This window comes from Amycolatopsis pithecellobii (genome assembly GCF_009707865.1).
In the GTDB taxonomy this organism is placed as follows: Bacteria; Actinomycetota; Actinomycetes; order Mycobacteriales; family Pseudonocardiaceae; genus Amycolatopsis_E; species Amycolatopsis_E pithecellobii.
This window is the reverse complement of record NZ_WMBA01000030.1, coordinates 1-56,388: the sequence shown is the minus strand read 5'-3', so window position 1 is coordinate 56,388 and position 56,388 is coordinate 1. Positions and strand designations below refer to the sequence as shown.

Annotated in this window: 61 protein-coding genes and 3 tRNA genes (1 of these 64 only partly in view); 38 read left to right on the top strand and 26 right to left on the bottom strand. The window is 67.5% G+C overall.

All coding sequences use genetic code 11. The annotated features are described in order from the left end of the window. The 8 genes from GKO32_RS19590 to GKO32_RS19555 all read left to right on the top strand — a co-directional run. On the top strand, positions 1–729 hold the 3' portion of the coding sequence (locus tag GKO32_RS19590) for a DUF6049 family protein (protein WP_312868153.1). 1,416 nt of this gene lie to the left of the window's left edge; 729 of the gene's 2,145 nt are visible here — the last part of the coding sequence; its start codon lies off the left edge, out of view; the stop codon is at positions 727–729. A 284-nt stretch (positions 730–1,013) separates the two neighbouring features. Then, positions 1,014–2,867: a murein biosynthesis integral membrane protein MurJ gene (murJ, locus tag GKO32_RS19585; protein WP_166459654.1), complete on the top strand. Its 1,854-nt coding sequence runs from the start codon at positions 1,014–1,016 to the stop codon at positions 2,865–2,867. Positions 2,868–2,949: 82 nt separating this feature from the next. Next, positions 2,950–4,527 carry a protein kinase family protein gene (locus GKO32_RS19580; RefSeq protein ID WP_312868152.1) on the top strand — a complete coding sequence of 526 codons (1,578 nt, stop codon included), beginning with the start codon at positions 2,950–2,952 and terminating at the stop codon, positions 4,525–4,527. Positions 4,528–4,537: 10 nt separating this feature from the next. After that, the gene (gene sigM, locus GKO32_RS19575) at positions 4,538–5,143 is read left to right on the top strand and encodes an RNA polymerase sigma factor SigM (RefSeq protein ID WP_312868151.1); all 606 of its coding nucleotides are present in this window, start codon (positions 4,538–4,540) and stop codon (positions 5,141–5,143) included. Between the two features lie 52 nt (positions 5,144–5,195). Next, positions 5,196–5,933 (top strand): RsmA family anti-sigma factor, encoded by a 738-nt coding sequence (locus GKO32_RS19570; RefSeq protein ID WP_154758316.1) that lies wholly within the window; start codon positions 5,196–5,198, stop codon positions 5,931–5,933. A gap of 95 nt (positions 5,934–6,028) precedes the next feature. After that, positions 6,029–7,021 carry a thioredoxin-disulfide reductase gene (gene trxB, locus GKO32_RS19565; protein WP_312868150.1) on the top strand — a complete coding sequence of 331 codons (993 nt, stop codon included), beginning with the start codon at positions 6,029–6,031 and terminating at the stop codon, positions 7,019–7,021. A 36-nt stretch (positions 7,022–7,057) separates the two neighbouring features. Next, entirely contained in the window at positions 7,058–7,384 is a 327-nt protein-coding gene (gene trxA, locus GKO32_RS19560) for a thioredoxin (RefSeq protein ID WP_154758315.1), read from the top strand. A 211-nt stretch (positions 7,385–7,595) separates the two neighbouring features. After that, positions 7,596–8,744, top strand: a complete 1,149-nt coding sequence (locus GKO32_RS19555) for an N-acetylmuramoyl-L-alanine amidase (protein ID WP_154758314.1) — start codon at positions 7,596–7,598, stop codon at positions 8,742–8,744. Between the two features lies 1 nt (position 8,745). Here GKO32_RS19555 and GKO32_RS19550 read toward each other — a convergent pair whose 3' ends face one another. Further along, complete coding sequence (locus GKO32_RS19550; protein ID WP_154758313.1) at positions 8,746–9,396, bottom strand: hypothetical protein; 651 nt, start codon at positions 9,394–9,396, stop codon at positions 8,746–8,748. Between the two features lie 124 nt (positions 9,397–9,520). Then, complete coding sequence (locus GKO32_RS19545) at positions 9,521–10,168, bottom strand: GNAT family N-acetyltransferase (RefSeq protein ID WP_312868149.1); 648 nt, start codon at positions 10,166–10,168, stop codon at positions 9,521–9,523. Between the two features lie 168 nt (positions 10,169–10,336). On the opposite strand from GKO32_RS19545, the gene GKO32_RS19540 reads away from it, so the two are divergent. Together GKO32_RS19540 and GKO32_RS19535 are read left to right on the top strand one after the other, a co-directional pair. Next, a complete protein-coding gene (locus GKO32_RS19540; RefSeq protein WP_154758312.1) occupies positions 10,337–11,650 on the top strand; it encodes an aminotransferase-like domain-containing protein in 1,314 nt (437 codons plus the stop codon). Between the two features lie 33 nt (positions 11,651–11,683). Then, a complete protein-coding gene (locus tag GKO32_RS19535) occupies positions 11,684–12,631 on the top strand; it encodes a D-alanine--D-alanine ligase family protein (RefSeq protein WP_312868148.1) in 948 nt (315 codons plus the stop codon). A gap of 84 nt (positions 12,632–12,715) precedes the next feature. Here GKO32_RS19535 and GKO32_RS19530 read toward each other — a convergent pair whose 3' ends face one another. From GKO32_RS19530 to rpmH, 8 genes are all read right to left on the bottom strand, one after another. Then, entirely contained in the window at positions 12,716–13,711 is a 996-nt protein-coding gene (locus GKO32_RS19530; protein ID WP_154758311.1) for a ParB/RepB/Spo0J family partition protein, read from the bottom strand. After that, on the bottom strand, positions 13,708–14,610 hold the full coding sequence (locus GKO32_RS19525; RefSeq protein WP_312868147.1) for a ParA family protein: 903 nt from the start codon (positions 14,608–14,610) through the stop codon (positions 13,708–13,710). The genes GKO32_RS19530 and GKO32_RS19525 overlap by 4 nt, the downstream gene beginning before the upstream one ends. A 66-nt stretch (positions 14,611–14,676) precedes the next feature. Next, positions 14,677–15,372 (bottom strand): 16S rRNA (guanine(527)-N(7))-methyltransferase RsmG, encoded by a 696-nt coding sequence (gene rsmG / locus GKO32_RS19520; protein ID WP_312868146.1) that lies wholly within the window; start codon positions 15,370–15,372, stop codon positions 14,677–14,679. Positions 15,373–15,521: 149 nt separating this feature from the next. Beyond that, entirely contained in the window at positions 15,522–16,061 is a 540-nt protein-coding gene (locus GKO32_RS19515; RefSeq protein WP_166459653.1) for a Jag family protein, read from the bottom strand. A gap of 27 nt (positions 16,062–16,088) precedes the next feature. Beyond that, positions 16,089–17,201, bottom strand: coding sequence for a membrane protein insertase YidC (yidC, locus tag GKO32_RS19510; protein WP_312868145.1), 1,113 nt, complete (start codon positions 17,199–17,201; stop codon positions 16,089–16,091). 4 nt (positions 17,202–17,205) lie between these two features. Next, entirely contained in the window at positions 17,206–17,523 is a 318-nt protein-coding gene (gene yidD, locus GKO32_RS19505; RefSeq protein ID WP_312868144.1) for a membrane protein insertion efficiency factor YidD, read from the bottom strand. Next, a complete protein-coding gene (gene rnpA / locus GKO32_RS19500) occupies positions 17,520–17,984 on the bottom strand; it encodes a ribonuclease P protein component (protein WP_154758308.1) in 465 nt (154 codons plus the stop codon). Before rnpA ends, yidD begins: the two co-directional genes overlap by 4 nt. Positions 17,985–18,008: 24 nt before the next feature. Beyond that, a complete protein-coding gene (rpmH, locus tag GKO32_RS19495) occupies positions 18,009–18,152 on the bottom strand; it encodes a 50S ribosomal protein L34 (protein WP_017985946.1) in 144 nt (47 codons plus the stop codon). Between the two features lie 472 nt (positions 18,153–18,624). Here rpmH and dnaA point away from each other — a divergent pair, with 472 nt between their 5' ends. The 11 genes from dnaA (at position 18,625) to GKO32_RS19440 (ending at position 32,556) form a co-directional block, all read left to right on the top strand. Continuing rightward, entirely contained in the window at positions 18,625–20,214 is a 1,590-nt protein-coding gene (dnaA, locus tag GKO32_RS19490) for a chromosomal replication initiator protein DnaA (RefSeq protein ID WP_312868143.1), read from the top strand. Between the two features lie 759 nt (positions 20,215–20,973). Next, positions 20,974–22,107, top strand: a complete 1,134-nt coding sequence (gene dnaN, locus GKO32_RS19485) for a DNA polymerase III subunit beta (protein WP_154758307.1) — start codon at positions 20,974–20,976, stop codon at positions 22,105–22,107. Positions 22,108–22,132: 25 nt separating this feature from the next. After that, the gene (gene gnd, locus GKO32_RS19480; protein WP_312868164.1) at positions 22,133–23,029 is read left to right on the top strand and encodes a phosphogluconate dehydrogenase (NAD(+)-dependent, decarboxylating); all 897 of its coding nucleotides are present in this window, start codon (positions 22,133–22,135) and stop codon (positions 23,027–23,029) included. A gap of 7 nt (positions 23,030–23,036) precedes the next feature. Beyond that, positions 23,037–24,191 carry a DNA replication/repair protein RecF gene (gene recF, locus GKO32_RS19475; protein WP_154758305.1) on the top strand — a complete coding sequence of 385 codons (1,155 nt, stop codon included), beginning with the start codon at positions 23,037–23,039 and terminating at the stop codon, positions 24,189–24,191. A 226-nt stretch (positions 24,192–24,417) separates the two neighbouring features. Then, a complete protein-coding gene (locus GKO32_RS19470; protein WP_312868142.1) occupies positions 24,418–24,924 on the top strand; it encodes a DciA family protein in 507 nt (168 codons plus the stop codon). 180 nt (positions 24,925–25,104) lie between these two features. Then, a complete protein-coding gene (gyrB, locus tag GKO32_RS19465; protein ID WP_312868141.1) occupies positions 25,105–27,072 on the top strand; it encodes a DNA topoisomerase (ATP-hydrolyzing) subunit B in 1,968 nt (655 codons plus the stop codon). 53 nt (positions 27,073–27,125) lie between these two features. Beyond that, a complete protein-coding gene (gyrA, locus tag GKO32_RS19460; RefSeq protein WP_154758303.1) occupies positions 27,126–29,651 on the top strand; it encodes a DNA gyrase subunit A in 2,526 nt (841 codons plus the stop codon). 11 nt (positions 29,652–29,662) lie between these two features. Then, positions 29,663–30,370 (top strand): DUF3566 domain-containing protein, encoded by a 708-nt coding sequence (locus GKO32_RS19455; protein ID WP_312868140.1) that lies wholly within the window; start codon positions 29,663–29,665, stop codon positions 30,368–30,370. A 30-nt stretch (positions 30,371–30,400) separates the two neighbouring features. After that, positions 30,401–30,477 (top strand) — tRNA-Ile (locus tag GKO32_RS19450). Between the two features lie 164 nt (positions 30,478–30,641). Further along, complete coding sequence (locus tag GKO32_RS19445) at positions 30,642–31,559, top strand: NADP-dependent oxidoreductase (protein ID WP_154758302.1); 918 nt, start codon at positions 30,642–30,644, stop codon at positions 31,557–31,559. 187 nt (positions 31,560–31,746) lie between these two features. Further along, complete coding sequence (locus GKO32_RS19440; protein WP_312868139.1) at positions 31,747–32,556, top strand: YceI family protein; 810 nt, start codon at positions 31,747–31,749, stop codon at positions 32,554–32,556. On the opposite strand, the gene GKO32_RS19435 is transcribed toward GKO32_RS19440, so the two are convergent. After that, complete coding sequence (locus GKO32_RS19435; protein ID WP_154758300.1) at positions 32,557–33,597, bottom strand: MerR family transcriptional regulator; 1,041 nt, start codon at positions 33,595–33,597, stop codon at positions 32,557–32,559. It lies immediately after the preceding gene. A gap of 145 nt (positions 33,598–33,742) precedes the next feature. On the opposite strand from GKO32_RS19435, the gene GKO32_RS19430 reads away from it, so the two are divergent. Both GKO32_RS19430 and GKO32_RS19425 read left to right on the top strand, forming a co-directional pair. Then, on the top strand, positions 33,743–33,931 hold the full coding sequence (locus GKO32_RS19430; protein WP_312868138.1) for a DLW-39 family protein: 189 nt from the start codon (positions 33,743–33,745) through the stop codon (positions 33,929–33,931). A 26-nt stretch (positions 33,932–33,957) separates the two neighbouring features. Continuing rightward, positions 33,958–34,030 (top strand) — tRNA-Ala (locus GKO32_RS19425). A gap of 41 nt (positions 34,031–34,071) precedes the next feature. On the opposite strand, the gene GKO32_RS19420 is transcribed toward GKO32_RS19425, so the two are convergent. Next, a complete protein-coding gene (locus GKO32_RS19420; protein WP_312868137.1) occupies positions 34,072–34,533 on the bottom strand; it encodes a winged helix-turn-helix domain-containing protein in 462 nt (153 codons plus the stop codon). A gap of 5 nt (positions 34,534–34,538) precedes the next feature. Continuing rightward, positions 34,539–34,745 carry a winged helix-turn-helix domain-containing protein gene (locus GKO32_RS19415; protein WP_154758341.1) on the bottom strand — a complete coding sequence of 69 codons (207 nt, stop codon included), beginning with the start codon at positions 34,743–34,745 and terminating at the stop codon, positions 34,539–34,541. A gap of 216 nt (positions 34,746–34,961) precedes the next feature. On the opposite strand from GKO32_RS19415, the gene GKO32_RS19410 reads away from it, so the two are divergent. The 5 genes from GKO32_RS19410 to GKO32_RS19390 all read left to right on the top strand — a co-directional run bounded on the left by GKO32_RS19410 (position 34,962) and on the right by GKO32_RS19390 (position 37,570). After that, positions 34,962–35,141 carry a helix-turn-helix domain-containing protein gene (locus tag GKO32_RS19410; protein WP_312868136.1) on the top strand — a complete coding sequence of 60 codons (180 nt, stop codon included), beginning with the start codon at positions 34,962–34,964 and terminating at the stop codon, positions 35,139–35,141. A gap of 106 nt (positions 35,142–35,247) precedes the next feature. Next, a complete protein-coding gene (locus GKO32_RS40555) occupies positions 35,248–35,445 on the top strand; it encodes a helix-turn-helix domain-containing protein (protein ID WP_376765978.1) in 198 nt (65 codons plus the stop codon). 48 nt (positions 35,446–35,493) lie between these two features. Further along, positions 35,494–36,357, top strand: coding sequence for an alpha/beta fold hydrolase (locus GKO32_RS19400; RefSeq protein ID WP_154758299.1), 864 nt, complete (start codon positions 35,494–35,496; stop codon positions 36,355–36,357). A 20-nt stretch (positions 36,358–36,377) separates the two neighbouring features. Then, on the top strand, positions 36,378–36,716 hold the full coding sequence (locus GKO32_RS19395) for a mycothiol transferase (protein ID WP_312868135.1): 339 nt from the start codon (positions 36,378–36,380) through the stop codon (positions 36,714–36,716). A gap of 26 nt (positions 36,717–36,742) precedes the next feature. Next, positions 36,743–37,570 (top strand): spermidine synthase, encoded by an 828-nt coding sequence (locus GKO32_RS19390; protein WP_154758340.1) that lies wholly within the window; start codon positions 36,743–36,745, stop codon positions 37,568–37,570. Here the strand turns inward: GKO32_RS19390 and GKO32_RS19385 are convergent. Further along, a complete protein-coding gene (locus GKO32_RS19385) occupies positions 37,567–38,514 on the bottom strand; it encodes a threonine ammonia-lyase (RefSeq protein ID WP_312868134.1) in 948 nt (315 codons plus the stop codon). The genes GKO32_RS19390 and GKO32_RS19385 overlap by 4 nt on opposite strands. Positions 38,515–38,570: 56 nt before the next feature. Between GKO32_RS19385 and GKO32_RS19380 the strand changes: the two genes are divergently transcribed. Together GKO32_RS19380 and GKO32_RS19375 are read left to right on the top strand one after the other, a co-directional pair. Then, positions 38,571–39,095 carry a DUF2020 domain-containing protein gene (locus tag GKO32_RS19380; RefSeq protein ID WP_154758298.1) on the top strand — a complete coding sequence of 175 codons (525 nt, stop codon included), beginning with the start codon at positions 38,571–38,573 and terminating at the stop codon, positions 39,093–39,095. A gap of 137 nt (positions 39,096–39,232) precedes the next feature. Beyond that, complete coding sequence (locus tag GKO32_RS19375; RefSeq protein ID WP_312868133.1) at positions 39,233–39,685, top strand: DUF6918 family protein; 453 nt, start codon at positions 39,233–39,235, stop codon at positions 39,683–39,685. Between the two features lie 64 nt (positions 39,686–39,749). Here the strand turns inward: GKO32_RS19375 and GKO32_RS19370 are convergent, their stop codons facing one another. Next, positions 39,750–40,346: a hypothetical protein gene (locus GKO32_RS19370; RefSeq protein WP_154758297.1), complete on the bottom strand. Its 597-nt coding sequence runs from the start codon at positions 40,344–40,346 to the stop codon at positions 39,750–39,752. An 89-nt stretch (positions 40,347–40,435) separates the two neighbouring features. Between GKO32_RS19370 and GKO32_RS19365 the strand changes: the two genes are divergently transcribed. Together GKO32_RS19365 and GKO32_RS19360 are read left to right on the top strand one after the other, a co-directional pair. Next, positions 40,436–40,990, top strand: coding sequence for a peptidylprolyl isomerase (locus GKO32_RS19365; protein ID WP_154758296.1), 555 nt, complete (start codon positions 40,436–40,438; stop codon positions 40,988–40,990). A gap of 167 nt (positions 40,991–41,157) precedes the next feature. After that, on the top strand, positions 41,158–41,916 hold the full coding sequence (locus tag GKO32_RS19360; RefSeq protein ID WP_312868131.1) for a rhomboid family intramembrane serine protease: 759 nt from the start codon (positions 41,158–41,160) through the stop codon (positions 41,914–41,916). Between the two features lie 12 nt (positions 41,917–41,928). Here the strand turns inward: GKO32_RS19360 and GKO32_RS19355 are convergent, their stop codons facing one another. Together GKO32_RS19355 and crgA are read right to left on the bottom strand one after the other, a co-directional pair. Continuing rightward, positions 41,929–42,330, bottom strand: coding sequence for a PH domain-containing protein (locus tag GKO32_RS19355; RefSeq protein WP_312868129.1), 402 nt, complete (start codon positions 42,328–42,330; stop codon positions 41,929–41,931). An 87-nt stretch (positions 42,331–42,417) separates the two neighbouring features. After that, the gene (gene crgA / locus GKO32_RS19350; protein ID WP_154758294.1) at positions 42,418–42,684 is read right to left on the bottom strand and encodes a cell division protein CrgA; all 267 of its coding nucleotides are present in this window, start codon (positions 42,682–42,684) and stop codon (positions 42,418–42,420) included. Between the two features lie 107 nt (positions 42,685–42,791). Between crgA and GKO32_RS19345 the strand changes: the two genes are divergently transcribed. From GKO32_RS19345 to GKO32_RS19330, 5 genes are read left to right on the top strand one after another with little or no spacing between them, the layout of a single operon-like run. Continuing rightward, a complete protein-coding gene (locus GKO32_RS19345; RefSeq protein WP_312868128.1) occupies positions 42,792–43,628 on the top strand; it encodes a class E sortase in 837 nt (278 codons plus the stop codon). Then, positions 43,629–43,790 (top strand): hypothetical protein, encoded by a 162-nt coding sequence (locus GKO32_RS38065; protein WP_166459652.1) that lies wholly within the window; start codon positions 43,629–43,631, stop codon positions 43,788–43,790. 17 nt (positions 43,791–43,807) lie between these two features. Continuing rightward, the gene (locus GKO32_RS19340) at positions 43,808–44,449 is read left to right on the top strand and encodes an aminodeoxychorismate/anthranilate synthase component II (RefSeq protein WP_312868126.1); all 642 of its coding nucleotides are present in this window, start codon (positions 43,808–43,810) and stop codon (positions 44,447–44,449) included. Positions 44,450–44,454: 5 nt separating this feature from the next. Then, positions 44,455–45,216, top strand: coding sequence for an ATP-binding cassette domain-containing protein (locus GKO32_RS19335; RefSeq protein ID WP_154758334.1), 762 nt, complete (start codon positions 44,455–44,457; stop codon positions 45,214–45,216). Next, a complete protein-coding gene (locus GKO32_RS19330; protein WP_154758293.1) occupies positions 45,213–45,848 on the top strand; it encodes a hypothetical protein in 636 nt (211 codons plus the stop codon). Before GKO32_RS19335 ends, GKO32_RS19330 begins: the two co-directional genes overlap by 4 nt. Here GKO32_RS19330 and GKO32_RS40550 read toward each other — a convergent pair. The 9 genes from GKO32_RS40550 to GKO32_RS19285 all read right to left on the bottom strand — a co-directional run bounded on the left by GKO32_RS40550 (position 45,805) and on the right by GKO32_RS19285 (position 55,891). Continuing rightward, a complete protein-coding gene (locus tag GKO32_RS40550) occupies positions 45,805–45,930 on the bottom strand; it encodes a ribonuclease HepT family protein (protein ID WP_376765979.1) in 126 nt (41 codons plus the stop codon). The two genes, GKO32_RS19330 and GKO32_RS40550, sit on opposite strands and share 44 nt — an antisense overlap. Positions 45,931–46,051: 121 nt before the next feature. Then, positions 46,052–46,375, bottom strand: a complete 324-nt coding sequence (locus tag GKO32_RS19320) for a nucleotidyltransferase family protein (RefSeq protein WP_154758292.1) — start codon at positions 46,373–46,375, stop codon at positions 46,052–46,054. Positions 46,376–46,489: 114 nt separating this feature from the next. Then, a complete protein-coding gene (gene pknB, locus GKO32_RS19315; RefSeq protein ID WP_154758291.1) occupies positions 46,490–48,511 on the bottom strand; it encodes a Stk1 family PASTA domain-containing Ser/Thr kinase in 2,022 nt (673 codons plus the stop codon). A gap of 37 nt (positions 48,512–48,548) precedes the next feature. Further along, positions 48,549–49,697: a serine/threonine-protein kinase gene (locus tag GKO32_RS19310; RefSeq protein WP_154758290.1), complete on the bottom strand. Its 1,149-nt coding sequence runs from the start codon at positions 49,695–49,697 to the stop codon at positions 48,549–48,551. A gap of 3 nt (positions 49,698–49,700) precedes the next feature. Beyond that, positions 49,701–51,170 (bottom strand): peptidoglycan D,D-transpeptidase FtsI family protein, encoded by a 1,470-nt coding sequence (locus GKO32_RS19305; protein WP_312868125.1) that lies wholly within the window; start codon positions 51,168–51,170, stop codon positions 49,701–49,703. Continuing rightward, on the bottom strand, positions 51,167–52,651 hold the full coding sequence (locus GKO32_RS19300; protein ID WP_154758289.1) for an FtsW/RodA/SpoVE family cell cycle protein: 1,485 nt from the start codon (positions 52,649–52,651) through the stop codon (positions 51,167–51,169). The genes GKO32_RS19305 and GKO32_RS19300 overlap by 4 nt, the downstream gene beginning before the upstream one ends. Further along, the gene (locus tag GKO32_RS19295; protein ID WP_154758288.1) at positions 52,651–54,027 is read right to left on the bottom strand and encodes a PP2C family protein-serine/threonine phosphatase; all 1,377 of its coding nucleotides are present in this window, start codon (positions 54,025–54,027) and stop codon (positions 52,651–52,653) included. The genes GKO32_RS19300 and GKO32_RS19295 overlap by 1 nt, the downstream gene beginning before the upstream one ends. Further along, on the bottom strand, positions 54,024–54,491 hold the full coding sequence (locus GKO32_RS19290) for an FHA domain-containing protein FhaB/FipA (protein WP_312868124.1): 468 nt from the start codon (positions 54,489–54,491) through the stop codon (positions 54,024–54,026). Before GKO32_RS19290 ends, GKO32_RS19295 begins: the two co-directional genes overlap by 4 nt. Positions 54,492–54,631: 140 nt before the next feature. Next, entirely contained in the window at positions 54,632–55,891 is a 1,260-nt protein-coding gene (locus tag GKO32_RS19285; protein ID WP_312868123.1) for an FHA domain-containing protein, read from the bottom strand. A gap of 129 nt (positions 55,892–56,020) precedes the next feature. Here GKO32_RS19285 and GKO32_RS19280 point away from each other — a divergent pair. Further along, positions 56,021–56,103: transfer RNA gene (locus GKO32_RS19280), tRNA-Leu, on the top strand. The last annotated feature ends 285 nt before the right edge of the window (positions 56,104–56,388 follow it).

Here is a 56,388-nt window from a genome sequence, read left to right as displayed (position 1 = left end):
GCGCTGACCCCGGTCGCGCTGCCGCAGCTGCTGGGCTCAGCGCCCGGGGGCTCGGCGACGATGAACTACACCGCGGAGGATGTCGCCGCGGCCACCCCGGCTCCCGTGACCGACTCGATGAGCTCCGTCGAGGCGACGATGGCGGACCTGCGTACTGCGATGGCCGTCGACCCGGCCGCCCAGATCGATCCCGACCAGCTGCTGATCCCGCTGCGGTACGCGCTCGTCCGCAACTGCTCGACAGCCTGGCAGCGCGGTGGCAACGCGGCCGGCGTCTCCGCGGCCGACACCCGGGCCCAGCTGGATGCCCTGCTCGGCCAGGTCACCGTCGACACCCCGGCCGTGCCGATCTCGCTGGCCTCGGGCTCGGCGCCGTTGCCGGTGTTCCTCAACAACGCGCTGCCGGTGCAGGTCGCGGTGCGGATCACACTGAACAACAGCAACGGCCTGCGCACCGGTGACATCGGCGATCAGTTGCTGCCGGCCGGGCTCGGCGCCAACCGCAAGATCACCATCCCGGCCGAGGCGCTGCGCGCGGGCCGTTTCAGCATCACGGTCGCGCTCAGCACTCCAGGCGGCACCCAGCTCGGCAACCCGGCGCGGTTCGAGCTGCGGTCCAACCAGTACGGCGTGGTGACCCTGGTGCTGACGATCGCGGGCGGCGTGGCGCTCGTGTTGCTTTCCGGACGTCAGATCTATCGCCGGATCAGGGCTCGCAACCAGAGTTGATTACCCTGGAGTGACCGTATCGACCGCCGAAGATGGGGCACGCGTTGGACACAGAGCCGGGGTGGCCACCCGAGCGTCCCGCCGAACGCGTCACTCGGCGACCGCCACCTGAGCGCATACCGCCGCCGGACCAGCCCACCCAGTGGGTGCCGCCCGCGAACGGGCACCGCAGGCCGGTGCCGCCGCCTCCCCAGCACCAGCAGGGCAGGTTCCCGCCGGTCCACCAGCAGCCGCCGCGTCAGCCACCGCCGCGCCGCGCACCGGTCCGGCCGTGGCGTCAGGAGATGGCAGCGCCGGACAGCATGCCGTTCGGCGCACCGCCGCTGCCCCCGAACGACCCGGACGCCACGACGTTCATCCCGCGGATCGGCGGGGTGCCCGCCAGCTCGAAATGGCCGGTCGCCGACCCGGACTCGATGCGGCCGTATGACTCGCTCGCCACGCGGATGCTGCCGCGGCTGCCGAGCCCGGCCACGGATTCCTCCTTCGGTGAAGGTCCCGGTCTCGACGCGACCGGTTTCCTCCCGAAGGTCGAGAAACCGGTCGCCGCGGCGCCGTCGCTGGTCAAGTCCAGTAGCCGGATCGCCGTCGCCTCGCTGATCAGCCGCATCACCGGCTTTTTCTGGAAGATCATGCTGGTCTGGGCCGTCGGCACCGGCATCGTCAACGACTCCTTCAACATCGCGAACACGCTGCCCAACATCGTCTTCGAGCTGCTGCTCGGCGGTGTGCTGAGCAGTGTCGTGGTGCCGTTGCTCGTGCGGTCGCAGGACGATCCTGACGGCGGCGAGGCCTACACCCAGCGCATGCTGACGGTCGCGGTCGTGCTGTTGCTGTTCGGCAGCATCATTGCGGTCATCGCCGCGCCGGCATTCACGTCGCTGTACCTGGACGGCGGTTCGGGCCAGGCGAGCCCCGAACTCACCACCGCGTTCGCGCGGCTGCTGCTGCCCGAAATCCTGTTCTACGGCATCTTCGCGTTGCTGTCGGCGGTGCTCAACGCGAAGCAGATCTTCGGGCCTGCCGCGTGGGCGCCCGTGGTCAACAACCTCGTCGTGATCGTGACGCTCGCACTGTTCATGGTGTTGCCGGGCGAGATCAGCTTGAACCCGGTGCACATGGGTGACACGAAGCTGCTGGTCCTCGGCATCGGCGTGACGCTGGGCATCGTCGTACAGGCACTGATGCTCGTGCCACCGTTGCTGCGCACGGGATTCCGGTTCAAATGGCGCTGGGGCATCGACCGGCGGATGCGCGAGTTCGGCGGGCTCGCACTGTGGATTCTCGGCTACGTCGCGGTCAGCCAGATCGGTTTCACGATCAACACCCGGGTGCTGACCAGCGGCGACGCCGGTGGCGTGACGATCTACTCGAACGCCTGGCTGTTGTTCCAATTGCCTTACGGCGTCATCGGGGTCTCGCTGCTGACCGCGATCATGCCGCGGCTGAGCCGCAACGCCGCCGACGGGGACACCCGCAAGGTTGTCGCCGACCTGTCCTACGCCTCCCGCATCTCGACGGTGATGTTGGTGCCGATCGCCGCGGTGATGAGCGTGATCGGGTCGTCGATCGGTGTCGCGCTGTTCAGCGGCGGACAGAACTCGGCAACGGACGCGGCGCGGCTCGGCGAGGCACTGGCCATCTCAGCGTTCGGCCTGCTGCCGTATGCGCTGGTCATGCTGCAACTGCGGGTGTTCTACGCGATGAAGGACGCGCGCACGCCGACGCTGATCATGATCGTGATGACGCTGGTCAAGATCCCGCTGCTGTACCTGTGCCAAGCGCTGCTGACGGCCCAGAACATCGTGCTCGGCGCGATGATGGTCAACTCGCTGACGTTCGTGGTCGGCGCGATCATGGGACAGGTCTGGCTGTGGGTGAGCCTCGGCAACCTGCGCAGCAGGCGGGTACTCGGGGTCATCCTGTTCACGCTCGTGGCGAGCGCGCTCGGCGTGCTCGCGGCCGTGCTCGTCGGCTCGATCGTGCCGGACTTCGGGCCGCGCGTCACCGCCTGGCTCAAGCTTGTCTTGCAGGGCATCGTCGGGCTCGGCGTGTCGTTCGGGGTGCTGGCAGCCTTGAAGGTGGAGGAGCTCGCCCCGGCGACGAAACGCTTCACCCGTTTGATCAAGCGCCGGTAACGATCGACACACGGATAAGTCTGAACGACTCGTCGTACTCGCGTACGCTCGTCTAGCAGGTGCGCGAAAGAGAGAGCGTGGGGTGAACGAGAAGCGGAGCGAGCAGGTCGGGGTCCGCGCGCGGGGAGGCTCCCTCGCGCCCGGAAGTGTCGTCGGCGACGGCAGGTACCGGCTCCTTGCCCAGTTCGGGATCGACGAACGCGCGGGCGCGCACCTTTGGCGCGCGCGTGACGGGCAGCTGCGCCGGGATGTCGCGCTGACCCTGCTGGTCGGTGACCCGGCGGATGCCGAATCGGCCCGGGCGGCCCGGCGCACGCTCGAACGCGCGGCTCACGCCGCCAAGTTCAACCACGAAGGCGTTGCCAGGGTGCTTGACGTGCTCAGCCTCGGCAGCGGCATCACCTCCGGCGAGGGGCTGCTGGGTGTCGTGGTGACCGAGTGGACCAAGGGCACCGACCTCATCGACTTGGTGGCCGAGCGTCCCGTCGTCCCGCTCACCGCGGCGCGGATGGTGCAGAAGCTGGCCGAAGCGGTCGAGCGCGCGCACCACTCGGGTCTCGTGCTCGGTCTGGACCATCCGCAGCGGCTGCGCCTCACCGCGGACGGCACGCTGCGGCTGGCGTTCCCCGGCCCACTGCCCGACGCGACCCTGCGTGACGACGTCAAGGCGATCGGCGCGGTGCTGTACCTGCTGCTGACCGGCCGGTGGGCACTGCCGGGCGGGCCGGCGGCGATCCCCGCGGCACCGCACGCGCCGAACGGGCGGCTGGTCCCGCCCCGCTCGCTGGTGCCCGCCGTGCCGGCCGAGCTGTCCTCACTCGCCGTCCGCACGATCGAAGACGGCGGTCACGGCGGGATCCGTACCAGCGCGGCCATCCTGCGGGCGCTCGAACTCGCGGCCGAGGCCGAGGAGCGCACGCAGCTGATCAACGCCGCCGGCGTGAAACCCGACAGCGACGGCACGATCTGGACGACGAAAAAACCGGTCAAGGACAAGGCGCGGCGGCGAAAGCTCGCGCTGGGTGTGACCGTGCTGGTGGTCGCCGCGGTCGGCATCCTGGCCTGGCTCGGCATGCTCGCGATCAGCTTTTTCCAGGACAATCCCAACAGTGGTCCCGCCATCAACGTCGCGCAGCCGACCCCGACGGCAGGTCCGCCACCGTCCACGGAGGCGCCGCCTCCATCGCCGACCAACCCACCACCAGGGCAGGCGCAGGTCGGTGCGGCCGTCGAGCCGTCCAGTGCCGCCGTGTTCAACCCGGACGGCGACGGTGACAACACCAGCCGCGCCAAGAACCTGATTGACGGTGACCCTGGCACGACGTGGCGCACCGACCAGTACCGTCAGCAGTTCCCGACGGTCAAGCGCGGCGTCGGCATCATCGTCGGCTTCGACAACCCGATCAACCTGGCCAAGTTGAACATCCAGGGCGGCAGCCCGAACACCGTGGTCGAACTGCGGTCGGCGGACTCGAAGAACCCGGACCTCGAGTCGACCCGGGTGCTCGGCAAAGCGACGCTGAACGGCCCGTCCACCGACATCACGCTGCCGCAACCACAGCAGGGCCAGTACTTCTTGGTCTGGATCACCCAGCTGACGAACAGCAGCGGCAAATACCAGTCCCAGATGGGCGAATTGACGTTCCTGCCCGCCCAGTAGTGTGTCGCGGGTGACCGCTGCCGTACCGACGGACGCCGACCTCATCGCGGCCCATGCGGCCGGAGATGCCTCCGCGTTCAGTGAGCTGGTGCGGCGGCATCGGGACCGGATGTGGGCTGTCGCGCTGCGCACGTTGCGTGACCCCGAAGAGGCGGCAGACGCACTGCAGGACGCCTTCATCTCCGCGTTCCGGGCCGCCGGGAACTTCCGCGCCGAATCGCAGGTGACCACCTGGCTGCACCGGATCGTGGTCAACGCATGCCTCGACCGGGTCCGCCGCAGGCAGGCCCGGCCGACGGTGCCGCTGCCGGAGACCGGCCAGGGCGAACCGGCGACCCCGCGCGACTCGATGGCCGACCGGGAGACACGGCTGGTCATCCAGTCCGCGCTCGACCAGTTGCCGGAGGAGCAGCGGGCACCGATCGTCCTGGTGGACATCGAGGGTTACTCGGTGAGTGAGACCGCGAAGCTGCTCGGAATCGCCGAGGGCACGGTGAAAAGCCGATGTGCCCGCGGCCGGGCCAAACTCGCGAAGGTTCTCGGTCATCTGCGGAACCCCGATGCGATTGCGAACGTCCCAACTTCCGAAAGCAAACGCCGACGGGAGGCCCGATGAGTGGCGTCGCCGGGAAAGACCGGGCCGAGCGGGTGCGGGCACGGGAGGGACGATGACGGACGAAGGCAGGGGAATCGAGGCCGCGGGCCCGCCCTGGTCTGTCGACCTGCTCGCTGACCTGCAGGCAGGTGTGCTGGACGAGCGCGAAGCCGCGCGGTTGTGGCCGCGGGTGCAGGCCGATCCCGAGGCACGCGCGATCATCCAGGCGCTCGAAGCGACCACCGCCGACCTGGCGAGTCTCGCGACGGCGCCGGCACCCCCGATGCCGCCTGCGGTGGCCGCCCGGATCGACACCGCCATCGCCGCGGAGGCACGGGGGCTCGCCCCCGTCGTGGATCTCGCCGCGGTCCGGCGCAAACGCAACCAGCGGATCGGGTGGATCAGCGGGGTGGTGGCCGTCGCCGCTGCCGCGGTGGCGGCCATCGCCATCGCCGTGCCCGGTTCGACGCAGACGACCGGTAAGCCGGTCGCCGCGCCGCCGGTGAACAGCGCAGCGGGTGGTTCCTCGCTGGCCGTGCGCAGTGACCAGCCACAGGCCGCGGTCGGCCGGCTGAGCACCGGGACGAAGGACTACGGCCCGCTCGGCGACGCGCAGCGACTGAATGCCTGCCTGCAGGCGGCCGGTTTCGCGGACACGGCGTCACCGATCGGAGTGAGTTCGGGCACACTCGACGGGCAGCCCGCCGTGTTCGTCCTGCTGACCACGGGCAAGCTCGCCGAGTTCCGCTTGGTCGCGCTGTCCCCGGTCTGCGGCCCGAAACCCCTGCTCGACCGCGTCGTCGGCAAGTGACTGTTACCTTTCCCGAGCGGTATCCCCGCCGGGAACACCTGACCTTACGATCGTGTTGAGCCTGGTACGCAGGTGAAGACGAGCGGAGGTCACGGGTGACAGCGGAAAGCGTTCGGAACCTGATCATCGTTGGCTCTGGTCCCGCTGGATACACGGCCGCCGTGTATGCGGCGCGCGCCCAGCTTGAGCCACTGGTGTTCGAGGGTTCCCAGTTCGGTGGTGCGTTGATGACGACCACCGAGGTGGAGAACTACCCGGGCTTCAAGGAAGGCATCCAGGGCCCTGAGCTGATGACGGAGATGCGCAGCCAGGCGGAGCGTTTCGGTGCCGAGTTGCGCGCCGAGGATGTCGAAGAGGTCGAGCTGACCGGCGAGATCAAGTACGTGACCGCCAACGGTGTCCGCTATGCCGCCAGGGCGGTGGTGCTGGCGATGGGGGCCGCCGCGCGGTACCTGCACGTGCCGGGTGAGCAGGAGCTGCTCGGCCGCGGCGTGTCCGCGTGTGCCACCTGTGACGGGTTCTTCTTCCGCGATCAGGACATCGCGGTTATCGGTGGTGGTGACTCGGCGATGGAGGAGGCCACCTTCCTCACCAAGTTCGCCAGGTCCGTGACGGTCGTCCACCGGCGCGAAGAGTTCCGCGCGTCGAGGATCATGCTGGAGCGTGCCCGCGCGAACGAGAAGATCCGCTGGGCGCTCAACAAGCAGGTCACCGGGGTGGAGGGCGACGGCAAGGTGCACGGTGTCGCGCTGCGGGACACCGTCACCGGGGAAGAGTCGACGCTCGACGTCACCGGCTACTTCGTCGCCATCGGCCACGACCCGCGCAGCGCGCTGGTCAAGGGCCAGGTCGACCTCGACGAGGATGGCTACGTGGTCACGAAGGGCCGGTCCTCGTACACCAACCTCGACGGGGTGTTCGCGGCCGGTGACCTGGTCGACCGCACCTACCGCCAGGCGATCACCGCCGCCGGCTCAGGCTGCAGCGCGGCGATCGACGCCGAGCGCTGGCTGGCCGAGCATGCCGGCACCGAAGCCGCCGAAACCACGCCGGAACTGGTCGGCGGCGGTTACGGTGCGGCCAACTGACCCACTGACGTTCAATCCCACTGGTAAGGAGAAAACATGTCCGACACCGTGAAGGTGACCGACCAGACGTTCGCCGACGACGTCCTGACGAGCGAGACACCGGTGCTCGTCGACTTCTGGGCGACCTGGTGTGGCCCGTGCAAGATGGTCGCGCCGGTGCTCGAGGAGATCGCGAGCGAGCACAAGGCGAAGATCAAGGTCGCCAAGCTCGACGTCGACGAGAACCCGGGCACCGCTCGTGACTACCAGGTCATGTCGATCCCGACGCTGATCCTGTTCCAGGGCGGCAAGCCGGTGAAGCAGATCGTCGGCGCCAAGCCGAAGGCCGCGCTGCTGTCGGACCTGTCCGACGTTCTGGCCTGACCCGCAAGGCAACCCGAACCCGGGGGCTTGCGTCTTTATAAGACGGCCCCCGGGTTTCTTGCTGCTCTCACCACGAACGGGCGACGCACCCACCGGCCCTGCGTGGTCACGCAGAGTCGGCAGGGCAGAATAGGAAGCTGGGCCAGCCGCCCGAAACTGATTGCGCCGCACCGGTTTTCCTTGCCGGTGCCCAAGGAAGAGCGAGGAGTGCATGCGGGTACTCCGCCGCGGTGACGCCGGGGAAGACGTCGCTGAGATCCGGTCGATGCTGGTGTCGTTGGGCATGCTCAAGACGTCAGGCGAGGCAGACGGTCACGCGTTCTTCGACCAGGAGGTCGAGCGCGCCGTTCGGGGCTTCCAGCAGCGTCGTGGGCTGATCACCGATGGCGTCGTCGGGCCTGCCACGTACCAGGTGCTGCGCGGCGCGACCTACCACCTGGGCAGCCGCCCGCTCGCGTTCCTGATTTCCGCGCCGGTGCACGGTGACGACGTATTCGCACTGCAGGACCGGCTCACTGAACTGGGATATGACGCGGGCCGCCCCGACGGGCTGTTCGGTAGCCGTACCGAGAAGGCACTGCGCAACTTCCAGCGTGACTACGGCCTGACCATCGACGGCATCTGTGGCCCGGCGACGGTGCGTGCGCTGCGGCAGCTGTCCCCACGAGCCCGCGGTGGGCGGCCGGTGTTCCTGCGGGAGCAGGAGCAGGTTCGCCAGGCCGGGCCGCGGCTGCGGGGCAAGCGCATCGTGATCGACCCGGGACATGGCGGCGGCGACACCGGCGTCGACATCGAGGGCGTCCGCGAAGCGGATGTGGCCTGGGACCTGGCGCGCCGGCTGGAAGGCCGGATGAAGGCGACGGGCATGGAGGCGCTGATTTCGCGCGGCCGGGACACCGGACCGACGGAGGCCGACCGGGCGGCGTTCGCCAACGAGGCGGGCGCGGACCTGTTCCTGTCGCTGCACTGTGACGCGAACCAGTCGCCTCAGGCGCAGGGCGTCGCGACGTTCCATTTCGGCAACGGATATGGCACGACGTCCACCGTGGGAGAGCTGCTCGCCGGTTTCATCCAGCGTGAACTGGCCGCGCGGACGGGCCTGCTGGACTGCCGGACGCATGCGAAGACCTGGGAGATCCTGCGGCTGACCAGATGCCCGGCAGTGCGCATCGAGATCGGCTACCTGAGCAACCCGAACGACCGGGCCCGGATGTCGGACTCGGCGTTCCGTGACGTCGTCGCCGAGGGCATCCTGGTGGCCGTCAAACGCCTGTACCTGCTCGGTGAGGGCGACCAGCCGACCGGCACCTTCACGTTCGCCGACGTCCTGGCCCACGAACTCGCGAAAGCGGAAAGGTAGTTCAGGGCGGCGGCAACAGCACAGCAATCTCAGCCGCGGCGTCCATCTCGTCGCCGCCTGGCTTGCCCCTCCCGGGCGCGGCCTCGGCGATCACGGCCAGTGCACCGCGCCGGTCGGAGCCGTAGTACTTGCCGGTGAACCCCGCCTGCACAGCGGCCGCACCGAGCGGCGAGACGTTGCCAGTGCCGTCGGTATCCACGAGCTGCTTCAGCCGTTCGGCGTCGCGGGCGCTATCCATCCGCACCCAGGAGACCGAGATGGTGAAGGTGTTGCCTTTCTCGTCCGCCAGCGCGAAGAGCATTCGATCCAGCGATCTGCAGGGCGTCCGGAAGAAGAATTCCTGCACCTCTCCATAAGAAGCGGCGGCGCATTTCAGCGCTCGCTCTGCCTTGCGCTCGAGCTGCTTCCACCCCATCCTTGCCCACGCCTGCTGGCTGCGCCCCTGACGCGCTTCGCCCTTGCTGCTGTTCGTCTTGACGCGCAGGCTCTGAGCCGCGCCATCAGCCGCCGTCCCACCGCCGCCGACTCCCGCGCCCGCTCCGGCGAAGGCCACGCCCCCGGCGACCGCAACCGCAGCGATCGCCACGCCCCCCTTCTTCTGGTTGATCAGGATGCGCTTGCCGTTTTTCGTTATCCATCTCGGCTCCGCCACAGGGGTTGATCATTGTTCAAGCGGCTCGCGTCCGTCCCAGAATGGCCCGAAAACGCTCAAACAGAGCAGTGCCTACCCACAACTGTGGACAAGTGGATAACTCTGTCCACAGACCTGTGGACAACTACGCGCGAAGGGTGCTTGGTTCCGCCGTCTGGATGCTCACCTGGCCCAGCAAACGCTCCAGCGCCGCCTCGACGTCTTCCTTCCAGGAGATCGCCGAGCGAAGTTCCAGGCGCAGCCGCGGCCATTTGGGATGTGGGCGCACGGTCTTGAACCCGACCGCGCTGAGGAAGTCGGCCGGGACCACGCAGGTGTGTCCCACCGCCTCGTTCGCGGGCTCGTCCGGGTCCGCGTCACCGAACGCCTCGATGGCCCGCACGCCGCGGCGGGTGAGGTCCTTCGCGACCGCCTGGACGAGCGTCCGGCCCAGCCCACCGCCACGGAACTCCGGCAGCACGTGGAAGCCGGTCAGCAGCACGGCGTCCGCGCTGGGCGGCGACGTCGGGAAGGCGCTGGCTCGCGGGACCGCGTTCGGCGGGGCGTACAGCACGAACCCGACCGGCAGGTTGTCACTGAAAATGAGCCGGCCACAGGATCCCCATTCCAGCAGCACGCTGGACACCCAGGCTTCCTTCTCGACCTCCGTCGAGCCGTACTCCTCGGCCTGCGCGCGCAGATGCGGCGCGAGCTCCCAGTACACGCACCGGCGGCAGTGTTTGGGCAGCTGCTCCAGGTTGTCCAGCGTGACGCCTACGACGCGACGCGACACCCGACCTCCCAGAATGTTTCGTGACCGGCTGACGGGCACAGCGCACCGCGTCAGCGTTTCGGCCGCTTCCGAGGATAGGCGTATGTGACGCAGGTCGAAAGTCCGCGAAGGTCACAAGGACGGGTGGTTACACTCGACGGACTGACCGCCGACACCTGCGAAGTGCTGATGACTGCCTCCACGCCCGACAGATCCGGCCGCCACAACCTCGACCCGCACCTCGACCGGTACGCCGCGCGCACCGCCGGGATGACGGCGTCGGAGATCCGGGCGTTGTTCGCGGTGGCGAGCAGGCCCGAGGTCGTCTCGCTGGCGGGCGGCATGCCGAACCTGGCCGCACTGCCGTTGGAGAGCCTCTCCACTCAGATCGGTGAGCTGATCGCCGACGAGGGGCTCGTAGCGCTCCAGTACGGGTCCGCGCACGGCATCCCGGTACTGCGAGAGCAGATCTGCGAGATCATGGCTCTCGAAGGCATCTCGGCCCATCCTGACGACGTCGTGGTGACCGTCGGCTCCCAGATGGGTCTCGACATGGTCACCCGGCTGTTCTGCGACCCCGGCGACATCGTGCTCGCCGAGGGGCCGTCGTACGTCGGCGCGCTCGGGTCGTTCGCCGCGTATCAGGCGCAGGTCGTGCACGTCGCGATGGACGACGACGGCCTGGTGCCGGAGGCGCTGCGCGAAGCACTCGCCCAGGCCGCGAAAGCCGGCAAGCGGGTCAAGTTCCTTTATACAATCCCGAATTTCCACAATCCGGCCGGAGTCACACTGGCCGTCGAACGCCGCGCCGAGATCGTCGAGATCTGCCGCGCGCACGGCGTGCTGGTGATCGAGGACAACCCGTACGGTCTACTCGGCTTCGACGGGCAGACCTACCCGGCGCTGCGTTCCCTCGACCCGGACAACGTCATCTACCTCGGGTCGTTCTCGAAGACGTTCGCCTCGGGCCTGCGGGTCGGCTGGGTTCTGGCGCCACACGCGGTACGCGAGAAGCTGGTGCTGGCGGCCGAGTCCGCGACGCTGTGCCCGCCCACGCTGAACCAGATGATCGTGTCGCGGTATCTGACCACGCACGACTGGAAGGGCCAGATCAAGACCTTCCGCGAAAACTACCGGGAGCGCCGTGATGCGATCCTCGGCGCGCTCGAACAACACATGCCCACGGGCTGCAGCTGGACCACCCCGGACGGGGGGTTCTACGTGTGGGTGACCGTGCCGGAAGGCGTGGACACCAAGGCGATGCTGCCGCGCGCGGTGACCGCCCGGGTCGCGTACGCCTCGGGAACAGGTTTCTACGCCGACGGTTTCGGCAGCAGGCAGATGCGGTTGTCCTACTGCTACCCGACGCCCGAACGGATCCGCGAGGGCGTGCGCAGGCTCGCCGGGGTTCTCGAGTCCGAAATGGACCTGGTGCGGACCTTCGGTAACGTCAGCATGAAGCCGATCTCCGGGCCGGAGAACCCGTCTCCGGACACGGCCTGAGAGTCCATTTCAGACATTCAAAGGGGTATCGGCGTGGTTCTGCCCACCGTCGCAGTTCTCGCAGGCGGGCTTTCGCATGAGCGAGATGTCTCGTTGCGTTCCGGGAGGCGGCTGTCCGCCGCCCTGCGGTCGCAGGGGCTGACCGTCGAGGAATGGGACACGGACGCGGGGCTGCTCACCCGGCTGCGCACCGATCGTCCGGACGCGGCGGTGATCGCGTTGCACGGCGGCGAGGGCGAGAACGGTTCGGTCCAGACCATTCTCGAAATGCTCAAGATTCCTTACGTGGGAACGAGTTCGCAGGGATGCCGGCGCGCGTGGGACAAGCCGACCGCGAAGGCGCTGGTCGCCGACGCCGGATTCGCCACGCCCGACTGGGTCGCGCTACCGAACAGCACGTTCCGTGAACTGGGCGCGCAGGAGGTGCTGGACGCGATCGTCGACCAGCTCGGGCTGCCGCTGATCCTCAAGCCGGACCAGGGTGGCTCCGCGCTCGGCACGCAGGTCGTGCGCGATGCCGCGGAACTGCCCGCCGCGATGGTCGGGTGCTTCGCCTACGGGGACACGGTCCTGGCCGAGCGGCTCATCGACGGCACGGAGATCGCGATCGCCGTGATCGAACGCGACGGCGGCCCGCAGGCGCTGCCGCCCGTCGAGATCGTGCCGGAGAGCGGGGTCTACAACTACACGGCCCGCTACACCGCCGGACTGACCGACTTCTTCTCGCCGGCGCGGCTGTCCGAAGATGTGGCCAAGGCGGTGGGGGAGCTGGCCGTCGCGGCGCACCGGCTGCTCGGCATGCGTGACATTTCGCGGACCGACGCGATCGTCGCGCCCGATGGCACAGTGCAGTTCCTCGAAGTGAACTCGTCGCCGGGGCTGACGGAAACTTCGACGGTACCGATGGCCATGGAGTCCGCCGGCACCAATCTCGGCGAGGTCTTCGCCGAGCTCGTCACTCGCGCCATCGCGCGGGGCTGACCCCCGCGGAAACATCACGGCTCCCCTCGCCGCGCGCGAAGGGAGCCGTTCTGCTATTCATCACCGTGACGAAACGACCTGGTGTCATTCCTCATCGAAATCGGATGTCTGTTTTGCCGCATTCGGCGCCATCAGGTCCACGATCCGCTGAAGATCGTCGACCGAGCCGAACTCGACGACGATCCGGCCCTTGCGGCGGCCGAGGTCGACCTTCACCCGCGTGTCGAACGTGTCGGAGAGGCGGGTCGCCAGGTCCTGCAAACCCGGCGCGTGCATGGCCTTGCGCGGTTGCGGTTTCGGCTTCGCGGGCGCCTCGGACTTCTTGAGGGTCACCGCTTCCTCGGTCGCGCGCACGGAGAGACCTTCGGCGACGATGCGGGTCGCCAGCTCCTCCTGCGCCTCGGCGTCCTCGAGCGACAGCAGCGCTCGCGCATGTCCGGCCGAAAGCACCCCGGCCGCGACTCGGCGCTGCACGGGGAGGGGAAGCTTGAGCAACCGGATCGTGTTCGTGATGACCGGGCGGCTACGACCGATGCGGCCGGCCAGCTCCTCGTGTGTCACCTCGAACTCATCGAGCAGCTGCTGATACGCGGCGGCCTCTTCGAGCGGATTCAGCTGAACTCGGTGGATGTTCTCCAGGAGCGCGTCCCGCAGCATCGCCTCGTCGGCGGTCTGCCGGACGATGGCCGGGATCTTCTCGAGCTCGGCTTGTTGCGACGCGCGGAGCCGTCGTTCGCCCATGACGAGCTCGTAGCCGCCATCGCCGAGCTCGCGCACCACGATCGGCTGCATGAGCCCGAACTCGCGGATCGAATGCTCGAGCTCGGCCAGCGCCTCCTGGTCGAAGACCTGCCGAGGTTGCTTCGGATTGGCCTTGACCGCGCCGACCGGGATCTCACGGTAGACGGCACCGGCCACCTCGCCCCCGGGAACCGGCACCGCGTTGTTCGCGGCAAACCAGTCCTTGTCGCCGTTGCGCGAGGACGTCTCGACCCGAACCTCCGGCTGTTCACCGTTCGCCGGCCCGGTGGGGATCAGCGCCGCGAGGCCGCGGCCGAGTCCTCCTCTGCGCTCCGTCATAACGTTCCGCTCCTCGATCCGTTGGTGCTGCCACGCTCGGCGATTTCCTTCGCCGCGTCCATGTAGCTCATCGCGCCACGAGAACCCGGGTCGTACGCCAGCACGGTCTGGCCGTAACTGGGCGCCTCGGAGACCTTCACGTTGCGCGGGATGACGGTCTTGAGCACGACGTCGCCGAAGTGACCGCGCACCTCGGCGCTCACCTGATCGGCCAGCTTGGTGCGGCCGTCGTACATCGTGAGCAGGATCGTGGACACGGCGAGGCTGGGATTGAGGTGCTTCTGCACCAGATCGATGTTGCTCAGCAACTGGCCCAGACCTTCGAGCGCGTAGTACTCGCACTGGATCGGGATGAGCACCTCGCGTGCCGCGACCATCGCGTTGACGGTGAGCAGCCCGAGAGACGGGGGACAGTCGATGAAGACGTAGTCGACGCCGACCTCATCGATCGCTTCGGACGACAGCGCCTCCTTGAGCCGCGACTCTCGATTGGGCATCTCGACGAGTTCGATTTCGGCACCGGCGAGGTCGATCGTCGCGGGGACGCACAGGAGGTTCGGCGACTGCTCGCTGACGGCGGTCGCGTCCGCGAGGGATACCTCGCCGAGGAGCACCTCATACACCGACGGCGTGCCCGAGCGGTGGTCCACGTTGAGCGCGGTGCTGGCGTTGCCCTGTGGGTCCAGGTCGATGACGAGCGTCCTGAGCCCGTGCACCGCGAGCGCCGCGGCGAGGTTGACAGCACTGGTGGTCTTGCCGACCCCGCCCTTCTGGTTGGCGACCGTCAGCACGCGGCGATGGTCGGGACGGGGGAGGCGGTTGGATTCGGGATGCAGAACGCGCGCCGCGCGCTCGGCTTCTTCGGCGATCGGGGTCCAGTCTGTTGAAGGCGGGGTCACCGGCCGAGCCACCTCTCTGGGATTGATATTCCGCCGCGCGGTTTCACGTGGAACATGGCCATCTTTTCATCCCCTCCGCTTCGACCGGACACCGACAGCGTTCCGCCGCCGTTTCCCCGGCTCCGGCGCCTGCGGGCGGATTCGTTCGATAATGACGACGGTGGTGGGGACCTCCACGAGCCCCGCGCCGCACTCCGAGACCGTGGGCGTGCCGCCTCCGACCCGGGACACGGCGGCCGCATCACGGGTGACTTCGTCCCGCGCGCTGGCCCCCTTCACCGCAAGCATCATGCCACCCTCTCGCAGCAGCGGAAGGCACCAACCCGCCAGGCGGGCGAGTGGAGCGACCGCGCGGGCGGTCACCACATCCGCGGTGCCGATCTCCGCGCGCACGACCTTCTCCTCGGCGCGCCCACGGATCACCCGGACATCGAGGTCCAGCTCCTCGATCACTTCCGCAAGCCAGTCGACGCGACGCGCCATCGGCTCGACGAGAGTGATCTCCAGATCCGGTCTGGCGATCGCAAGCGGGATGCCGGGGAGTCCAGCGCCCGAGCCAACGTCGACGACGCTCACCCCGTCGGGGATACGCTCGCCGATCACGGCGGAGTTGAGGAGATGCCGTTCCCAGAGGCGCTCGACCTCGCGAGGACCGATCAGCCCACGTTCGACGCCGTGTTGCTCCAACAACTCCGCGAACCGCTTGGCCCGTGGCAAGCCGGCACCGAACACCTTGGCCGTCGAGTCTTCGACGTCCTCCACTCGTCACCCCGTTTCACGTGAAACTGCGTCGCGACTGATTGTCCCCGACGCGAACATCAAGAGGGGGAGGTGGACCCGTTTCACGTGAAACGAGTAATACAAAAAAGCGGCCCACCGGATCCCGGTGGGCCGCTCTTAGTCCTGGCTTGTCAGTCTTCGTCGTCCAGCAGAACGACCACGCGCCGTTTCGGCTCCTCGCCCTCGCTCTCGCTACGAGCGCCCTTCACCGAGGCGACTGCGTCGTGCACGACCTTCCGCTCGAACGGGCTCATCGGCTGGAGTCGCACCTTCTCACCCGTCGAGACCACCGACTCCGCGGTCGTCCGGCCAAGCTCGCGCAGTTCCTCCCGCCGCGCCGCTCGCCAGCCGGCGATGTCCAACATCAGCCGACTGCGAGTCCCGGTCTCCTGCTGCACCGCAAGCCGGGTCAGCTCCTGTAGCGCCTCGAGCACCTGACCCCGGCCGCCGACGAGCTTCTCCAGATCGTCACCGCCGTCGATGCTGACAATCGCCCGGCCGGCCTCGACATCGAGATCGATGTCACCGTCGTAGTCCAGCAGATCCAGCAGGCGTTCGAGGTAGTCGCCCGCGATGTCGCCTTCCCGCACCAGCAGTTCGGCACCACCCGTGGCGCTCACTTCGGTGTCGGCGTTGCCTTCGGTGTCGATCGTCTCGACCGTCTCCGACATCATTCGTCTCCTCTCCCGGGGAAGCTGTCAGCGACGCTTCTGCCCCGAGCCTTTCTGTCCAGGGTTCTTGCCGCCCGATGCCGGTTTCTTCCGCTGCTGCGCTGTCCCGCTCTTCGGGCGCTGCGGCTGCTGAGCGAACCGGTGAGGCGATCCGGCCTTCGAGTTGCCCTTACCGCCGTTGGCGGCGGCGCGATTGCCGCCCGTCGTGGACTCGCTCGTGGACGACTCCTCCTCCGTGGCGACGGGCTTTGTCTGCTGCGCCGGCTTCTGACCGGGCTTCGGCTTGGCGCCGGGCTTCGGGGCGAGCGCGTCGCGCTTCTCCTTCTCCGCGACCTTCTTCTCTTCCTCTTCCTTATCGATACGCGTGTATACGAGGCGCTGCTGCATCAGCGTCCAGCCGTTGTTCGACAACCAGTAGACGAGCAGTCCGATCGGGAAGAAGGCACCGAAGACGAGCACACCCAGCGGGAAGATGTACATCGTCAGCTTCTGCATCATCGCGGTCTGCGGGGTCGCCTCCGCGGCCGCCGCGCTCTGCCGGGCTGCCGAGTGCCGCGCCGTCAGGTGGGTCAGCACGCTCGCCAGGATCATCAGCGGAATCGCGACAGGAGCAACGTTCCAGTTCCAGCCGCCACCCGTGCCGCCGAGGACCGACGCGTGGTGGATGGCGTCACCGATGTTGACGCCGAACAGCTTGGCGTGCACATAGGAATCGACGCCGGCCTGATCGAAGAAGTAGTTGTTGGTCTTCGGGCTGCCGTCCTTGGGCTGGATCGAGAACGCGCGCAGCACCCAGTTCAGACCAATGAAGACAGGGATCTGCAGAACCATCGGCAGGCAGCTGCCGAGCGGGTTGACGCCGTGCTCCCGCTGGAGCTTCTGCATCTCCGCCGCTTGACGCTGCTTGTCGTTCGCGTACTTCTTCTGGATCTTCTTCATTTCCGGCGCGAAGTCCTGCATCTTCTTCATCGACCGGACCTGGTTCACGAACGGTTTGAACATGATGCCGCGAACCGTGAACGTCAGGAACATGATCGCGAGGATCCAGGCAAACGCGTTGTTGTCCCCCAACACGAAGCCGAAGACTTTGTGCCAACACCAGAGGATGAAGGACACGGGGTAGTAGATGAAGTTGAGCACTGAGCTACTCCTCGGTTGACAAACCAGGTCTGGTGTGGCGCCAGGAGAACGTCTCGGGCACCGGGTCGCGGCCGGGCATCGTCCACGGGCCGCACCGCAGCAGTCGGCGCAACGCGAGATAGGAACCGCGGGCAGCGCCGAACCGGGTCAGGGCCTCAACCGCGTACGTGCTGCAGCTGGGATAGAACCGGCAGCTCGGCGGGAGGTAGGGGGAGATGAACTTGCGATAGAAGCGAAGGGGGAGCAGCAAGACCCGGGCAACCGGGCCAGGGCGGATGACCTCTTCGGTCCCGTCGCCGATCGCGGCCGTGTCTTCGTTCACACCGCAGGCCCATCGTTGTCGTGGTCAGTGTGGTCACTGCCGGGCCGGTCAGTGCGGCGGTCCGGAAGGAGGCGTAACCGCACGAGCGCGGCGTCGATGTCCGCGCCGAGTTCGGCGCTCGACGCCGTGGCCGCCGACGGTAATGCCCTAATGACCAACGCCGTGGCGGGCGGGACGGTTCCGAGCCGGGCGGCCACCAGATGCCGCAGCCGCCTGCTCACCCTGTGCCGGACGACGGAGTTCCCGACCGCCTTGCTCACCACAAAACCCGCCCGCGACGGTGCTCCGGACAAATCAGCGACGCCCTGCGTCTCCGTTGAGGGTGGCGGTGAGTGACCGGCGGGGGGGTCTCTGGCCTGCAACGCGTGGACGACCAGACGTCGCCGCCCCGCGCGGGACCCCCGGCGCATCACTTCACGGAAGTCCTCACTTCGCCGCAGACGCGCGGCCGGGGGCAGCATTCGGTGCGCCTGGAGGTGGCGCGGTCAGGCGGACAGCTTCTCGCGGCCCTTGCGACGACGGGCCGAAAGGATCGCCCGGCCGGCACGGGTGCGCATGCGCAGCCGGAATCCGTGCGTGCGGGCGCGTCGGCGGTTGTTCGGCTGGAAAGTGCGCTTACCCTTGCTCACGACTCTGCTTCTCCTGGTCTCGACAAACCGGCTCGCGAACGCGGACACGCGAAGGTGCCCGCGGCAAGCGGGGTGACTTTACGAGGGTACGCACTCGTTCTCCGACCCCGGCAACCGGCCCCCATCAGCACGGACTCGGACCGGGTGGCGACTCCGCGTAGAGCGTGGAATCCTTCTGGGGCAAGCGACTTGTCTGACAGCCCGAGCCTTGTTAGCGTGTCTCCTCTTGAGTCACCCGTTCGTGGGGGTAGGCACCGCCGTCAAAGGTGTGGAGGCTCTGGCTGGCGTAGTTTCGACCCGCAGGTGGAGTCGCTGTGGGCCGCCGTACATTAGTGCACAGTTGTGGACAACTCTGTGGATGGCTGCTGCGCGCGGTCACTCCGCGCGGCCGCGGGAACCCGCTCGATCGGGTGGGAACATCGCCGCCAGGGCGATTTCGTCTGGGGTGGACGAGGGGAGGGGAGCGAATTCGGTGTCCGAGCACCAGATGAATCTGGGCGTCGTGTGGGACCAGGTCGTTCGCGAACTGTCCGATGGCACTCTCTCCCCGCAGCAACGCGCGTGGATGCGCGTCACGCGCCCGATCGGCCTGCTCGACGGCACCGCGCTGCTCGCCGCCCCCAGTGACTTCGCGAAGGAAGCGATCGAGCGCGCGCTGCGTGAGCCCATCACCCACGCGTTGTCCCGGCGGCTCGGCCGCCCGGTGTCACTCGCGGTGAAGGTCGACAGCACTGAGGTCGCCCCCGCGCCGCAGTACGCCCCGGCGCCCCCGCGAGTGGACAGGGCGGTCGCGGATGCGCCGACGCGCCCGGTGCTGCCGCCGCTGGAGGACGGGATACTCCCGCCGGTGCGACGCGGCCGCGTCCAGGCCGAGCCGAGCAAGCCGATCATCCCCGAGGACGACAGCGAAGAAGAGGTCGACGAGGAAGGCGAGGCGCTCGCCGCCGCGCACGAGATCTGGCCGATGTTCTCGGGGCAGCCGATCGCCGGGCAGCCGTACACCGCGCCCGCACAACCGCAGACGTCGAAGACGCGCCTGAACGAGAAGTACACGTTCGACACCTTCGTCATCGGCGCCTCGAACCGGTTCGCGCACGCGGCCGCCTTCGCGGTGGCCGAAGCACCGTCCCGCGCGTACAACCCGCTGTTCATCTGGGGTGAGTCGGGCCTCGGCAAGACGCACCTGCTGCACGCGGTCGGGCACTACGCCCAGCGACTGTTCCCCGGCATGCGCGTGCGCTACGTGTCGACCGAAGAGTTCACCAACGACTTCATCAACTCACTGCGCGACGACCGGAAGGTGGCGTTCCAGCGCCGCTACCGGGATATCGACATCCTGCTCGTCGACGACATCCAGTTCCTGGAAGGCAAGGAAGGAACTCAGGAGGAGTTCTTCCATACCTTCAACACGCTGCACAACGCGAACAAGCAGATCGTGGTCTCCTCCGACCGGCCGCCCAAGCGCCTGGAGACGCTGGAAGACCGGCTGCGGACGCGGTTCGAGTGGGGCCTGATCACCGACATCCAGCCGCCCGAGTTGGAAACCCGGATCGCGATCCTGCGGAAGAAGGCCGCGCAGGACCGGCTCGCGGTGCCGGGTGAGGTGCTGGAGTTCATCGCGTCGCGGGTCGAGGCGAACATCCGCGAACTCGAGGGCGCACTCATCCGCGTCACCGCGTTCGCTTCGCTGAACCAGCAGCCGGTCGACGTCGGCCTCGCCGAAATCGTGCTGCGCGATCTCATCCCGGATTCACAGGTCCCGGAGATCAGCGCACCGACGATCATGGCGACGACGGCCGAGTTCTTCGACGTGACGATCGACGATCTGTGTGGTCCCGGGAAGACCAAAGCGCTCGCCACGGCCCGGCAGATCGCCATGTATCTGTGCCGTGAACTGACCGACATGTCGCTGCCGAAGATCGGGCAGACGTTCGGCGGCCGCGACCACACGACGGTCATGCACGCGGACAAGAAGATCCGTAAGGAGATGGCCGAGCGCCGGCGGATCTACGACCAGGTGCAGGAACTGACCTTCCGCATCAAGCAGCGCGCCCGCCAGTAGCGCATCCTTCAATCCACTTCGGACAGTCGCGGTCTACCGCGGCTGTCTTTTTTTCGGTGCGCAGTCTCCTTGCCCTATCGGGCAAAAGCTGATTGGTCCAAGTAGGACAGTGCACCGCGTCATGCCGCGTTTATGCCTGTGTCCCAAGGGTATCCGGCAAGAACCGCTTGTGATGCCAATAACGACAAGGCATCGAAAGGCGGCGGCGTTCGCTCACGGGGGTGAAGTCTCGAACGCCGCGTCCGGACGCGGTGGCTGGGTACAACTTCGCCCACAACTGGGGAAGAATGTGTGGACAACTGTGGATAGCTGTGGATGGTTTGGGGACCGCTCGAAGTTGTCCACGGAGACCCCCAAACCATCCACCGAAGTAGTCCCCAGGTATCCACAGGCCGCCACGCCTACGGACCTGCGACGACGACAGAAATCCACAGAATCCACAGCCCCTATTACTGTTACTGCCTTTGTTCTTTCAAGAAGATCTTTCAAAGCAAAAACAGGCGAGCTGTGGAGTTGGGGACAACCCGCCAAGGCGGGACGTCTTGTCGACATGTCGATGGGCTGCCCCGAATGACGGCGGGCCGGGTCACGTTCTAACGTGGGTATCCACACCCAAGCCCGCAGGTCGTTGGCGACATCGGCTCCGGGCTCCACCACACAACGAGATCCCTGGTCACCGTGCTGAGCATCGCGCGTCCAGGGCCGTTTGCCGACCTTCTCGAGCCCAAGGGGTGGCTCGGCCGTCGAAAGGATGGGCGCATGAAGATCCGCGTCGAGCGAGATGGGCTGGCCGACGCCGTCGCTTGGGTGGCCCGCAGCCTGCCGTCGAGGCCACCTGTTCCGGTACTGGGCGGCGTCCTGCTCGATGCCGGTTCCGACGGGACGACCGACGCACTCACCGTGTCCGGGTTCGACTACGAGGTCTCGGCCACGGTCGGTGTCCCGGCGACGATCGCCGACGGTGGGCGACTGCTCGTGTCCGGTCGGCTCCTCGCCGACATCACCAAGTCGCTGCCGGCCCAGCCGGTGGAGATCTTCGTCGATGGTGCCCGCGCCTCCATCACTTGTGGCAACGCCCGGTTCTCCCTGCCGACGATGCCGGTCGAGGACTACCCGGCGCTGCCCGCCCAGCCCGCGCTGGCCGGTGAGGTCGCGGGTGAAGCATTCGGCCAGGCGGTCACCCAGGTCGCCGTCGCCGCGGGCAAGGACGACACGCTCCCGATGCTGACCGGGATGCGGCTGGAAATCTCGGGCAGCTCGCTGACCCTCGTCGCGACCGACCGGTTCCGGCTCGCGATGCGCGAGTTCACCTGGGAGCCGGCCGAGGGGCTCGATGACGCGGCCGTCCTCGTCCCGGCGCGCACGCTCGCGGAAGCCGCGAAGTCGCTCGGCACGAGCGGGGCGAAGGTTTCGCTCAGCCTCGCCAGCGGTGAGGGTCTGCTCGGTCTCGCCGGTTCCGGTCGGTATACGACCACCCGCCTGCTCGACGCGGAGTTCCCGCCCTACCGTCAGTTGCTGCCCGCCCAGCACACGTCGCGCGCGGTGATCAACGTCGCCCCGCTGACCGAGGCGATCAAGCGCGTGTCGCTTGTCGCCGAGCGGGGTACGCAGGTGCGGCTCGAGTTCGCGGACGGTCTGCTCCGGCTGTCCGCGGGTGGTGACGACGAGGGCAGCGCGGAGGAAGAGTTGCCGGTCGACTATGAAGGCGAGCCGGTGACGATCGCGTTCAACCCCGGTTATCTCGTCGACGGTCTCGGCGCACTGCACGCCGACCGGGCGGAGCTCACCTTCACCACCCCGAACCGGCCGGCGCTGATCAAGCCCGCGGACGAACAGGGCCAGGTCGTTCCTGGTTACCTCTACTTGTTGATGCCGGTCCGCCTGCCCGGCTGACCGGAAACCGCGCGACCAGAAGGGGATTTCGATGGTGCAGCTGGGACTCGTCGGCCTCGGCAGGATGGGCTTCAACATGCGTGAGCGGTTGCGGGCCGACGGGCACGAGGTGGTCGGCTACGACCGCAACGCCGAAGTCAGTGACGCAAGCTCCCTCGCCGACATGGTCTCGAAGCTCGCCGCACCGCGGATCGTCTGGATCATGGTGCCCGCCGGCGGCCCGACCAGGGGCACCGTGGACGAGCTCGGCGAGCTGTTGTCCGAGGGCGATCTGGTGATCGACGGCGGCAACTCGAAGTTCACCGATGACCAGCGCAACTCCGAGGTACTGGCGGCCAAGAAGATCGGCTATCTCGACTGCGGAGTGTCCGGTGGCGTGTGGGGTAAGGAAAACGGGTACGGCCTGATGGTCGGCGGCGCGCCGGAGGACGTCGAGCGCGCGATGCCCATCTTCGATTCGCTGCGCCCGGACGGCCCGCGCGAGGAAGGGTTTTCGCACGCGGGCTCGGTCGGTGCCGGGCACTACGCGAAGATGATCCACAACGGTATCGAGTACGGGATCATGCAGGCCTACGCCGAGGGCTTCGAGCTGATGGAAGCCGCGCATGTGATCAACGACGTGCCCGCCGTGATCAAGGGGTGGCAGCGCGGCACCGTGGTCCGGTCCTGGCTGCTCGATCTGCTGGTGCGGGCGCTGGACGACGATCCGGAGCTCGACGATCTCGAGGGATATGTCGAGGATTCGGGCGAGGGCCGGTGGACGCTGGAAGAGGCGATCAACAATGCGGTACCCGCGCCGGTGATCTCGGCCGCGCTGTTCGCGCGGTTTTCCTCGCGGCAGAAGGATTCCGCCGCGATGCGTGCGGTCGCCGCGTTGCGCAACCAGTTCGGCGGGCACGCCGTCAAGAAGGTCGGTCAGTAGGCGCGTCTTGTACCTCCGTCATCTCCAGGTCACCGACTTCCGTTCGTGGGAGCATGCGGACCTGCCGTTGACGCCGGGGCCGACGGTGCTGATTGGGCCGAACGGCCGCGGCAAGACCAACTTGCTGGAGGCGATCGGGTATCTCGCGACGCTGGGCTCACACCGGGTCGCCAGCGACGCGCCGCTCGTCCGGCACGGGTGTGAGCGCGCATTGGTCCGGGCGGCCGTGGTCAACGACGACCGCGAGCTGACCATCGAACTGGAGATCACGCCGGGAAAAGCGAACCGCGCACGGGTCAATCGCGGCGCGGTCGGCAAACCGCGGGACATTCTCGGCATCCTGCGCACCGTGTTGTTCGCACCGGAGGACCTGGCGCTGGTGCGCGGTGATCCCGGTGAGCGCCGGCGGTTTCTCGACGAGCTGCTGGTGTTGCGCGCGCCGCGTTGGGCGGGGGTGCGGTCGGACTACGAACGCGTGCTGCGCCAGCGCAACGCCTTGCTGAAAACGGCGGGTAAGAGAAAAGGAACGCGTGAGGATCCGTACGCGCTCTCGACGCTCGAAGTGTGGGACAACCACCTCGCGACGGTCGGCGCGCAGCTGCTCGCCGCGCGACTCGACCTCGTGGCCGACCTCGGGCCGCATACCTCGGCCGCGTATCTGGGAGTCGCGCCGGACTCGCGGCCGGCGATCATTTCGTACCGGTCCAGCCTCGGCGAAGGACTGCCGCACGGGTATGGAAAGTCCGACGGTGAGCGGGCCGATCCGGAGAAGCTGACCGACATCCTCCTGAACGCGCTGACCGAGGTGCGGCAGGCCGAGCTCGACCGGGGAGTGAGCCTCGTCGGTCCGCATCGTGACGAGCTGGAGCTGGTGCTGGGCGACGCGCCTGCGAAGGGGTATGCGAGTCATGGGGAGTCGTGGTCGTTCGCGCTCTCGTTGCGGCTCGGGTCCTATGAGTTGCTGCGCAGCGAGAACGGCGAGCCAGTACTGCTGCTCGACGACGTGTTCGCCGAGCTGGACCGCCGTCGCCGGGCCCGGCTCGCCGAGGTGGCGGCGGCCGCCGAACAGGTGTTGATCACGGCCGCGGTGGATGAGGACGTGCCCGAAGAGCTATCGGGCACCCGGTTCACGGTCTCGAACGGGGAGGTCAGGCATGGTTGAGGAGGAACCAGCGAGAGCGGCTCGCCCACCGCGAGTGACCGGGGCCACAAGATTTACCCACCTATCTGGGGACAAGTCTGTGGATAGTGTGGATAACACGGTGAACTTGTCATCGCCGCCGGTGATCAAGAGGCCGGATGAGTCACATTCCAGCGCCCAGATGGGGCCTCTTCCGGCCGAAGACACCATATCGTCAACACAGAGTGACACCACCGGTGGGCCGAACGTGTCCGGCCGCGACCTGGCGCGGCAGGCCCTGGCCGCCGCACGCGCCAAGGCCGAGTCGAGGGGGTCCGAGCCCGGCGTCCGCAAGCGCACGGCGGCCGAGTTCGGCCAGAATCCGCGGCGTCGTCGCTGGTCCGGACCAGGCGCGGACCACCGCGACCCCCAGCCGCTCGGCCGCCTGATGTCGCGGCTCGCGGCCGATCGTGGCTGGTCGCAGCGCCTCAACGACGGTCAGGTGTTCGGTCAGTGGGCGAAGTTGGTCGGTGACGAGGTCGCGGAGCACGCCCAGCCTGTTTCCCTGAAGGACGGCGAGCTCACCGTCCGGGCCACCTCGACCGCCTGGGCCACCCAGTTGCGCCTGCTACAGGGGCAGTTGCTGACCAAGATCGCAGCGGTCGTCGGGCACGGCGTCGTGAAGCGGATGCGCATCCACGGGCCCACCGCACCGAGCTGGCGCAAAGGTGCCCGGCACATCCCGGGCCGGGGTCCCCGCGACACTTACGGCTGACATCTGAACGCGCCACGATGCCGCGGCTTGACGCGCATCCATCTCGTCACTCAACCGACTTCGAATTCGTCGCTCTGTGGGGAAACTAGGGGTGTCCTTGCCGCACCTGAGCAGAGGTGGCCAAGTAGACTGTACGAGGGAGCGGGGTCCCTTGGGCGAGACTGAGGAGAAAGCAGGCCTGTGGCAGCCAAGCAGAACGACTACAACGCGTCCTCCATCACCGTGCTCGAGGGTCTCGAAGCCGTCCGGAAACGTCCCGGTATGTACATCGGCTCGACCGGCGAGCGCGGTCTCCACCATCTTATCCAGGAAGTCGTGGACAACTCTGTCGACGAGGCGATGGCCGGGTTCGCCACCAGGGTCGAGGTGACCCTGCTCGCGGACGGCGGTGTGCGGGTCGTCGACGACGGCCGCGGCATCCCGGTCGACATCCACCCCAAGGAACGGCGGCCGACCGTCGAGGTCGTGCTCACCGTGCTGCACGCCGGTGGCAAGTTCGACAGCGACTCCTATGCCGTTTCCGGTGGTCTCCACGGTGTCGGTGTCTCGGTGGTGAACGCGCTGTCCACCGCGCTCGACGTCGAGATCCGCCGCGACGGGCGGCTGTGGCGCCAGCACTACGACCGCTCCGAGCCGGGCGAGCTGATCGACGTCGGCCCCGCCGACGACACCGGCACCATCGTCACGTTCTGGGCCGACCCGGACATTTTCGAGACGACCGAATACAACGCCGAGACGGTCGCGCGCCGCCTGCAGGAGATGGCCTTCTTGAACAAGGGCCTGTACATCAGCCTCCGTGACGAGCGAGTCTCCGAAGCGGACGCCGAGTCCGATGTGGACGGTCAGCAGGCGCGCCTCAAGGAGCGGGTGTTCCACTACCCGGGTGGGCTCGAGGATTTCGTCAAGCACATCAACGGCAGCAAGGATCCGATCCACCCGAGCGTGATTTCGTTCGAAGCCAAGGGCGAGGGCCTCGAGATCGAGGTCGCGATGCAGTGGAACAACTCCTACACGCCATCGGTGCACACCTTCGCGAACACCATCAACACGCACGAAGGCGGTACGCACGAAGAAGGTTTCCGTGCGGCGCTCACACGGGTCGTCAACGCGTACGCGCGGGACAAGAAGCTGCTCAAGGACAAGGACGAGAACCTTTCGGGCGAGGACGTGCGCGAAGGCCTCGCGGCCATCGTGTCGATCAAGCTCGCCGAGCCGCAGTTCGAAGGCCAGACCAAGACGAAGCTGGGCAACAGCGAAGCGAAGTCGTTCGTCCAGACCAAAACGAACGAATGGCTCGCCGACTGGTTCGAGCGCAATCCCAGCGAAGCCAAGACGATCATCAACAAGTCTGTGGCGAGCGCGCAGGCGCGGATGGCCGCGCGACGGGCGCGGGATCTGGTGCGCCGCAAGGGAGCGCTGGAGATCGGCGGTCTGCCGGGCAAGCTCAAGGACTGCCAGTCGACGGACCCGGAGGAGTGCGAGCTCTACATCGTGGAGGGTGACTCGGCGGGTGGTTCGGCCAAGGAAGGCCGCGAGTCACGGTTCCAGGCGATCCTGCCGATCCGCGGCAAGATCATCAACGTGGAGAAGGCCCGGATCGACCGGGTACTCAAGAACACCGAGGTGCAGTCGCTGATCACCGCGCTGGGCACCGGTATCCACGACGATTTCGACCTCTCGAAACTGCGCTACCACAAGATCGTGCTGATGGCCGACGCTGACGTGGACGGCCAGCACATCCGCACCCTGTTGCTGACGCTGCTGTTCCGGTTCATGAAGCCGCTCATCGAGCACGGCCACGTCTATCTCGCGCAGCCGCCGCTGTACAAGATCAAGTGGCCGCGGGCGGATCCGGAGTACGCCTACTCCGACAAGGAGCGCGACGGGCTGATCGCCGCCGGCGCCGAAGCCGGCCGCAAGCTGCCGAAGGACGACGCGATCCAGCGCTACAAGGGGCTCGGCGAGATGAACGCCGAAGAACTCTGGGAGACCACAATGGACCCGGCGCACCGGCTGCTGCTGCAGGTGACGCTCGACGACGCGGCCGCGGCCGACGAGCTGTTCACCGTACTGATGGGCGAGGACGTGGAGGCACGCCGCTCGTTTATCACCCGCAACGCCAAGGACGTCCGGTTCCTCGACGTCTGACCACTCGTATGTCCACAGTGCACTGACTCTGTTTTTCCTTCGAGAAGGACCTCATGACGGAAACCTTGCCGCCGGATCACGACCGCACCGAGCCGGTCGACATCCAGCAGGAGATGCAGCGCTCCTACATCGACTACGCGATGAGCGTGATCGTGTCGCGGGCGCTGCCGGACGTGCGCGACGGTCTCAAGCCGGTGCACCGCCGCGTCCTGTACTCCATGTACGACTCGGGTTTCCGGCCGGACCGCGGATACAACAAGTGTTCGCGCGTCGTCGGCGACGTCATGGGCAACTACCACCCGCACGGTGACTCGGCGATCTACGACGCACTGGTGCGACTGGCCCAGCCGTGGTCGCTGCGCTACCCGCTCATCGACGGCCAAGGCAACTTCGGGTCACCAGGCAACGACCCCGCCGCCGCGATGCGGTACACGGAGTCGCGGCTGGACCCGCTCGCGATGGAGATGCTCCGCGAGATCGACGAGGAGACCGTCGACTTCTCGGACAACTACGACGGCCGCACGCAGGAACCGGACGTCCTGCCGTCCCGCATCCCGAACCTGCTGGTCAACGGCACCTCGGGGATCGCGGTGGGGATGGCGACCAACATCCCGCCGCACAACCTGCGGGAGGTCGCCGAGGGCGTCATCTGGTCGCTGGAGAACCCGGACGCGAGCGAGGAAGAGCTGCTCGCCGCCCTGCTCATGCGCATCAAGGGCCCGGACTTCCCGACGAAGGGCCTGATCCTCGGTAACTCCGGGATCGAGGAGGCCTACCGCACCGGTCGTGGTTCGGTGCGGATGCGTGCCGTTGTCGAGGTCGACGAGGACCTCAAGGGCCGCACGATCCTCGTCGTCACCGAACTGCCGTACCAGGTCAACCCGGACAACCTGGTGGAGAACATCGCCGCGCTGGTCCGGGACGGCAAGCTCACCGGCATCGCCGATATCGCCGACGAGTCCAACAGCCGTCGCGGGATGCGGATCGTGGTCACGCTCAAGCGGGACGCGGTCGCGAAGGTCGTGCTGAACAACCTCTACAAGCACACCCAGTTGCAGTACAACTTCGGCGTCAACATGCTGGCCCTGGTCGACGGCGTGCCGCGCACGCTGCGACTGGACCAGGTCGTGCGGCACTACGTCAACCACCAGATCGACGTCATCATCCGGCGCACCCGATTCCGGCTGCGCAAGGCCGAGGAGCGGGCCCACATCCTGCGTGGTCTGGTCAAGGCGCTGGACATGCTCGACGAGGTCATCGCGCTGATCCGGCGGTCGCCGACCGTCGACGAGGCGCGCGCCGGCCTGATCGAGTTGCTGGAGATCGACGAAATCCAGGCCACCGCGATCCTCGACATGCAGCTGCGCCGGCTGGCCGCACTGGAGCGGCAGAAGATCATCGACGAACTGGCCGAGATCGAGGAGCGGATCGCCGATCTGCAGGACATCCTCGCCAGGCCGGAGCGGCAGCGGGAGATCGTCAAGGACGAGCTGACCGAGATCGTCGAAAAGTACGGTGACGAGCGGCGTACCCAGATCATCCCGTTCGACGGGGATGTCTCGGTCGAGGACCTGATCGCGGTCGAGGACGTGGTCGTCACCATCACCCGCACCGGCTATGCGAAGCGCACCAAGACGGACCTGTACCGCTCGCAGAAACGCGGCGGCAAGGGTGTGCAGGGCGCGCAGCTCAAGCAGGACGACATCGTGCAGCACTTCTTCGTGTGCTCCACGCACGACTGGATCCTGTTCTTCACCAACAAGGGCCGCGTGTACCGGGCGAAGGCGTACGAACTGCCCGAGGCGAACCGGGCGGCGCGTGGCCAGCACGTCGCGAACCTGCTGGCGTTCCAGCCGGACGAGGAAATCGCCCAGGTCATCGAGATCCCGAACTACGAGGTCGCGCCGTATCTCGTGCTGGCCACCCGCAAGGGCCTGGTCAAGAAGACCAAGCTCAGCGACTTCGACTCGAACCGCGCGGGCGGCCTCATCGCGGTCAACCTGCGCGAAGGCGACGAACTGGTCGGCGCTGTGCTCGCCGGGCCCGACGACGACCTGCTGCTGGTCTCCGCGGAAGGGCAGTCGATCCGGTTCCACGCCACCGACGAAGCACTGCGGCCGATGGGCCGCGCCACGTCCGGTGTGCTCGGCATGCGGTTCAACGACGGCGACGAGCTGCTCGCGCTCAACGTGGTCAAGCCGGAGAAGTTCCTGCTGGTCGCGACCGACGGCGGGTATGCGAAGCGGACACCGATCGAGGACTACCCGGTGCAGGGCCGAGGCGGCAAGGGTGTGCTGACCATCCAGCACGACCGCAAGCGTGGCAGGCTGGTAGGTGCGCTCATCGTCGACGAGGACGACGAGCTGTATGCCATCACCTCCAACGGCGGGGTCATCCGGACGACCGCCGAAGGGGTGCGCAAGACCGGACGGCAGACGAAGGGCGTGCGGCTGATCAACCTCGGGGAAGGCACTACCCTTCTTGCGGTGGCACGCAACGCCGACGAACCCTCGGACGTCGGTAATGGTGAAGGCAACGAAGACGAGACCGGAGCACAGGCTCAGCAGCCTGAAGCGTAAGGATTTATTGAGTGACTTCGCCCGAGAACTCGGAATCGCCCGCGGCGGCCGGTGACAAGGCGGCGCCGCCGTGGCAGCGGCTCAGCAAGGACAACGGCAACGGCACGGCCGAAGGCCCGACCCAGTGGCTTCCGAGCAGCCAGGCCGGGGAAAATGCGCATGACTCCAAAGGCACCGGTGGCGACCAGACGACGGTGGTCACCGGCAGCGCGGCGGCCGGGCTGTTCGGCGGGCCGGCCGAGCCGCGGGAAGATCCCTTTGCCGGGCTGAGGGGGCAGGACACCGTGAACGTGCCGGGCGCCGCGGCCAAGGGCCGCGGAACCCCCAGCGCGCTCCGTCGCCCCGGCCGCGGCCCGCGCCGTGCGAGTCTGCAGATCAAGCGGTTCGACCCGTGGTCGGTGCTCAAACTGTCGCTCGTCCTCGGCGTCGCGCTGTTCTTCGTGTGGCTGGTCGCGGTCGGCGTGCTGTACACGGTGCTCGACGGCATGGGCGTGTGGGACAAGCTGAACGGCACGTACTCGTCACTGGTCTCCGGCGACGGCGGCGACACCCCGGCCCAGCCACTCATCAGCGCCGGCCGGGTGTTCGGCATCGCCGCCATCCTCGGCGCGATCAACATCGTGCTGCTCTCCGCGCTGGCCACGGTGAGCGCGTTCATCTACAACGTGTCCGCCGATTTGGCCGGTGGCCTTGAGGTCACCCTCTCTGAACGGGAGTGAAAGGCGTCCTGTAGTCTTTCTTTCGTTCACGGGCCCATAGCTCAGGCGGTTAGAGCGCTTCGCTGATAACGAAGAGGTCGGAGGTTCAAGTCCTCCTGGGCCCACCATTACCCCGGTACGCTGATCAGTCGAAACAGCGTGCCGGGGTTTTAGATTAGTAGGGATCGGCCTGCTGGGCCTCGCCCGGCGGTATTTCTTTCACCGCTGCGATGGCGCGGGCGACTTTGGGCGAGGAGCATGTCGCCTTGTTGAGAGACCTACGGAGGTACCGATGAAGGCAATCGTCGCGACCGACCGGGCTGCGGAAACTGCCGGGATCACACTCGCGGAGCGGCCTGAGCCGACACCGGCGATCAACGACGTCGTCGTCGAAGTCCATGCCTCAGGCTTCGTCCCGGCCGAGTGGGAGTGGCCCTCGACATGGGTCGACCGCTCCGGTCACGATCGAGTCCCGGCGATCATCGGCCACGAGTTCGCCGGGGTGGTCAGCTCCCTCGGCTACGGCACGACGGGACTTTCGCTGGGACAGCGGGTATTCGGGATCACTGACTGGCACCGCGATGGAACCCTGGCCGAGTACACGGCCGTCGAGGCACGCAACCTTGCGCCGCTGCCGGGGAACGTCGACTTCACAGTGGGTGCGAGTCTGCCGATCTCCGGCCTGACCGCGTGGCAAGGCCTGCTCCAGCACGGCCGTCTCCAGGCGGGGCAGAGCGTCCTCGCCCACGGCGCCGCCGGCGCGGTCGGGTCGGTGGTGACGCAGCTTGCCCGGGAGTTCGGCGCCTACGTCATCGGTACCGGGCGGGCAGCGGACCGCCAGGCGGCGCTTGACTTCGGCGCGAACGAGTTCCTCGACCTCGACCACGAGGATCTCGACGACATCGGCGGGGTCGACTTGGTCTTCGATGTCATCGGCGGTGACATCCAACGGCGCTCGGCGAGCATCATCCGGCCTGGCGGAACGCTGGTGTCGGTGGTCGGCCCTGCCGAGGCCCGCCCTGTCGACGGCCTCGCGATCGACTTCGTCGTCGAGTCCGTCCCGAGTCAGCTGGTGGAGATCGTCGACCGGGTGCGGGACGGGCGCCTTCGCACGCACATCGGAGCCGGCACGACCCTCGACGACGCCATCCCCGCGCTCAACCCGATCGAGCGACGTAAAGGCAAGACCGTCATTCGCGTACGCCCCTGAGCGTGCGCCCGACGACGAGACCACCTTTCTCTTGCTTCCTTTTTGTTTCGTCCAGGTTTCTGTGGTTTGGGTTACATCAGGGGTGGTGCTCTTTTGTGCTTGGTTAGTGTCCGTTCGGACATTGGCGAGCGACGGGAGTGTGGTTATGTTCGGCCGTTTGCGCAGGGACGGCCGGCAGGGGGAGCCGGTGACGTTCGACATCGGTGCCGGGTTGGTGAGTGCCCGAGTTCGTGACGAGAACGGGAAACCGCTGGCCGGCGCCGAAATGGTGTTGCGGCACAAGCGGACACCGCGGGTCACGCGTGCGACCGCGGACGACTACGGGCTCGTGGTGACCACGGCGAGCGCCGGTGTGTACGCGGTGTCGATCAACGCGGGCGGCTACCGCGAGTCCACGCACAACATCGAGGTCGTCAGCGGCGACCACACCGCGCTGGGTGAGCTGGCGCTCCAGCCCGACATGAGCCTGCGGCTGCCCGAACCCGGGGAGTGGGTTCTCGACCAGCCCCACACATCGATCAGGTTCGTCGCCCGGCACATCGGATTGTCGCGCGTGCACGGGCATTTCACGCGTTTCCGCGGCAGCATCAATGTCGGCGAGCGGATCGAGGACTCATCCGTCGAGGTGGTCATCGAGGCGGCCAGCATCGACACCGGTTCCCCACAACGGGACGAACACCTGCGCTCGGCGGATTTCCTCGACGTGGAGAACTACCCGCGGCTGCATTTTTTCAGCAACCAGATCCAGCGTGCCGCCGGTGACCGCTGGATTCTCGACGGCACCCTGAACCTGCGTGGCGCGAGCCGGGGCGTCCGGCTCGACGCCGGCTACCTGGGGCTGCGCGAGTGGAACGGCGACCGACTCGGCGCCCGTGCCACAACGGAACTGCATCGCGAGGACTTCACGATCAACTGGCAGCAGACCCTCGCCAAGGGACTCGCCGTGGTCGGCTCGACGGTGGAGATCAAGCTGGACGTGCAGGCGATCCGCGCCTGATCAAGCAACGTCGGCGACCACGCACGCGACATTGTCGGCGCCGCCGTGGCGGTTCGCACTGTCGACGAGTTCACGGACCGTCTGCTGCGGGTCCGCGGTTGTAGCCAGCACCTCGTGCAACGCGTCCATCGTGACGGCAGTGTGCAAGCCATCAGAGCACAACAGATAGCGGTCACCGGGCTCGGCTGCACGCAGTTCGATATCGGGTTCGGCGGTCTTACCGCCGTGAAGGGCCTTCACCAGCAACGCCCGCTGCGGATGCGCCGCGGCTTCCTCCGGGGTGAGGCGATCTTCGTCGATCATCGACTGGACCAGCGTGTGGTCCTGCGTGATCTGGCTGAGGCGGCCGCCGCGCAGCAGATACACCCGCGAATCGCCGATGTGCACGAGCGCGAGCCGCGGACGCGACCACAGCAGCGCGGTGAGCGTGGTGCCGACGCCCGCGCCGAGTCCCCGCACCGCGGTGCCGGCGCGTTCGACCGCGTCGGACAGCGCGTTGAGCAGGTCGCCGGCGGGGACGGTCGTGTCCAAGTGCTTCAACGCGTCGATCGCGACGGAGCTCGCCAGGCGTTCTTCCGACTCGGCGCCGAACCCGTCAGCGACGGCGAGCAGATGCGGTCCCCCGTAGGCGACGTCCTGATTGGACTCACGGACGAGGCCACGGTCGGAGTGGACGGCGTACCGGATGGTCAGTGGCGACATGGGCGCTTCCTTTCTCGACAACTGTTCGATGAGGAAGGAAGCCAGCTTCGCCCGCGACCGGATATCGGCCTCGACCTGACGCCAGTAGGCGGCGATTTCCCTTGCCGCACCGGCATTGTCGAGCTCGCACACGATCTTGATCCGCGCGAGTGGCATGCCGATCCGTCGCAGCGAGGCAACGAGCCGAGCGTGGTCGAGCTGCTCCGGCGAGTACCAGCGGTAGCCGGAACGAGGATCGATGGACGCCGGTCGGAGCAAGCCGAGCTCGTCGTACAGCCGCAGTGCCTTCGGTGACAGGCGTGCGGCCCGCGCGAAGGCGCCGATGGTCAGCAACTCCATGCTCACCCTCCTCACATCCGACACCGTGGCGCTTGCCCCGAGGTCAAGGTCAAGCATGGTTCCACGTGGAACGGGGTGTCGGGCCGATGCGGGCTGTCCGGTAGCATCTTGAGGTCAGCGGAAACGTCGGAATAAGGGGCTTCAAGTGAAGAAGCTGTTGGCGCTCGCAGCGGTCGCGGGTGGTGTGCTGTTCGTCATCAAGCGCAACAAGGACGCCAAGGCCGAAGCCGACCTCTGGCGCGAGACCACCGCCCCGACGGGTAAGCCGCTGGGCTCAGTCTCCACGAACGGCACCACCCCGGCGCACGCCACGGGTGCCGGCCAGAACAACTGAACTCGCGCGGGTTCCGCCCGCGTCCCGGGGCTGTAGCTCAATTGGTAGAGCACCGCCTTTGCAAGGCGGGGGTCAGGGGTTCGATTCCCCTCAGCTCCACCCTTTAAGGGACATGACAAAGGCCAGGTCCGGCAGCCGTGTCACCTGTATGCCCCATGGTGGCGCCGGCCGCGCAGAAGTTCCTGCATGAGGCGACCGTGATGGTCGGTACAGGTCCACCACAATTTGTCGTTCAGGTCCAGGCTGTACAGGTCTGCCGTTTTCCCGCATCGGTAGCAGGTGTGACCGTCCGAGTTGTTGGGATCTGCCAAGCCGCTCGGCAGTTCGCGCAGTAAAGCAGGCTCGACATCTTCCCGAACGAATGTGCCTTTGAAGGGAACCGTTTCGACAAGGTTGCGCCGGCGTAGCTCGTCCAATGCCAGGCGCACTGTGTTTGTCGAAACGGCATAGTGCAGTGCCATATCCCGCTCCGGCGGCAGGCTGGTGCCGGGCGGGTGGTCACCGCCGGCAATGAGCGCAGCCAGTTGCTCCGCCACCTGTATATAGCAGTAGGAATTTCCTGAACGTTTTAATTCAGGCCGGCCGAAATCCTCACGTACCACGGATCTCACCTTCGCCGCTTGCTCTGCTCTGCGACAAACGTTCCTTTCGAGCGGGTTGTTGTGACCAGGCCGCGGTACCGGAGTATTCGCGTAGCGTGCCGCGCGCTGCCGAGTGAAACGCCATACTCGTCCGCCAGCCGACGTTCCGAGGGTAGTGGAGACTCTGGCGGCAAGTCGCCTCGTTCGATCCGGGCGGCGATGTGGTTGGCCATTGCCTCGTATACATACTCGCGACCCTTCGGATCGAAATCTTTGTGAATTCCCCTCACGGTGCCTCCGCTGGACTATGTCCCCATGTGCCTCAACGGCAAGTGCGCCAAATGAGTCAAGAGTACATAGGCGCGTCAATCCGCGACAAGGCGCTCTATTCCGAGACAACTGAGTCACTCGACTGGCCTAACGCGTCAAACGTACGCAACAGTGCGTAAGTGCCTCCTTCTGGCCAGCTTGTGACGACCGCCGAAGCTGCGGCAGCTATCGGTGTGGGCCGACGTACTTTGTCGCGCTGGGTGCAGCAAGGCAAGGTCGAACCCACCCTGACCACGGCCGGTGGTCATCATCGGTGGGATGTCGAAGACCTCAAGCAGCAGTTGCGCAACCTCCGCTGAATGCAAAATGAGCCATACCGCGCCAAAGCGCGCTAAGTCGCTCTATTCTGCGTCATCTGAGTCACTCAACTGGCCTAACGAGCCAAGTGTGCGCAACAGTGCGTAAGTGTCCCGTCCTGGCCGACTCGTGACGACCGCCGAAGCAGCAACAGCTATCGGCGTAGGCCGACGCACGCTGTCGCGCTGGGTCTTGGATGGCAAAGTGGAACCGACGCTGACGACAGCCGGTGGGCATCACCGGTGGGACGTGGACGACCTCAAGCGGCAGCTGCGCGAACTACGCAAGAGTGGCGAGCTGAACTAGTCCGACTTCACGCGATGAGTTCCCGGTGTGTGGTGGGTCTGCACCGGCATGACGACGCATATTCTCGAGACGCCCGAAGTCGATCTCGCCTATGACCTGCACGGCCCATTGCCCACCGCGGGGCAGGCGCCCCTGTTCATGGTCGGGCAGCCGATGGCCGCTGACGGGTTCGGCACGCTCGCGTCCTACTTTCCCGACCGCACGGTGGTCACCTATGACCCGCGTGGCATCGGCCGCAGCACTCGCAAGGACGGCCGGACCGATCATGTTCCCGAGGTGCAGGCCCGCGACCTGCACGCGCTCATCGAGGCACTCGGCGCTGGGCCGGTCGAAATGTTCGCGAGCAGCGGCGGTGCAGTGACCGCGCTCGCGCTGGTGGCGACGCACCCGCATGACGTGAGCACGCTCGTCGCGCATGAGCCGCCGATTATTGCGGTGCTTCCCGACGCCATCGCTGCCGAGCGGGCCCGCACCGGCTTTCTCAATGCGTACGAGGCGAAGGGGTTCGGCGCCGGGATGGCCGCCTTCATCGTGATGACCTCGTGGCAAGGCGAATACACCGACGACTACTTCGCGCAGCCGGCCGCGGATCCCGCTCAGTTCGGGCTGCCCACCGATGACGACGGCACCCGCGATGATCCGCTGCTGTCCGACCGGTCATGGGCGGTCACCAGCTACGAACCCGATTTCGGCGCACTCGCCGCCGCACCGACACGTGTCGTGATCGCTGTGGGGGAAGAGTCGGCGGGTCTCTTCACCGGACGGACGTCGCTCGCCCTGGCCGCCCGGCTCGGCACGCAAGCGACCGTTTTTCCCAGTCATCACGGCGGTTTCCTCGGCGGCGAAAACGGATATGCGGGGCGACCGGAGGCATTCGCCCGCAAGCTTCGCGACGTACTCGGCGAGGGCTGACGTCCGGCTACCATGCTGTGGTGACCTGGACCGCGCCCGAAATCCGGTACGTCGATGATCCGATCGGCGTGGACGAGCGCACCTTGCTCACCGGATTCTTGGCGTGGCATCGCACCGTGGTGCCGGCCAAATGCGCCGGCCTCACCGGCGAGGCGGCCGAAGACTACGAGCGGTTGCTCGAGGAAAGCCGGATCGCGGACCGTATCTTCGCCGCCGCTTCACTCGACGACGCCTTCACCCACGACGGCCAGACCTTTTGCGTGCGCCTGCTCTACCTGCACCTGATCCAGGAGTATGCGCGGCACAACGGGCATGCCGACCTGATGCGCGAACGGATCGACGGGAAAACCGGCGAGTGAGCAAGCGGCGCAAGCAAACCGACCCGATGCCCGGCGAATATCCGGTGCGTTTCGGGACCGCGGAACTGCTTGCCGATGCGGACCACCCCGGCGGCTGGCTGCTCAGCGTCGACGGTATCGCACAGTCCTATGTGGACCTTGACGATCCGGCGCATCTCGAGTTCGAGTACGTGCGGCGCATGGGCGACGTCATCGACTTCCTCGGCGGTGGCGCGGAACCGTTGGAGTCATTGCACATCGGCGGTGCCGGCTGCACCCTGCCCCGCTACATCGCGGCAACCCGGCCGGGATCGCGGCAGCTCGTGTTCGACGCCGACGGGCCGCTCATCGAACTCGTCCGCGAGCAACTCGATCTCCGCAGCGTCCCGCAACTGCGCGTGCGGATCACCGACGGGCGCGCCGGTGTCGCCACCCGCCACGACGACAGCGCCGATCTCGTCATCGCGGACGTGTTCAAACAAGCCAGCATGCCGGGGGAAATCGCCACACTGGAATTCACCCGCGAGATCGCCCGCGTGCTCCGCCCTTCGGGTACCTACCTGATCAACGTCGCGGACGGGCCCGGCCTGATGTTCACCCGCCGCGTTGCCGCCACGGCGGCCACCGTCTTCGCGCACACCCTGCTGCTCGCCGAACCGGGTGTGTTGCGCGGGCGCCGGTTCGGCAACGTCGTGCTCGCCGCCTCGGCGGTGGAGCTTCCGGTGCGGGCCGTCGCCGGCCGGGTCGCGTCCGCTGCGTTCCCCGCTCGATGCCTCGCCGGTAGCGAGCTGAAATCCTTCTACGGCAAGGCGAAGCCGCTCACCGACACAGACGGCGTCACCGCTCCGATGCCGCCGTCGAAGGGCTGGCGCTAAGCCAGCAGCTCGCGGAACCGATCCGCCGACACATTGCCACCGGACAGGATCGCGCCGACCCTCTTCCCGTGGACGGAAACCTTTCCGTTCAGCAGAGCGGCCACGACAGTCGCCCCGCTGGGCTCGACCACGAGCTTCATGCGGTCGAACAGGAACCGCATCGCGTCGCGTATCTCGTCGTCGGTCACGGTCACGATTTCCGAAACCAGCCGGTGGTTGATCGCGAACGTCAGCTCGCCGGGCTCACTCATCGCGAGGCCGTCCGCGATCGTGCGGGGCACGTCGATGCTCACCCGGCGCCCTTCCGCGAATGACCGCTGGTGGTCATTTCCCGCCGTGGGTTCGACCCCGACGAGCTTGATCCCGGGGTGCAGGGCCGTTGCCGCGACCGCGGTGCCCGCCATGAGGCCACCCCCGCTGACCGGGGTGAGCAGCACGTCCACCGCGCCCACGTCCGTCAGGAATTCGAGCGCAGCGGTGCCCTGACCGGCGATGACGTCCGGATGGTCATACGGCGGGACGATCGTGCACCCGGTCTCGGCCACGAGATCGGCGGCCAACGCGGCGCGGTCGTCGGCGTAGCGGTCGAACCGGCGGACCTCAGCGCCGTACCCGAGCGCAGCGTCCAATTTGGACTTCGGCGCGTCCTCGGGCATCAGGATCGTCGCTTTCGTGCCCAGTAACGAGGCGGACAGCGCGACCGCCTGTGCGTGGTTTCCCGACGAAAAGGCGCACACCCCGCGCGCCAGCTCGGCCGGGGACAACCGGGAAAGCATGTTGAACGCGCCGCGGAACTTGAAGGCGCCAATGCGTTGGAAGTTCTCGCACTTGAGGAGCACCTCCGCGCCGACACGGGAGTCGAGCGTGTGCGAGGTGTGGACCGGCGTGTGGTGTGCGTGCCCGGCAAGCCGTCCGGCTGCGGCGCGGATGTCGTCGAGGTTCACCCAGACATTATGTCAATATATCGGACTGTTTGTCTACATGCTTCACTCTGGAAGCTATGCGCCGACTCGTGCTCGTGCTGGGGACCATCGTCGTGCTGGCCGGCTGCTCATCGCACCCAGCGGCACCGTCCCCGAGTCCCAGCGCGCCGGCGGTCGCGGCCGCGCAGCCCCCGCCCGACCCGCAACCGTCCGGACCCGGGCCGTGCCCGTACCTCGACACGTCGTTCGTGGCGGACACCAACGGGCAGCACGTGTCGAAGGTCCAGACCTCCAGCGCGGACGCGGGCAAGCCGCCGTCCTGCTTCTTCTACGCGCTCAGCGGCAAACTCCAGCTCACCGTTCAGGTCTACGTCGGCGACGCGGGCGTCGCGAAAGCCTTGGTGGACAAGGCGGCTCCGCTGAACAGCAGCAATCCGGCGACCGACCCCGCGGGCTGGCAGGGCGGGTACGAGCCGACCGATGGTGGCGCGGTGTACGCGGTCGCCAAGGCCGGCGCCGCCGTCGTGGTCACCACGAACCAGAAACAAACCATCAAAGCGAGAACCGTTGCGAAGCAAACAATTTCCGCACTCGGCCTCTAACGCCCAGTGGCTGAAAGCGCAACTCGAACCTGTACTACGCTGACCCCCACCTGTGGCCGGGGAGGACCAGCCGCCGTCGGCGTGCAACGGGCCGCAGCGAAATCCGTGTACCTCGAAGTGAAGAAGGACAGACACCCGTGGCTGACACCCTCAAGGAAATCCTGCTCGACTCCAGCAGGCGTCCCGCCGTCGTGAGCGACCTCGAGACTCTGGTCGACGCAGAGGTCTCGGACAAGGGCGGCGTTTCCGGTGCCGTGATCAAGACCGGGTTCGCGGCGGTCAAGAAGATCAAGCCGGGCATCATCGGCTCTGCCGTCGACAGCCTGCTGGACGACTTCACCGCGACGCTCGAGCCGTTCTACGCGGACTTCAAGGGCCAGGGCGGCGGCGACTTCGGCGCCTACCTGTCGGGCCGCGGTGACGAGGCCTCCGACGCGCTGCTGGGCGTCACCGACGCTCGTGCCGAGCGGAGCAGCCGCGACAGCATCAAGAAGGTCTACTCGAAGCTGCGCCCGAACGGCAAGAAGAACGTCGAGGAGGCCCTTCCGCGGCTGGGCCAGCTGATCGACAAGCACGCCGCCAACGCCTGAGTGGCGGACCAACCGTGAGGCCGCCTGCGGGAGTCCCGCAGGCGGCCTCGACGGTCTGGTGGCCTTATTGCTGTTTCTGCGCCGGAGAAGGCGACGTGGCCTGACCGTTCGCGGAGTGCTTCGGCTCCGCCGAGGTCGGCGTGTTGTTCGGCGGCTCGGTCGCGACCGGCGGCTCCTGCTTGGCCCGCAGCGCGTAGGCGGCGCCGGCGGCTGCCAGCCCGATCCCCAGCAGCCACGGCCAGCGGCGGCGCTTGCGCTCGCCCTTCGCGGCGATCTTGGCTTCCGCGAGTGCGGCCCGGAAATCCTTCTTCGCCGCCTTGAAGTCCCGCCTGGCCTTGCGCTTGGACTCGCCGGCCGCCTTCGCCGCCTTCACGGCGGCCTTGCGCGCCTTGCGGCCCGGCTTACGCAGTTCGGCAAGCCGCGCGGCTGCTTCCTTGCGTGCCTCCGCACGGGCCTTCGCCAGCTCCTTGCGGGTCTCGCCCGACTTCTTCGCGAACTCCTTGCGCGCCTTACGGCCGCGCTTGACCGCCTCCTTGCGCACTTCCTCGGTGTTCTCGACAAGAAGTTGCTCGGCTGCCTTGCCCGCCTCCACGGCGCGGCTTCGCAGGCCCCGCAAGCCGGACTTGACCGGCTCACTGACCGAGTCTGCGGCTCGGGTCATGGCCTTCACCTCGTCAATCGTTGGTCTTCTCGTAGTTTCCCCGTGACCTATCCTGCCCGTTTCCGGCGGATCCCGCTGCGGATGGCACGATGAGTCACGTGACTGAGAGCAATGAATCCCTCGTCGGTGGCAAGGCCAAGGCCGTCCTGCACACCAACCACGGCGACATCCGCTTGAACCTTTTCCCTGATCACGCCCCGAAAACCGTGGCGAACTTCGTTGGCCTCGCGGAGGGCACGAAAGAGTACAGCCAGCCGAACGCGAAGGGAGAGAAGGCGGGCGCGTTCTACGACGGCTCGGTCTTCCATCGCGTCATCTCCGGTTTCATGATCCAGGGCGGTGATCCGACCGGTACCGGGCGCGGTGGCCCTGGTTACCGTTTCGATGACGAGTTCCACCCGGAGCTGCAGTTCAACCGTCCTTATCTGCTCGCGATGGCGAACGCGGGCCCGGGCACCAACGGTTCGCAGTTCTTCATCACCGTCGCGCCGACGACGCACCTGAACTTCAAGCACACCATCTTCGGTGAGGTCGCCGACCAGGAGTCGCGCAACGTCGTCGACGAGATCGCGAACACCGCGACCGGCGTGGCCGACCGTCCGCTCGACGACGTGGTCATCGAGAAGATCGACATCGAACGCTGACGGCGGCAAAACGGCGCGGCGGCTAGCCTGGAAGTACTGTGACCCAGCCTCCACAGACACCGCCGACGGCTTTGCCCGGTTGCTGGTGGCATCCGAACCGCCAGACCGGGTTGAGCTGTACCCGCTGCGGCCGGCCTGCCTGCCCTGACTGCCTGCGTGAGGCGGCCGTGGGCGCACAGTGCATCGACTGTGTGCAGGCCGGTCGACGGCAGGACGCCGGACAGCGCCGGCAGTACCAGCCCGCGGGTTACGGCGCGCGCACCATCGCGGGTGCCCGGCTGTCCAGCCGGCCGGTGGTGACCCCGGTCCTCATCTCGCTCAACGTGCTGGTCTACGGGGTCACCGCGCTCGAAGCCGGCAGCCCGATGAACAACCAGGCGTCGGATCTGTTCAACGCGTGGGTGCTGTGGCCGCTCGGTGTCGCGGGCGGGGAGTGGTGGCGCCTGGTCACCTCCGGGTTCCTGCACTACGGGGCCATCCACCTCGCGGTGAACATGTTCTCGCTGTGGATCATCGGCCGTGAGCTGGAGATCCTGCTCGGCAAGGTCCGGTTTGTCGCGCTGTACGCGATCTCGCTGCTGGGCGGCAGTCTCCTGGTGTTCCAGTTCGGCGGGGTGAACGGTCCGACCGCAGGCGCGTCCGGGGCGATCTACGGCTTGCTCGGCGGGGTCCTGATCGCGGTGCTGCGGTTGAAGCTCAACCCCGGGCCGGCGATCGGCACGATCGTGCTGAACCTGGTCCTCACCGTGTCGTTGCCGAACATCTCCCTGTTCGCGCACCTCGGCGGGTTGATCGTCGGTGCGCTGGCGACGGCGGCGCTGGTGTACGCACCGGCGAAGAACCGTGTCGCCTGGCAGGTCTGTGCGCTCATGCTGCTGGCACTCGCCCTGCTCGCGCTGTACTTCTACCGCGACGCGCAGCTGTAGGGCGTGGTCTGCTCACCGCCGCAACGTGCTGAGCACCTCGAGCACGTCCACCGGATCGGCACCGAGTTCGAGCCGGCCCAGCACGAACAGCTGGTCACCGGCGGAGATCTCCAGCGTGGTGGCCTCGCGGCCCAGCCGCTTGGTGGTGCGCAGCGACAGGTGAGCCTCAGCCCAGTTGAACCGCTGTTCGCCGTGCATCGTGCGGACCCGGACACCGTCGATGTCGGCGGCCAGCCGGGGTCGCACCAGCAGGCCGTGCGTCGACAGGACGGCGAGCACGACGGCCGCGACCCCGAACAGCACCGCGCCCGTCCGGTCGCTGTAGGCGAACGCACCGGCCAGTGCGACGAGCGTGCCTAGCAGGCCGACCGTGACAAGAGCCGGCCGGGGAGCCCAGCTCGCCGAGTTATCCACAGGGTTTGTCCACAATGGGGATGAGTCACACCGGTGTAATTCGCTGTCAATCGGCTATTCAGAGTAATCCGGTGAACCTTTGTCGAACTAACGCCAGCGCATGGTCATCAGCAGGCCCGAGATCATGAGCGCGAAGCCCACGGCGAAGTTCCAGCTGCCGAGGTCGGCCATGAAGGAGATCTTGTCGCCGGCGATGTAGTTGACCACCAGCCAGGCGAGACCGACCACCATCAGACCGAACATCACGATCTTGTAAATCGGGTGCGATGGCCCCGCGGCGCGCACCTTGACCGGCGTGCGGCGATCGGCGGGCGGCGTGTACGCCGTCTTCTTGCGTACCTTGGACTTCGGCATCGGAACCTCGCGTACTCGGGTGACTCGCCGGCGCTGCGCGGCCCCCTCGCGCGCAACCTCCTCTACCACCACACGTTAACGTAAGCGAGCAGGGGAGAGGAGCTCGCGTGGCGATCCTGGACGCACCGTCACCGAAGCAGTCGAGGGGGCCGGGCGCGAAAGTCGTCCGGACGGTCGGGGAATTGCTCATCACCGCCGGCCTGGTCGTGCTGCTCTTCGTCGTCTACGAGCTGTACGTGACCGACCTCTTCTCGGCCCAGAAGCAGGCCAATGCCGCCGCCGGCCTGGACAACGACTGGTCGCAGGGCCGCGAGCTGCATCCCGAGCTGATCGACGGCAAGGCGTTCGCGAAGCTGTACATTCCCGGCTTCGGCGCCGACTACCACTTCACGATCCAGGAGGGCACCGACGCGGCCGCGCTGGAGGTCGGCCCCGGCCACTACAAGGGCACCGCGCTGCCCGGCCAGCCCGGTAACTTCGCGGTCGCCGGGCACCGCGTCGGCAAGGGGGCCCCGTTCAACGACCTCGACCTGCTGAGCTCCTGCGACGCGATCGTCGTCGAAACCCAGACCGACTTCTTCGTGTACCGGGTGCTGCCGCATTCCGACGAGATCGCGAACTGGTCGTCCGGCAAGGGAAAGCAGCCACAGTGCGCGAAGGTCGGCACGCTGCGCACCGCCGGGGCCGACGGCGGTCCCTACGGACAGACCGTCGGCCGTGAGATCGTGGACCCCTCCCAGGTGGCGGTCATCGCACCCGTCCCGCACCACCTGACAGACGTGCTGCCCACCGCGCAGCAGGTCGCGCTGCTCACCCTCACCACCTGCCACCCGCAGTTCTCCGACCGGCAGCGGCTGATCGTGCACGCGGTGCTGACCAACCAGTTCCCCAAGACGCCGGGCGCCACCTACGCCCAGCTGTTGCAGGCCATCGGGGAGGCGTAGATGTACGGCTGGATCTGGCGGCACCTCCCGGGACCGTGGGCCGCGAAGCTCGTCGTCGCGCTTGTGCTGGTCGCCGGCGTGGTCGCGCTGCTGATGTTCGTGGTGTTCCCGTGGGCCGACCCGCTGCTGCCGTTCAACCACGTCTCGGTCAACGGCGACTGACAAAGTACATTTGCCCTGTGCGCATCCTCGTCGTCGACAACTACGACAGCTTCGTCTACAACCTCGTGCAGTACCTGGCGCAGCTCGGCGCCGACTGCACGGTGTGGCGCAACGACGTCGTCGAGATCGACCGCATCACCGAGTTCGACGGGGTGCTCGTGTCGCCCGGGCCGGGCACGCCGGAGCGCGCGGGGCAGAGCATCGACGTCGTCCGCCGCTGCGCGGACTCCGCCACGCCGGTCCTCGGGGTGTGCCTCGGGCACCAGGCCATCGGCGTGGCCTGGGGTGCGACGGTCGATCGCGCGCCGGAACTGTTGCACGGCAAGACGAGTCTCGTGCACCACGAGGGGCGCGGTGTGCTGGCCGGGCTGCCGGATCCGTTCATCGCGACGCGCTATCACTCGCTGACGGTGCTGCCCGAGACGATCCCGGCGGAGTTCGAGGTCACCGCACGCACCGAGTCCGGTGTCGTGATGGGGATGCGGCACCGTGAGCTTCCGGTCGAAGGCGTGCAGTTCCACCCGGAGTCGGTGCTGACCCAGCGCGGACACCGGATGCTGGCGAACTGGATGGGCGGTGCCGGGCACCCGGTTGAAGAGTCCACTGTGGACGCTCTGGTGCGCGACGTCGAGCTGTTGCAGAAGGCCGCGGTTGCGTGACGGCGCTGATCCGGCTCCGCGGGGTCGGTAAGCGCTATGGCCGGCTCGTGCTGGCCGGGGTGGATCTGGAAGTCCCGCGTGGTGCGGTGATCGGCATCGTCGGTGACAACGGGTCCGGAAAGTCCACGTTGCTGCGTATTCTCGCGCGGGTATCGCGGCCGTCTTCGGGCACCGTGGAAGGGACGCCGTCGATCGGTTATGTGCCGGACCGGTTCCCGGCCTCGACCCGGATGAGCGCGCTCGCCTACCTGCGTCACCTCGGACGGATCAGCGGAGTGTCCGATGTGGACGATCGAGCTACTGCGCTGCTGGCACGGCTCGCGTTGGCCGGTGGTCCGCGTACGCAGCTCCGCCGGCTGTCGAAGGGCAACGCGCAGAAGGTCGGACTCGCGCAGGCGCTGCTGACCGACCCGGACCTGGTGGTACTCGACGAACCGTGGTCCGGACTGGACCCGGCCGCGCACGGCGTGCTGGCGGAGCTGATCGCGGAAACCCGTGAACGTGGGGCGAGCGTGGTTTTCACCGCGCACGACGACGAACTCGCACGGCAGCACGCTACGCGGGTTTTTCGCGTGGCAGAGGGTGGTCTGCGGGAATCGGTGTCCGCGGTGCGGATCGTGTTGCGCGGTTCGGGTGCGGCGCCGTGGCCGGAAGTCGTTGCGCGGAAAGGCGATCAGGTCGAGCTCGCGGTCGCGACCGAGGATGTGGACAAGGTGCTGCTGGAAGCGTTGCGGCTGGGGTGGTCGGTGCTGGCGGTCGCGCGATGATCCGGTACCAGCTGGCCATGCTCGGACATTCGCAACGATGGTTGCCGCCCTCGTTCGCGTTCGCCGTGCTGTTGTCCATTTTGTACACCGACCCGGATGCGCCGATCGTGCCCGAGCTCGCCGTAAGCGCTGGTGGCCTGACGGTCGCGGCATGCTGGCTGACGGTCGCACTGGTCGATGCGGAAGATCCGGTGCAGCGGCTGATCACTCGAGTCCACGCACGCCGGTTCTCGACCTTGCTCGGCGGGGTGGTCGCGTCAGTGCTGTTGTGCTGCGCGGCGCTTACCGTAATTTCGCTGGTGTGGTCGGCACTTCGCCGCGACGGCGACCCAGCCGGCCTCGTCGGTCTGGGTGCGGTGGCGCACCTGGCCGGCGCGTGCACCGGCGTCGCGATCGGCCTGCCATGCTCGCGGCTGCTGATCCCGCGCATCGGCTACACGGTGCTGGCCGCACCGGCGATCCTCGTCGCGGTGCTGCTGGTGCGGTGGATCCCACTGCTCAACCCGATGCTGCGCGCCATGTCCTCCGGCGCCCCGTCGACCGGACCGGTACTCCTCGGCGCCGTGACGTCAGTGGCGGTGCTCGCGGTCAGCGCCCTCGCCGTCGCGGCCCTCTTCCAACACCGAAGATAATGGCTCGCCAGGGCACATCCGGGTTGGCCGCCTGCACGCGGGGAGAAACACGGTTGGCGGCCTCGCCGATGATCTCGACCAGGTACGTTAACGCGAGCTGCCCCTTTTCGTCGGAGTCGAACTCGTGCCGAGACTTCGGCCGAATCCTTCAGCGGTCGCCGCGGCTTCCAGAATGTCGCGAAGTCGCTCTGGTGTGGCTCGCTTCACACGGGCACCGCATCGGCGAATACCCGATCGCGGATCCTGGCCTTGAGGCCGTTCGGTGTGGCGACCTGCGTGAAGACGTTCAGCAGTTCCTCCACGTCCAGGGCGAATCCGGACATGGCGAAGTAACCGCGACCGGACTGCATCTCCACCAGCAGGTCCAGGTCGCTGTCGTCGTCGGCTTCGTCGCGGGCGACCGAGCCGAACACGCGGACGTTCCGCACGCCGTACTTCTCGGCGATGCGGTAGATCTCCTCACGGTGGGCACGCACTTCCGCCAGCGTCACACGCCTGTGCGGAGCATCGATGACCGTTCCAGCCATGAACCCAGTATCGCAGCCAGGCGGGTGGGCGTGCCACGGCGGACGCGGCCTGCCGCGGACAGCAGTGAGGCCAGGCCCCGCCGGGGGAACCTGGCCTCACGTCGAGAGAACCGCTCAGTTGCCGCCGTTGCCCTGGCCCGGCGGGAGAATGCCGCCTCGGCTCGTCGACGTCGGGGTCGACGACGTGCTGGTGTTGTGGCCACCGCCGTCGCCGGCGGTTTCGCCGACGAAAATCGTCACCGATTGGTTCTTCGCGATCTGTGTGCCGGCCGTCGGCGCGGTGCGGGTGACCACGCCTTCCTTGTTCGGATCGTTGACCTTGTCCGCCTGGTAGTTCACCTGACCATCCCAGCCGGCCTGTGCCAGTTTCGCCTGCGCCGCCTGCTGGTCCAGCCCGGTCAGGTCCGGCATCGTGATCTGCTGCTGCGAACCGTCCGACACGAACAGCGTCACCGTGCTGCCCTCGGGCTGCTGCCCGGCGTTCGGCTTCTGGTTCACCACAATGCCTTCGGGCTTGTCCGACGCCTGCGTCTGCCGCACCACCGTGAACCCCGCCGCCTTCAACTGCGACTCGGCCACACTGAACTGCTGACCTGTGTAATCGGTGATCGCGACCATGTTCTTGGTCTTGCCCACGGTGATCGTCACCGTGGTGCCCTCGTCGACCGTGGTGTTCGCGCCCACGCTCTGGCGCACCACCTTGCCGTACTGGTTCGGGTCACTCACATCGACCTGCGGGACGTTCGGGTCCAGATACAACCCGACCCCCGCCAGCGCCTGCTTGGCCTCGTCCTGGCTCTTGCCCGACAAGTCAGGCACCGTCACCTTCGCCGGCGCAGCCCCGATGCTCAGCTTGACCTCGGTCGACGTGGTCGCGGTCGTACCGGCCGCCGGGTCCGTCTTCAGCGCCTTGCCGATCTGGTCGGGCGAGCACGCCGACGTGCCGTCCTGCTGCATCTTGCACGACACCGGGACCGGCGTGATCTTCGTGAAACCCTTGTTGCGCAAGGTATCCATCGCGACGTTCTGCGACTGGCCCTTCACGTCGGGCACCTGCGCCGACGTCGGCTTGCTGTCGAACGCGCCCGCCAGCCACAGGATGAACGCGACCAGCGCCAAGCCGATCACCGTGAAGATCACGGCCGTCCACGCCCGCCGTCGCCGCCGGCGAGCCGGATCGTCGTCGCCGTATCCGTCGCTGTACTCCTCGTAATCCGCCGCGTGCCCGGGCGGACCACCACCGTTCATCACCTGCGTGCGCTCGTCGGCCGTCATCACCATCGGCGCGGACGGGCGCTGCCCGGACAGCACGCGCACCATGTCCGAGCGCATCTCGGCGGCCGACTGGTACCGGTTCGCCGGGCCCTTCGCGAGCGCCTTCAACACGATCGCGTCCAGCTCCGCGGACACCGCGGGGTTCACCGACGACGGCGCCTTCGGGTCCTCCCGGACATGCTGGTACGCCACCGCGACCGGTGAGTCGCCCGTGAACGGCGGCTCACCCGTGACCAGCTCGTACAGCACACACCCGGCCGCGTACACGTCCGACCGCGCGTCGACACCCTCACCACGCGCCTGCTCCGGCGAGAGGTACTGGGCCGTGCCGATCACCGCGGCGGTCTGCGTCATCGCGGCCTGGCCGTCGTGCATCGCGCGCGCGATACCGAAGTCCATGACCTTGACCGCGCCGTGGTTGGTGATCATCACGTTCGCCGGCTTGACGTCGCGGTGCACGATGCCGTGCCGGTGCGAGAAATCCAGTGCGGCACAGACGTCGGCCATGACCTCCATGGCCCGCTTCTGCGACATCGGGCCCTCGGTCTTGACGATGTCGCGCAGCGTCCGGCCGTTGACGTACTCCATCACGATGTAGGGCAGCGGACCGTACTCGGTCTGCGTCTCGCCCGTGTCGTAGACCGCGACGATCGCCGGGTGGTTCAGCGCGGCGGCGTTCTGCGCCTCGCGCCGGAACCGCTCCTGGAACTGCGGGTCCCTGGCCAGGTCGGCACGCAGGATCTTCACCGCGACCTCGCGCCCCAGGCGGATGTCAGTGCCGTGATGGACCTCGGACATGCCGCCGTAGCCGAGCGTGTCGCCCAGTTCGTAGCGGTTGGAGAGCAGTCGGGGTGCGCTCATCGGAGAAAGCCTGTCCATTCCGTCCAAGGTGTACTCATCATGCCCCGTAGGTCTTCCGTTCTGTGGGAGGCGGCTGGGCCCCGCCCGGTCCCAGGTCGCTGGTGCCGACGACGCCCGGTTGTCCCGGGGGTTTCGCCGAACCGAGCAGCCTCGGCAGCAGCAACGCCGCCGCGATGACGACGCCCAGCACCAGCACGGCGAGCACCACCCACAACGCGGCCAGGTTCCGCCGGCGCGGCACCGTCCCACTGGGATGACCCATCGGCGGGGCCACAGGTTGCATCAGCGGATGAGAAATCAGGCCTGGTGCCGGATTCGGCGGGTACGACTGCAGGAAACCGGATGGTGCCGGCAGCGGATGACCGGCCCGGATCGCGGCGACCGCGGCGGCGAACTCGCCGCCGGTGCGGTAACGCTGTCGCGAGTCCTTGACGAGGGTCGCCTCGATCAGCGCCCGCACGCCGGGTGGCACATCCGGCGGCAGCGGCGGCGGCAGGTCGCGGATGTGCATCATCGCGACCGTCACCGAATGTTCGGACAGGAACGGCCGGTGCCCGGCCAGACATTCGTAACCGCACACCGCGAGCGAGTACACGTCGCTGGCCGGCTCGGCGTCATGCCCGAGCGCCTGCTCCGGAGCGATGTAGTGCGCCGTGCCCATCACCATGCCGGACCTCGTCACCGGGGCGGCGTGGGCTGCCTTCGCGATCCCGAAGTCGGTGATCTTGACCGTGTTGCCCGGTGTGACCAGGATGTTGCCGGGCTTGATGTCGCGGTGCACCAGGCCGCGTTCGTGCGCGGCCTGCAAGGCGCGGCCCGCCTGCTCGAGAATGTCGAGTACCCGGTCGGCGGCCAGCCGCCCCTCGCGCGCGAGGATGCCGGCCAGTGGTTCGCCCTCGACGAGCTCCATGACCAGATACGCGATCGAATTGTCGTCCGCGACGGATTCACCGTAATCGTGCACGGCGGCGATCCCGGGATGGTTCAGCGACGCCGTCGTCCGCGCCTCGGTCCGGAAGCGGTGCAGGAACTCAGCGTCACCGGACAGCTCCGCTTTGAGCACCTTCACCGCGACGATGCGGTCCAACCGGGTGTCACTGGCCTGCCAGACCTCGCCCATCCCCCCGACGGCGATCCGGCTGACCAGACGGTAGCGCTCCGCCACCAGCTGACCCGTGGACAGCATCCGCTATCCACCCCCGAGCTGCGCGTTGATCGCGGCCCGGCCGATCTCCGCGGCGACGGTTCCCCCGGTGGCCTCCAGACCGCGGTTACCGCCGGACTCGACGATCACCGCCACCGCGATCTGCGGATCGTCGGCAGGCGCGAACGCGGTGTACCACGCGTGCGGCGGGGTGTTCTTCGGATCGTTGCCGTGCTCGGCGGTGCCGGTCTTCGAGGCGATCTTGACGTTCGCCTTCTTGCCGCCGCCCTTGGTGTTGTCCTCCGACATCTCCATCATCTGCTTGAGGATGTCGGCGTTGGCCGAGGACAGCGCGGGGGTGCCGGTCAGCTCCTCCGGCGTGAAACCCTGCACGTCGGACAGGTCCGGCGCCAGCAGCTTCTTCACCAGCTGCGGCTTCATCGCCATCCCGCCGTTGGCGACCGTCGCGGCGAGCAGGCAGTCCTGCAACGGAGTCAGCCGGACGTCGCGCTGGCCGATGCCGCTCTGGTAGAGCGCGGCGGTCGACTCGAGCGCGCCGAGGCTGGAGGGCACGACCCTGTTGGGGATCGCCAGGTCGGTCTGGCCGATGCCGAAGTTCGCCGCGGTCGAGCGCAACTTGTCCGCACCGAGCTGGCCGGCGAACGTCGCGAACGGGACGTTGCACGAGTGCGCGAGCGCCTGCGCGAACGTCGTGCCCGGACAGACCTCGCCACCGTAGTTCTCCAGCGTGGTGCTGGTACCGGGCAGTGTCACGTTCGGCGCGTTGCTCACCGGGGTGTCCGGGCGGCCACCGCTCTCCAGCTCGGCGGCCGCGACGACCAGCTTGAACGTCGAACCCGGCGGGTAGGTCTCCGAGATCCCGCGGTTGAGCATCGGGTTCTTCGGGTCGTTGTTGAACTGCTTCCAGGCGTTGGCCTGCTCGGTGCTGTCGTGCGAGGCCAGCCCGTTCGGGTCGTACGACGGCGTCGAGACCATCGCCAGGATCTCGCCGGTCTTCGGGTTCATCGCGACGACCGCGCCGGTGTAGCCCTTCGCCGTCATCGCGTTGTACGCGGCCTGCTGAACGGCCGGGTTGATGGTCAGCTGCACGTTGCCGCCGCGCGGGTCCCGGCCGGTGACCATGTCCGACAGCCGCCGCACGAACAGCCGCGGGTCGGAACCGGTGAGGATGTCGTCCTCGGAACGCTCCAGCCCGGCCGAACCGTAGTTCACCGAGTAGAACCCGGTCACCGGCGCGTACATCGGCCCGTTGAGGTAGCGGCGCTGGAACTTCAGCTTGTCGTCGGTCGGTACCACGTCCGCCACTACCTGGCCGTTGAACTGCGAAACCAGGCTGCCGCGCTGGCGGGCGTACTCGTCGAGCAACACCCGCTGGTTGCGCGAGTCGGTGCGGTAGCTGTCGGCCTTCACCACCTGGATGTACGTGACGTTGGCCAGCAACAGCACCACCATGACGAGCATGGCGATGCCGACGCGGCGCATGGGCTTGTTCACTCGGCACCCCCCTGTTCGGCCGATGGTCGTTGCACCATCACGGTGTGCGCGTCGGCCAGCGGAGCCTGCTGTTGCGGCGCCTTCGGGCGCGGTTTCGCGGCGGGGCGCCGCGCCGCGTCGGAGATCCTCAGCAGCAGCCCCACCAGGATGTAGTTGGCCAGCAGCGAAGAACCGCCGTAGGACAGGAACGGGGTGGTGATACCGGTCATCGGGATCAACTTGGTGACCCCGCCGACGATCACGAACACCTGCATCACGATCGAGAACGACAAGCCGCAACCGAGCAGCTTGCCGAACGTGTCACGCACGGCGAGTGCGCTGCGCATCCCGCGGGTGGCCAGGATCAGATACACCATCAACAGCGCGGCCAGGCCGATGAAGCCGAGCTCCTCGCCGATCCCCGCGGTGATGAAGTCGGAGTTGGCTTCCGGCACGATGTCGGGCCGCCCGGCGCCGAGCCCGGTGCCGCCGACCCCGCCCGTGCCCAGGCCGAAGAGGCCTTGTGCGACCTGGTAGCCACCGCCCGCGTCGTTGTAGGTGGCCAACGGGTCGATCCAGTTCGCCACCCGCTGCTGGACGTGGGTGAACAGGTTGTAGGCGATGACGCAGCCGAGCATGAAAAACCCCAGGCCCACCGCGACCCACACGCCGCGCTCGGTGGCGACATACACCATGACCAGCAGGATGCCGAACAACAGCAGCGACTGACCGAGGTCCTTCTCGAACATCAGGATGCCCATCGCGATCAGCGCGGCGATGAGGATCGGACCCAGGTCGCGGGCGCGCGGCAGCTCGACACCGGCCACCTTCCGTCCCGCGACCCGGAACAGGTCACGTTTGCCCACCAGGAAGGAGGCGAAGAACAGCATCAGCAGGATCTTTGCGAACTCGCCCGGCTGGATCGAGAAAAACGGCAGCTTGATCCACACCTTCGCGCCGTTGACCTGCGACAGCGAAGCCGGCAGCAGCGCGGGCAGCGCGAGCGCGACCACGCCGACGAGGCCGCAGATGTAGCCGTAGCGAGTCAGCGTGCGGTGGTCCTTGACCAGGATGAGCACGGCGAGGAACAGCGCCAGCGCCAGGGTGGTGAACAGCACCTGCTTGGGCGCGGCCGAACTGTAGGAATCACCGCCCTGCGTCGCCCGCTCCGCCAGCGCCAGGTCGACCCGGTAGATCATCACCAGGCCGATGCCGTTGAGCAGCGCCACGCACGGCAGGATCAGCGGATCCGCGTAGGGCGCCCACCGCCGCACGGCCAGGTGCGCCACCCCGAACAACGCCAGGTAGGCCAGGCCGTACCAGATGATCGAGAGCGACAGCTCCTGCTCCTGGTTGGCCTGCACCAGCACGAACGCGCAGGTGACGATGAACGCCGCGAACCCGAGCAGAGCCAGCTCGGTCCCGCGCCGCGTCGGTAGTTCCCGCTGCGGGTTGGTTTGGTAGATCGGGGCCGCGGGGTCTGGTGACGCAGGCTGGCTCATCAGCCACCGCCGCCAGAGGGGATCGCCGGCTGGCAGTCGGTGCTCGGCACGCCGGTTTCCGGTGCTGCCTGGGCCGTCGGCGCGGACGGCTGCCCAGGGCCGGGCGGGGTCGTCGTGGGCGTCGGTGCCGGCGTCACCGGCTGGGTCGAGCAGTCCTTCAACGTCTTGTACCGCAAGAAGTTGTTGATGTAGTCGCGCGCGGCCTGCAGGGTGTCCTTCTTGACCCCGTTGCGCACCGCGTTCTGCGCGTCCTGCTGCAACTGGGGCACGGTCAGCACGTCACACATCGAGCTGCCCGGCGGGCACGAACCCTCGGCCTGCTGATGCAACTGGATGCCGAGGATGCTGCCCGGCACCCCGCGGAAGACGGCGACCTCGTTGTTGCTGCCTTCGCCGACGTAGTACTGGCTGAGCACGAAGTAGCGCGTCGCGATCCCGCCCGCGGCCAGCAGCACCAGCACCAGCACGATGCCGACGAACCAGCGCCAGCGACGGCGGCGCGTGCTTTTCGGGTCGGGTTCCGGGTCGGTCTGCTGCGGAGGTGGTGGCGGGGGCGCGGTGAGCGCACGGGCCCGTGCCGCCGGTGAGTCGCCCTGGTGGTTGTACTCGTCACTGCCGTCACCGGCCGCGCCGCCGACGATCGGGGCGTCCTCACCGAAGTCGACGTCGACCACGTCGGCCACGATCACCGTGACGTTGTCGGTGCCGCCGCCCTTGAGCGCCAGCTCGATCATCCGGTCCGCGCAGTTCTGCGGGTCCGCGATCTGGATCGCCTCGGCGAGGGTCTCGTCGCTGACCATCCCGGACAACCCGTCCGAGCACAGCAAATACCGGTCCCCGGCGCGTGCTTCGCGCACGGTCAGGCTCGGCTCGACCTCGTGCCCGGTGAGGGCCTTCAACAGCAGCGAACGCTGTGGGTGAGTCGCGGCCTGATCGGCGGTGATGCGGCCTTGTTCCAGCAGTTCGTTGACGAAACTGTCGTCACGGGTGATCTGCGAGAACTGGCCGTTGCGATAGAGGTATGCGCGCGAGTCGCCGACGTGCACCATGCCCAGCCGCGAACCGGAGAACAGCATCGCGGTCAGGGTCGTGCCCATCCCGTCGAGATCGGGATCGTTCGCCACCAGCTCCGAGATCGCCGCGTTGCCGCCCGACACCGCCTCTCTCAGTTGCGACAGCAGATCGTCGCCTGGCTCGTCGTCGTCGAGCGGGGCGAGGGACGCGATGACGACTTTGCTGGCCACCTCACCCGCGGCATGGCCGCCCATGCCGTCGGCGAGTGCGAGCAGGCGCGGTCCGGCGTACACCGAGTCCTGGTTGCTCGAACGCACCAGGCCACGGTCACTGCGGGCTGCGTAGCGAAGGACGAGTGTCATGGGCGAAGCTCGATCACCGTCTTGCCGATCCGGATGGGGACGCCGAGTGGAACTCGGAGGGGTGCAGTGACCTTAGCCCGGTCCAGGTAAGTCCCGTTTGTGGAGCCCAGATCTTCCACGTACCAGTCGGCACCACGGAGGGAAATGCGTGCGTGCCGGGTCGAGGCGTAATCGTCGTCGAGCACCAGCGTCGAGTCGTCGGCCCGGCCGAGCGTGATCGGCCGGCCGTCCAACGCGATCCTCGTCCCGGCCAGCACACCGTGCGTGACGATGAGCTGGCGAGGCGTCTTGCCCGTCGGCCGCGGCCGCTGCTTGTCCTTACCCCGCCGGAGGCCGGGTATCGCCACCTTCAGCCCGGAGGCCGCGTACAGATCCGACCGCACCACGCGGAGTGCGGCCAGCACGAACAACCAGAGCAGGATCAGAAAGCCCACCCTGGTGAGTTGAACGACCAGCTCTGGCACCTGTTGTGTCAGCTCCCGCCTTCTGTACTCCCACCCGCGACGCCGGTGCGCCACGGTGTCCCGCCGACGACATTCTGCGGGACACGGGATACCAGCTTCCCAGCGGCTTGGCCAACTGAATCAGGCAGGTGCCCGGTGAGTCAGCCTTGCGTGCGGAAAACCAGTGACGAGTGGCCGACCCTGATGACGTCTCCGTCGGCGAGCTGCCAGGTCTGCACCGGGGTGCCGTTGACCGTGGTGCCGTTCGTGGAGCCGATGTCGGCGAGCGTCGCGCTCTGGCCGTCCCAGGTGATCTCCAGGTGCCGGCGGGAGACGCCGGTGTCAGGCAGCCGGAAGTCCGCGTCCTGACCGCGGCCCACCACGTTGCCGCCTTGCTTGAGTGAGTAGGTGCGGTTCGAGCCGTCGTCGAGCTGCAGCGTCGCCGCGAGCTGACGGTTGCCGCCGGGTACTGAGGGCGGCGCTGGAGCGTTATAGCCCTGCTGGGCGTACGGGTCCGGCGCACCCTGCGGGGGCTGGCCGTAGCCGCCCTGGGGCTGCTGACCGTAGCCACCCTGCTCGTACCCGCCCTGCGGCGGTTGACCGTAACCCTGCTCGTAACCGGGCTGACCGCCATAGCCAGGCTGGCCGTAACCGCCCTGGTCGTAGCCACCCTGCTCGTATCCGCCCTGCGGCGGCTGGCCACCGTATCCGGGCTGGCCGTAGCCGCCCTGGTCGTAGCCACCCTGGGGCGCCTGCCCATAGCCCTGGTCGTAACCACCCGGCTGGCCGCCGCCGTAGCCGCCCTGCTCGTACCCGCCGGCGGGTGTCTGCGGCTGACCGTAACCGCCCTGGTCATACCCCTGCTGACCGCCGTAGCCGGCCTGGTCGTAACCGGGTTGTCCCTGCTGTCCGTAGCCGTACTGACCGCCATGCTGGCCGTACGGGTCACCCTGGTCGTATTGGCCGTAGCCGGGGGGCTGGCTCATTGCTGGGTCTCCTGCGTTGCTGGGTCGAGCTGGCCGTCCTGGACGCCGGCCGTGCGCGCTGACGTCCGGGTCGACGGATGAACGGATCTTGAATTGTCCAGTATGCAGCGCCTCGTTGCGCTCGAGCGAGACTACGACGTCACCATAGGTGTCCCAGCCGTGCTCGGCGAGATGCTGTCCCACCGCTTCGGCGAGCAACCCGGTGACACGCTGCTCGTCGCCCGCCATGCGATCATGGTCTTCCTGGCCCAACGACACCACGTAGTGGTTCGGGGCGAGTAGCCTACCGCCGGCAAGCTCACGAACGTTGTCCTCGCTCTCGCGTTCCAGGGCCTGCGCCACCTCCTGGGTGACGACCTTGCCGCCGAACATACGCGCAAAGGTGTTGCCCACCAGGCTTTCCAGGCGTCGATCAAACCGTTCAACGCGGCCCACCGGGACTCGTTTCCTCCTTTGCGCGTGTGCTTTCGCACCCGATCCTATCGGATCGGGGCGTCGTGACACGGCCCCCGCGAAAACCTGTCCGGACGCCCTGCTAGTCTTTCCTGGCTGTCGCGGTTACGCGGGCGAGTGGCGGAATGGCAGACGCGCACGGTTCAGGTCCGTGTGTCCGAAAGGACGTGAGGGTTCAACTCCCTCCTCGCCCACATTGTTCAGGCCCCTCGGCTTCGCCGAGGGGCCTTTCCCGTGTGCCTTGTCACACCCGGGGGGCGACCCCCCGGACCCCCGCGGTGCGAGCTCCTTGCGTTGGCGGGCGTGGTTCTTTTTCGACGGACCAGCGTTCGCTTCGGGACGCGGTGGGCCGCGGTACTGTCTGGGCGTTGACGTGATCTCGGCTATGGGGAGTGGGCGGGTGCAGGACGAGGTCGGCGGGCGGTGCCAGGTGCCGGCCGAACCAGCGCACTACACGAACAACGAGCGCCCCCTCGAAC

Bases quoted from the DNA above. Each gene is read 5' to 3' on its own strand.
- GKO32_RS19515 (WP_166459653.1), bottom strand. From the start codon at position 16,061: ATGTCGGAGACGGTCGAGACGATCGACACCGAAGGCAACGCCGACACC.
- dnaN (WP_154758307.1), top strand. From the start codon at position 20,974: ATGAAGATCCGCGTCGAGCGAGATGGGCTGGCCGACGCCGTCGCTTGG.
- GKO32_RS19415 (WP_154758341.1), bottom strand. From the start codon at position 34,745: ATGGCCAACCACATCGCCGCCCGGATCGAACGAGGCGACTTGCCGCCA.
- GKO32_RS19300 (WP_154758289.1), bottom strand. From the start codon at position 52,651: ATGAGCCAGCCTGCGTCACCAGACCCCGCGGCCCCGATCTACCAAACC.
- rnpA (WP_154758308.1), bottom strand. From the start codon at position 17,984: ATGCTGCCCCCGGCCGCGCGTCTGCGGCGAAGTGAGGACTTCCGTGAA.
- GKO32_RS19400 (WP_154758299.1), top strand. From the start codon at position 35,494: ATGACGACGCATATTCTCGAGACGCCCGAAGTCGATCTCGCCTATGAC.
- GKO32_RS19570 (WP_154758316.1), top strand. From the start codon at position 5,196: ATGACGGACGAAGGCAGGGGAATCGAGGCCGCGGGCCCGCCCTGGTCT.
- pknB (WP_154758291.1), bottom strand. From the start codon at position 48,511: ATGAGCGCACCCCGACTGCTCTCCAACCGCTACGAACTGGGCGACACG.
- GKO32_RS19320 (WP_154758292.1), bottom strand. From the start codon at position 46,375: ATGGCTGGAACGGTCATCGATGCTCCGCACAGGCGTGTGACGCTGGCG.
- GKO32_RS19295 (WP_154758288.1), bottom strand. From the start codon at position 54,027: ATGACACTCGTCCTTCGCTACGCAGCCCGCAGTGACCGTGGCCTGGTG.
- GKO32_RS19390 (WP_154758340.1), top strand. From the start codon at position 36,743: ATGCCCGGCGAATATCCGGTGCGTTTCGGGACCGCGGAACTGCTTGCC.
- GKO32_RS38065 (WP_166459652.1), top strand. From the start codon at position 43,629: ATGTACGGCTGGATCTGGCGGCACCTCCCGGGACCGTGGGCCGCGAAG.
- gyrA (WP_154758303.1), top strand. From the start codon at position 27,126: ATGACGGAAACCTTGCCGCCGGATCACGACCGCACCGAGCCGGTCGAC.
- GKO32_RS19310 (WP_154758290.1), bottom strand. From the start codon at position 49,697: ATGCTGTCCACGGGTCAGCTGGTGGCGGAGCGCTACCGTCTGGTCAGC.
- murJ (WP_166459654.1), top strand. From the start codon at position 1,014: ATGGCAGCGCCGGACAGCATGCCGTTCGGCGCACCGCCGCTGCCCCCG.
- GKO32_RS19435 (WP_154758300.1), bottom strand. From the start codon at position 33,597: ATGGAGTTGCTGACCATCGGCGCCTTCGCGCGGGCCGCACGCCTGTCA.
- GKO32_RS19330 (WP_154758293.1), top strand. From the start codon at position 45,213: ATGATCCGGTACCAGCTGGCCATGCTCGGACATTCGCAACGATGGTTG.
- crgA (WP_154758294.1), bottom strand. From the start codon at position 42,684: ATGCCGAAGTCCAAGGTACGCAAGAAGACGGCGTACACGCCGCCCGCC.
- GKO32_RS19365 (WP_154758296.1), top strand. From the start codon at position 40,436: ATGAGTCACGTGACTGAGAGCAATGAATCCCTCGTCGGTGGCAAGGCC.
- GKO32_RS19445 (WP_154758302.1), top strand. From the start codon at position 30,642: ATGAAGGCAATCGTCGCGACCGACCGGGCTGCGGAAACTGCCGGGATC.
- trxA (WP_154758315.1), top strand. From the start codon at position 7,058: ATGTCCGACACCGTGAAGGTGACCGACCAGACGTTCGCCGACGACGTC.
- GKO32_RS19555 (WP_154758314.1), top strand. From the start codon at position 7,596: ATGCGGGTACTCCGCCGCGGTGACGCCGGGGAAGACGTCGCTGAGATC.
- GKO32_RS19380 (WP_154758298.1), top strand. From the start codon at position 38,571: ATGCGCCGACTCGTGCTCGTGCTGGGGACCATCGTCGTGCTGGCCGGC.
- GKO32_RS19370 (WP_154758297.1), bottom strand. From the start codon at position 40,346: ATGACCCGAGCCGCAGACTCGGTCAGTGAGCCGGTCAAGTCCGGCTTG.
- GKO32_RS19540 (WP_154758312.1), top strand. From the start codon at position 10,337: ATGACTGCCTCCACGCCCGACAGATCCGGCCGCCACAACCTCGACCCG.
- GKO32_RS19530 (WP_154758311.1), bottom strand. From the start codon at position 13,711: ATGACGGAGCGCAGAGGAGGACTCGGCCGCGGCCTCGCGGCGCTGATC.